At 61.2% G+C, this 57,671-nt stretch carries 43 protein-coding genes; 22 read left to right on the plus strand and 21 right to left on the minus strand.

Annotated features, from left to right (window positions below):
- The 4 genes from SB753_RS23855 to acnA form a co-directional block, all read left to right on the plus strand.
- A partial coding sequence (locus SB753_RS23855) for a citrate/2-methylcitrate synthase (protein WP_410802137.1) occupies positions 1–366 on the plus strand: 366 nt, incomplete at its 5' end.
- Positions 367–470: 104 nt separating this feature from the next.
- Entirely contained in the window at positions 471–980 is a 510-nt protein-coding gene (locus SB753_RS23860; RefSeq protein WP_020071578.1) for a hypothetical protein, read from the plus strand.
- Positions 981–1,004: 24 nt separating this feature from the next.
- Positions 1,005–2,456, plus strand: coding sequence for a bifunctional 2-methylcitrate dehydratase/aconitate hydratase (locus SB753_RS23865; RefSeq protein WP_410802139.1), 1,452 nt, complete (start codon positions 1,005–1,007; stop codon positions 2,454–2,456).
- Positions 2,457–2,501: 45 nt separating this feature from the next.
- Positions 2,502–5,219, plus strand: coding sequence for an aconitate hydratase AcnA (gene acnA / locus SB753_RS23870; protein WP_020071576.1), 2,718 nt, complete (start codon positions 2,502–2,504; stop codon positions 5,217–5,219).
- A 109-nt stretch (positions 5,220–5,328) separates the two neighbouring features.
- On the opposite strand, the gene SB753_RS23875 is transcribed toward acnA, so the two are convergent.
- The 5 genes from SB753_RS23875 to SB753_RS23895 all read right to left on the minus strand — a co-directional run bounded on the left by SB753_RS23875 (position 5,329) and on the right by SB753_RS23895 (position 16,926).
- Positions 5,329–5,772, minus strand: coding sequence for a hypothetical protein (locus SB753_RS23875; RefSeq protein ID WP_310359745.1), 444 nt, complete (start codon positions 5,770–5,772; stop codon positions 5,329–5,331).
- A 548-nt stretch (positions 5,773–6,320) separates the two neighbouring features.
- Entirely contained in the window at positions 6,321–6,716 is a 396-nt protein-coding gene (locus SB753_RS23880; RefSeq protein WP_088176655.1) for a hypothetical protein, read from the minus strand.
- Between the two features lie 12 nt (positions 6,717–6,728).
- Complete coding sequence (locus tag SB753_RS23885; protein WP_088176654.1) at positions 6,729–7,337, minus strand: response regulator transcription factor; 609 nt, start codon at positions 7,335–7,337, stop codon at positions 6,729–6,731.
- Between the two features lie 425 nt (positions 7,338–7,762).
- Positions 7,763–8,863 (minus strand): OmpA family protein, encoded by a 1,101-nt coding sequence (locus tag SB753_RS23890; RefSeq protein ID WP_410802141.1) that lies wholly within the window; start codon positions 8,861–8,863, stop codon positions 7,763–7,765.
- A 98-nt stretch (positions 8,864–8,961) separates the two neighbouring features.
- Entirely contained in the window at positions 8,962–16,926 is a 7,965-nt protein-coding gene (locus SB753_RS23895; RefSeq protein ID WP_410802143.1) for a YadA-like family protein, read from the minus strand.
- A 571-nt stretch (positions 16,927–17,497) separates the two neighbouring features.
- Between SB753_RS23895 and SB753_RS23900 the strand changes: the two genes are divergently transcribed.
- The 13 genes from SB753_RS23900 (at position 17,498) to SB753_RS23960 (ending at position 29,653) form a co-directional block, all read left to right on the plus strand.
- Positions 17,498–17,779 (plus strand): Flp family type IVb pilin, encoded by a 282-nt coding sequence (locus SB753_RS23900; protein ID WP_410802145.1) that lies wholly within the window; start codon positions 17,498–17,500, stop codon positions 17,777–17,779.
- A gap of 25 nt (positions 17,780–17,804) precedes the next feature.
- Positions 17,805–19,334 (plus strand): pilus assembly protein TadG-related protein, encoded by a 1,530-nt coding sequence (locus SB753_RS23905; RefSeq protein WP_410802147.1) that lies wholly within the window; start codon positions 17,805–17,807, stop codon positions 19,332–19,334.
- Positions 19,331–20,218, plus strand: a complete 888-nt coding sequence (locus SB753_RS23910; RefSeq protein WP_410802149.1) for a hypothetical protein — start codon at positions 19,331–19,333, stop codon at positions 20,216–20,218. The genes SB753_RS23905 and SB753_RS23910 overlap by 4 nt, the downstream gene beginning before the upstream one ends.
- A complete protein-coding gene (locus SB753_RS23915; RefSeq protein WP_410802151.1) occupies positions 20,215–20,928 on the plus strand; it encodes a hypothetical protein in 714 nt (237 codons plus the stop codon). The genes SB753_RS23910 and SB753_RS23915 overlap by 4 nt, the downstream gene beginning before the upstream one ends.
- A gap of 1 nt (position 20,929) precedes the next feature.
- Positions 20,930–21,127, plus strand: a complete 198-nt coding sequence (locus SB753_RS23920; RefSeq protein ID WP_410802153.1) for a hypothetical protein — start codon at positions 20,930–20,932, stop codon at positions 21,125–21,127.
- Positions 21,128–21,147: 20 nt separating this feature from the next.
- Entirely contained in the window at positions 21,148–22,239 is a 1,092-nt protein-coding gene (gene cpaB, locus SB753_RS23925; protein ID WP_410802154.1) for a Flp pilus assembly protein CpaB, read from the plus strand.
- A 24-nt stretch (positions 22,240–22,263) separates the two neighbouring features.
- On the plus strand, positions 22,264–24,006 hold the full coding sequence (locus tag SB753_RS23930; RefSeq protein WP_410802156.1) for a pilus assembly protein N-terminal domain-containing protein: 1,743 nt from the start codon (positions 22,264–22,266) through the stop codon (positions 24,004–24,006).
- Positions 24,007–24,028: 22 nt separating this feature from the next.
- A complete protein-coding gene (locus SB753_RS23935) occupies positions 24,029–25,951 on the plus strand; it encodes an ATPase, T2SS/T4P/T4SS family (RefSeq protein WP_410802158.1) in 1,923 nt (640 codons plus the stop codon).
- A gap of 10 nt (positions 25,952–25,961) precedes the next feature.
- Positions 25,962–26,810: a type II secretion system F family protein gene (locus SB753_RS23940; protein WP_392395870.1), complete on the plus strand. Its 849-nt coding sequence runs from the start codon at positions 25,962–25,964 to the stop codon at positions 26,808–26,810.
- Between the two features lie 2 nt (positions 26,811–26,812).
- A complete protein-coding gene (locus tag SB753_RS23945; protein WP_410802160.1) occupies positions 26,813–27,694 on the plus strand; it encodes a type II secretion system F family protein in 882 nt (293 codons plus the stop codon).
- Positions 27,691–28,041 (plus strand): DUF192 domain-containing protein, encoded by a 351-nt coding sequence (locus SB753_RS23950; RefSeq protein ID WP_410802162.1) that lies wholly within the window; start codon positions 27,691–27,693, stop codon positions 28,039–28,041. The genes SB753_RS23945 and SB753_RS23950 overlap by 4 nt, the downstream gene beginning before the upstream one ends.
- Positions 28,042–28,127: 86 nt before the next feature.
- Positions 28,128–28,871, plus strand: a complete 744-nt coding sequence (locus SB753_RS23955; RefSeq protein ID WP_408173158.1) for a TadE family protein — start codon at positions 28,128–28,130, stop codon at positions 28,869–28,871.
- Positions 28,872–28,873: 2 nt separating this feature from the next.
- A complete protein-coding gene (locus SB753_RS23960) occupies positions 28,874–29,653 on the plus strand; it encodes a lytic transglycosylase domain-containing protein (protein WP_410802164.1) in 780 nt (259 codons plus the stop codon).
- Positions 29,654–29,676: 23 nt separating this feature from the next.
- Here SB753_RS23960 and SB753_RS23965 read toward each other — a convergent pair whose 3' ends face one another.
- The 7 genes from SB753_RS23965 to SB753_RS23995 form a co-directional block, all read right to left on the minus strand.
- Positions 29,677–30,057 carry an Hpt domain-containing protein gene (locus tag SB753_RS23965; protein ID WP_410802166.1) on the minus strand — a complete coding sequence of 127 codons (381 nt, stop codon included), beginning with the start codon at positions 30,055–30,057 and terminating at the stop codon, positions 29,677–29,679.
- A gap of 19 nt (positions 30,058–30,076) precedes the next feature.
- A complete protein-coding gene (locus SB753_RS23970) occupies positions 30,077–30,715 on the minus strand; it encodes a response regulator transcription factor (RefSeq protein ID WP_088176639.1) in 639 nt (212 codons plus the stop codon).
- A gap of 135 nt (positions 30,716–30,850) precedes the next feature.
- On the minus strand, positions 30,851–31,912 hold the full coding sequence (locus tag SB753_RS23975) for an OmpA family protein (RefSeq protein ID WP_410802168.1): 1,062 nt from the start codon (positions 31,910–31,912) through the stop codon (positions 30,851–30,853).
- Between the two features lie 152 nt (positions 31,913–32,064).
- Entirely contained in the window at positions 32,065–32,904 is an 840-nt protein-coding gene (locus tag SB753_RS23980; RefSeq protein WP_020071570.1) for an ABC transporter permease, read from the minus strand.
- Between the two features lie 15 nt (positions 32,905–32,919).
- Entirely contained in the window at positions 32,920–34,197 is a 1,278-nt protein-coding gene (locus SB753_RS23985; protein WP_310359758.1) for an ABC transporter permease, read from the minus strand.
- Positions 34,198–34,409: 212 nt separating this feature from the next.
- Positions 34,410–35,465, minus strand: coding sequence for an ABC transporter substrate-binding protein (locus SB753_RS23990; RefSeq protein WP_408491864.1), 1,056 nt, complete (start codon positions 35,463–35,465; stop codon positions 34,410–34,412).
- A gap of 104 nt (positions 35,466–35,569) precedes the next feature.
- Positions 35,570–36,676 carry an ABC transporter ATP-binding protein gene (locus tag SB753_RS23995; protein ID WP_020068558.1) on the minus strand — a complete coding sequence of 369 codons (1,107 nt, stop codon included), beginning with the start codon at positions 36,674–36,676 and terminating at the stop codon, positions 35,570–35,572.
- 131 nt (positions 36,677–36,807) lie between these two features.
- Between SB753_RS23995 and SB753_RS24000 the strand changes: the two genes are divergently transcribed.
- On the plus strand, positions 36,808–38,355 hold the full coding sequence (locus SB753_RS24000) for a PLP-dependent aminotransferase family protein (RefSeq protein WP_020068559.1): 1,548 nt from the start codon (positions 36,808–36,810) through the stop codon (positions 38,353–38,355).
- Between the two features lie 33 nt (positions 38,356–38,388).
- Here the strand turns inward: SB753_RS24000 and SB753_RS24005 are convergent, their stop codons facing one another.
- Entirely contained in the window at positions 38,389–42,201 is a 3,813-nt protein-coding gene (locus SB753_RS24005; RefSeq protein ID WP_410802172.1) for a DUF748 domain-containing protein, read from the minus strand.
- 218 nt (positions 42,202–42,419) lie between these two features.
- Complete coding sequence (locus SB753_RS24010) at positions 42,420–43,841, minus strand: DUF1254 domain-containing protein (protein ID WP_410802174.1); 1,422 nt, start codon at positions 43,839–43,841, stop codon at positions 42,420–42,422.
- 327 nt (positions 43,842–44,168) lie between these two features.
- Between SB753_RS24010 and SB753_RS24015 the strand changes: the two genes are divergently transcribed.
- Positions 44,169–46,484: a heavy metal translocating P-type ATPase gene (locus tag SB753_RS24015; RefSeq protein WP_410802366.1), complete on the plus strand. Its 2,316-nt coding sequence runs from the start codon at positions 44,169–44,171 to the stop codon at positions 46,482–46,484.
- 152 nt (positions 46,485–46,636) lie between these two features.
- A complete protein-coding gene (locus tag SB753_RS24020; RefSeq protein ID WP_410802175.1) occupies positions 46,637–48,610 on the plus strand; it encodes a Cache 3/Cache 2 fusion domain-containing protein in 1,974 nt (657 codons plus the stop codon).
- A gap of 40 nt (positions 48,611–48,650) precedes the next feature.
- On the opposite strand, the gene SB753_RS24025 is transcribed toward SB753_RS24020, so the two are convergent.
- Complete coding sequence (locus SB753_RS24025; RefSeq protein ID WP_131316367.1) at positions 48,651–49,304, minus strand: glutathione S-transferase family protein; 654 nt, start codon at positions 49,302–49,304, stop codon at positions 48,651–48,653.
- A gap of 216 nt (positions 49,305–49,520) precedes the next feature.
- Between SB753_RS24025 and SB753_RS24030 the strand changes: the two genes are divergently transcribed.
- Positions 49,521–50,984 carry a polyhydroxyalkanoate depolymerase gene (locus tag SB753_RS24030; protein ID WP_410802178.1) on the plus strand — a complete coding sequence of 488 codons (1,464 nt, stop codon included), beginning with the start codon at positions 49,521–49,523 and terminating at the stop codon, positions 50,982–50,984.
- Between the two features lie 38 nt (positions 50,985–51,022).
- On the opposite strand, the gene SB753_RS24035 is transcribed toward SB753_RS24030, so the two are convergent.
- The 6 genes from SB753_RS24035 to SB753_RS24060 form a co-directional block, all read right to left on the minus strand.
- Positions 51,023–51,634: a flavin reductase family protein gene (locus tag SB753_RS24035; RefSeq protein WP_410802179.1), complete on the minus strand. Its 612-nt coding sequence runs from the start codon at positions 51,632–51,634 to the stop codon at positions 51,023–51,025.
- Positions 51,635–51,787: 153 nt separating this feature from the next.
- On the minus strand, positions 51,788–52,732 hold the full coding sequence (locus SB753_RS24040; protein WP_410802181.1) for a 3-hydroxyacyl-CoA dehydrogenase family protein: 945 nt from the start codon (positions 52,730–52,732) through the stop codon (positions 51,788–51,790).
- Between the two features lie 129 nt (positions 52,733–52,861).
- Positions 52,862–53,167, minus strand: coding sequence for a hypothetical protein (locus SB753_RS24045; protein WP_020068568.1), 306 nt, complete (start codon positions 53,165–53,167; stop codon positions 52,862–52,864).
- Between the two features lie 440 nt (positions 53,168–53,607).
- Positions 53,608–53,766, minus strand: a complete 159-nt coding sequence (locus tag SB753_RS24050; RefSeq protein WP_020068569.1) for a hypothetical protein — start codon at positions 53,764–53,766, stop codon at positions 53,608–53,610.
- Between the two features lie 370 nt (positions 53,767–54,136).
- Positions 54,137–55,483 (minus strand): hypothetical protein, encoded by a 1,347-nt coding sequence (locus SB753_RS24055; RefSeq protein ID WP_410802184.1) that lies wholly within the window; start codon positions 55,481–55,483, stop codon positions 54,137–54,139.
- A 129-nt stretch (positions 55,484–55,612) separates the two neighbouring features.
- On the minus strand, positions 55,613–56,299 hold the full coding sequence (locus SB753_RS24060; RefSeq protein ID WP_410802186.1) for an MgtC/SapB family protein: 687 nt from the start codon (positions 56,297–56,299) through the stop codon (positions 55,613–55,615).
- Positions 56,300–56,557: 258 nt separating this feature from the next.
- Here SB753_RS24060 and SB753_RS24065 point away from each other — a divergent pair, with 258 nt between their 5' ends.
- Complete coding sequence (locus tag SB753_RS24065; RefSeq protein ID WP_310069878.1) at positions 56,558–57,667, plus strand: AGE family epimerase/isomerase; 1,110 nt, start codon at positions 56,558–56,560, stop codon at positions 57,665–57,667.
- Positions 57,668–57,671 lie beyond the last annotated feature (4 nt).

Raw genomic sequence — 57,671 nt, forward strand, 5'->3', positions numbered from 1 at the left:
GTGATCGGCTTCGGTCACCCGGTCTACACGATCTCGGACCCGCGCAACAAGGTCATCAAGGAAGTGGCGAAGAAGCTTTCGCAGGAAGCGGGCAACAACAAGCTCTTCGACATCGCGGAAAGACTCGAATCGGTGATGTGGGAAGCGAAGAAGATGTTCCCCAACCTGGACTGGTTCAGCGCCGTGTCGTATCACATGATGGGCGTGCCCACGGCGATGTTCACGCCGCTTTTCGTCATTGCTCGCACGGCCGGGTGGAGCGCGCACATCATCGAGCAGCGGATCGACAACAAGATCATTCGCCCGAGCGCGAATTACACCGGACCTGAGAATTTGAAGTACGTGCCGCTAAATAGGAGAAAATAGCGGTCGCTGTGCGCTTCCAAGGCGCGTGCAGTTCAACCCCGCGGCCGCCAGGACCGGTAGCCCGCGCAATGTTTAACTGAAATTAGATAGAAAGGTTTTCTCCCATGAACAAGCTGTTGATCGCCGCCGTCGTCGGCGCCCTGTCCACCACAATGTTGACCGTCGCGACCGACGCCGCCGCAGAAACGGCGACTGCCGCAAAGCCGGCTGCCAAGAAGGCTGTTGCAAAGCGCCCGCAACCGCGCCGCCTCATCAAGCGTAAGGAAAACCCCGCCAAGGAAGCCAAGGTCGATCCGGTACCGGAAGGCGCGGAAAAGTGGTCGTGCAAGGAAGGTCTGGCCTTCGAACTGAAGGGCGACATGAAGCGTGACCAGATCGTCACGGTTCACTGGGCGAACAAAAACTACAACCTGCCGCGCGAAGCGACCACCACGGGCGCAGACCGTTTCCACGACGCCGCAACCGGTATGGATCTGGTCGTGATCCCGACCAAGGCCATGCTGTTCCAGGACAAGGACAGCTCGCGTCTGGCCGACGAATGCCAAACGGCGGCGATGGCGCAGGGCGCACCGGCCCCGACGCAGTCGAACGCAATCAACAAGCTCGGCAACTAATCACGTCGTCAGGAAAGCTCCCCGATGTCCGCTCCGATTTCCAACGTGCGACCCGATCCGGACAAAGTCCTGGTCGATATCGTCGATTACGTTCTGGATTATCAGATCGACAGCGCGCTCGCGCTGGAAACCGCGCGTCATTGTCTGATCGATACGCTCGGCTGCGGACTCGAGGCGCTTACCTACCCCGCCTGCACCAAGCTGTTGGGACCCATCGTGCCGGGCACGATCGTCCCCAACGGTGCAAAGGTGCCGGGCACGTCGTTTCAGCTCGATCCCGTTCAGGCCGCCTTCAACATTGGGGCCATGATCCGCTGGCTCGACTTCAACGACACCTGGCTCGCCGCCGAATGGGGGCATCCGTCGGATAATCTGGGCGGAATTCTCGCGACAGCCGACTGGCTCTCGCGCACTGCCATCGCAGCCGGCAAAGCGCCGCTTGCGATGAAAGACGTGTTGATCGCAATGATCAAGGCGCACGAAATTCAAGGCTGTATCGCGCTCGAAAACTCCTTCAACAAGGTCGGGCTCGATCATGTATTGCTGGTAAAGCTCGCGTCGACGGCGGTAGTCGGTCAAATGATCGGCCTCACGCGCGACGAGCTGATCAATGCGGTCTCGCAGGCGCTCGTCGACGGGCAAGCGCTGCGCACGTATCGCCACGCGCCGAACACCGGCTCGCGCAAATCGTGGGCCGCGGGCGACGCGACCTCGCGCGCAGTCCGTCTCGCGCTTATTTCGAAGACGGGCGAGATGGGCTATCCGTCGGTGCTGACCGCGAAAACGTGGGGCTTTTACGACGTGCTCTTCAAGGGCAACGAGTTCAAGTTCCAGCGCCCGTACGGTTCCTATGTGATGGAAAACGTGCTGTTCAAGATATCGTTTCCGGCCGAGTTCCACGCGCAAACCGCCGTGGAAGCGGCGATGTCGTTGCATGCGCAGCTTCAGATGCAAGGCAGGCGCGTGGAAGACATCCGCAAGATCACGATCCGCACACACGAAGCCGCGCTACGCATCATCGATAAAAAAGGTCCGCTCGACAATCCGGCCGACCGCGATCATTGCATTCAGTACATGATTGCTGTGCCGCTGATCTTCGGCCGACTGACGGCTGCGGATTACGAAGACGCAGTCGCGCAAGACGCGCGTATCGACGTGCTGCGCGCAAAAATGGCATGTGTAGAAGACCCGCAGTTCACAAAGGATTACCACGATCCCGAAAAGCGTTCGATCGCCAATGCACTGACGATCGAATTCAACGACGGATCAAAGTTCGACGAAGTCGTAGTCGAATACCCGATCGGTCACAAGCGTCGTCGCGAAGACGGAATTCCGTTGCTGGTGGAGAAGTTCAAGACCAACCTCGCGCGCCGCTTCCCGGTCAAGCAACAACTGGCGATTCTCGACATGTCGCTGGATCAGGCACGGCTCGAAGCCATGCCGGTCAATGAGTACGTCGATTTGTACGTCATCTAGTCAAGTTAAGTACTGTAGTTCCGCGATCAAACCAAGGAAAACACCATGGCCCACAACCTCCACAAAACGCTCAAGGAATTCGACAGCGGTTCCGGCAAAGGCAAGTTCTATTCCCTGCCGCAACTCGGCAAGGCACTGAACATCAAGATCGACCGCCTGCCGGTTTCGATCCGAATCGTGCTGGAATCGGTGCTGCGTAACTACGACGGCAAGAAAATCGCCGAAGAACACATCACGCAACTGGCGAACTGGAAGCCGACCGCTCCGCGCGTCGACGAAATCCCGTTCGTCGTGTCGCGTGTCGTGCTGCAGGACTTCACCGGCGTGCCGCTGCTCGCCGACATCGCGGCAATGCGCGGCGTGGCGCAACGCGTGGGCAAGAATCCGAAGTCGATCGAACCGCTGGTCCCGGTCGATCTGGTGGTTGACCACTCGGTGCAGATCGATCACTTCCGCGAAAAGAATGCACTCGACCTGAACATGAAACTGGAATTCCAGCGCAACAACGAGCGCTACCAGTTCATGAAGTGGGGCATGCAGGCATTCGACACGTTCAAGGTCGTGCCGCCGGGCGTCGGCATCGTTCACCAGGTGAACCTCGAATACCTCGCACGCGGCGTGCACAAGAAGGCCGAAGGCGCGGACACCGTGTACTACCCGGATTCGCTGGTCGGCACCGACAGCCACACCACGATGATCAACGGTATCGGCGTAGTGGGCTGGGGCGTGGGCGGTATCGAAGCTGAAGCCGGCATGCTCGGCCAGCCGGTGTACTTCCTGACGCCGGACGTGGTCGGCGTGAACCTGAAGGGCAAGCTGCGCGAAGGCGTGACGGCGACCGACCTGGTGCTGACCATCACCGAACTGCTGCGCAAGGAAAAGGTTGTCGGCAAGTTCGTCGAGTTTTTCGGAGAAGGCACGCGCTCGCTGTCGCTGCCGGACCGCGCGACGATCGGCAACATGGCGCCGGAATACGGCGCGACCATGGGCTTCTTCCCGGTCGACGAAAAAACCATCGACTACTTCAAGGGCACGGGCCGCACGGACGCTGAAATCTCGGCGTTCCAGAACTACTTCAAGGCTCAGAACCTGTTCGGTATTCCGAAGGAAGGCGACATCGACTTCACGAAGGTCGTGACGCTGGATCTCGGCACCGTCGCGCCGTCGCTGGCTGGCCCGAAGCGCCCGCAAGACCGCATCGAAATCGGCAATGTGAAGTCGACCTTCAGCGACCTGTTTTCGAAGCCGGTGGCAGAAAACGGCTTTGCCAAGAAGGAAGCCGATCTCGACGCGCAGTACACCACGAGCAACGGCGTCAACGTGAAGAATGGCGACGTGCTGATCGCCGCCATCACGTCGTGCACGAACACGTCGAACCCGAGCGTGCTGCTGGCCGCCGGCCTGCTCGCGAAGAAAGCTGTCGAAGCCGGCCTCACGGTCGCTCCGCACATCAAGACGTCGCTGGCTCCGGGATCGCGTATCGTCACCGAGTACCTGACGAAAACCGGCCTGCTGCCGTATCTGGACAAACTGGGCTTCACGCTGGCTGCGTACGGTTGCACCACCTGTATCGGCAACGCGGGCGACCTGACGCCGGAACTGAACGAAGCCATTACGAAGAACGACATCGTCGCGGCAGCGGTTCTGTCGGGCAACCGTAACTTCGAAGCGCGTATTCACCCGAACATCCGCGCGAACTTCCTGGCCTCGCCGCCGCTGGTCGTGGCTTACGCTATCGCCGGCAATATCACGCGCGACCTGATGACCGAACCGGTCGGCAAGGGCAAAGGCGGCAAGGACGTGTACCTCGGCGACATCTGGCCGACCAGCGACGAAGTCAACGACCTGCTCAAGTTTGCGCTGGACGCGGACGCGTTCCGCAAGAACTACGCGTCGCTGACCAAGAAGGGCGACCTTTGGAGCAAGATCGAAGGCGAAGAAGGTCAGGTCTACGACTGGCCGAAGTCGACGTACATCGCCGAGCCGCCGTTCTTCGGCAACGATTTCTCGATGACGCCGGCCGACAGCATCGCGGCAGTCAAAAACGCGCGCGCATTGGGCATTTTCGGTGACTCGGTCACGACCGACCACATCAGCCCGGCTGGCTCGATCAAGGAAGACTCGCCGGCAGGCAAGTGGCTGAAGGAAAACGGCGTGCAGAAGGCCGACTTCAACAGCTACGGCTCGCGCCGCGGCAACCACGACGTGATGATGCGCGGCACGTTCGCGAACGTCCGGATCAAGAACCTGATGATCCCGGCGAAGGCAGACGGCTCGCGCGTGGAAGGCGGCCTGACGATTCATCAGCCGAGCGGCGAACAACTGTCGATCTACGACGCAGCGATGAAGTACATCGACGCCGGCACGCCGACCATCGTGTTTGCAGGTGAAGAGTACGGCACCGGTTCGTCGCGTGACTGGGCTGCAAAGGGCACGCAATTGCTGGGCGTGAAGGCTGTGGTCGCACGCAGCTTCGAGCGGATCCACCGTTCGAATCTGGTCGGCATGGGCGTTCTGCCGCTGCAGTTCAAGGGCTCGGATAGCGTGCAGTCGCTCGGCATCACCGGCGAAGAAACGTACGACATCGAAGGCCTCGGCGCAGACTTCAAGCCGCAGCAGGAAGTGACGCTCGTGATTCGCGGCAAGGACGGCAGCGAGAAACGCGTTCCGGTGCTGCTGCGTATCGACACGCCGATCGAAGTGGACTACTACAAGCACGGCGGTATTCTGCCGTTCGTACTGCGTTCGCTGCTGGCCGCTTAAGCATCGCGGCAACGCAAACAGCTTGGCTGTTTTGCAGGGGCTGCGTCCTGTGGAGGGCGCAGCCGACTTTCAAAGCCCGACCTTGGTCGGGCTTTTTTTTCGTCGATTATTACTGTGAGTGGCCCGTCTGGAACGCCGCCGGGTTGTCGGTGATCCGGCGCTGCGTCATGTGCGCATTCCAGTCGATGTCGCCCGGCGCAGGCCCACTTGCACGCACACTGACATTTGCGCGCCGCTGCTGCACAGCCCAATCGCGCAACGCGGCGCGCTCCACGGAATCGTTCGCAGACGATTGCGATGTAGCCGTTCCCGGCTGGCTCGACAGAGACAGGCGCACCGGAGATTCGATAGGACGACTCAACCGTGCATGCTGTTCGATCTCTGCGTCGATTGCGTGACCCACCGCAGTCGATCGACGGAGCTTCGCGACACGGTCAGCCGCGACGGTATGGCGGGACTTGTTCGCTGACCGTTGCGACTCCGCGCGCTGGGACAGGCTTGGCGTCTCGACAGGATGCACGGCATCCGGCGACGCAGCCTTTACTGACGACAACGCGTGCGTAATCGTTGAATGCGTTTCTACTGCTTCTGACGCGGTTTGGGCCAACTCAGGCCGAACATTCGCTAACGGATTTACTATGACGGGGCCGGCTTGTATCGCCGCGGTAGACGGTCTCGCCGCCGGTTCAAAGCTGCCGGCGACTTCGTGTGTGGAACATGTCGCGAGTAGCCAAGCGAGCGCTATGCTGCAACTCACGAAGATGGCCGCGCTCAGAATATGGTCCGACCGTGACGACCTCGGCCGTGTGTGATCTGCCTGGAGGTAACGTTTCGCTTCAGCCAATTGTTCATCGAACCGATGCGAATCGTCTCGCCGCTGTGGCAGCTTGTAGAGGAACAGAATTCTTGGGTTCTGCGGAATTCGACCGCGATGGTTCGCAGATGCTGCATATCGCGGCACGCCCGGGATCGCCGCTTGAGGCGCGCGTTGCTGTCTGTGCGACGTCGACCGCCGCCACGATCCGAAAGGCGGAGGCAGACCCGACAGCGGGCGTGCACTGGGAAGCGCCAGAGCGCCCTGTATCAACGCCAGCGGCCTATTCATGATGATGTGTTCCGGTGTGGATAAGACGCTGCTTCCAGTTGCGCGATCAAAGTCCTTCCACGCGCTATGAGTGCGTCAATGGAGCCGGCACTGCGCTCAGACGGCGCGGTACTCGCGTGCCGCAGTGCGTGCATTAAGTGCTGTGCGCCCACGAGACCCACCGCGCCACTCACTCTGTGCAGCAAGGCCGGCAATTGCGCCGATTCGAGTTCGCAACGTAGGTCGCTGAGGCGGCCGAGATCGTCACGCATCGCTCGACACCAGCCGTTCAGAAACGCGTTGAGGTCGACGCCTTCGGTTGCGAGCGCGTCGAGATAGCCGGGATCAAAAGGCTCCGTCGGCTCAGAAAGCTCGACGGGCTCGAAAGCACAGTTGAAATTCGTCTTATCCATACCGCAAAAAATCTAGTCGACCAGCTTGTGCAACGATGCGAACTCAATCAATGCCGCCAGCGACGACAGCCCAAGTTTCTCCTGAATGCGGCCCTTGTAGGTGCTCACTGTTTTGTCGCTCAGGAATAGGCGGCTGGCAATATCGCGATTACTCGCACCGCGAGCAAGGTGCTGCAATACTTCCACTTCGCGCACCGACAATGCGCTCAACGGATTCTCCGGCATAGAGCCAGTAGCATCAGCCGGAAAACAGTCGTAGCCGAACAGAATAGTCTTAAGCGCCGTGATCAACTCGCTCATTTGACGGCCCTTACCTACATAGCCATTGGCACCAGCGGCTCGCATATATGCAGCCATCACATCTTCCGGCTTCGCCGAAAGAACCAGAATGCAGATCTTCAGATTTTCTTCGCGAATGCGCCGGATGATAGATAGTCCGTCGAGTCTAGGCAGGTCGAGATCAATAATCACGAGATCTGGCTTTTCTTTCAGGACCATCTGCAGGCCCTCTTCTCCGTCACCGCACTCTCCCACCACCTCAAGTTCCGGGTCGGCGCGCAGTACGCTGGCTATCGTTCCACGAATTATTGGGTGATCGTCAATGATCGCAATTCTTTTCATTTTCAGCTCCGTTTATTTTCTTATTAATCAAGGGGCGCAAAATAAAACAGAGATAGCGCAGCGAAACTCACATTGATTTTAACAATGCCTTGCGAACATGTTTCCACAGCGTGAAGCGATAGCTCTGCAATATGCTTGGGACATTTCCTAAACGAGTAGTGGAAATTTCGCGCTCCGCGGAGATCAGCAAGCCAGACCGCGGATTACCGCGGCAGCCCGGTCCCGCGTTAGTAATCTGCAACCTCTTGCAGGAAAGATGTAGCCGTCGCCGAGAGTGAACACACGTCGGCACAGCGCAGAACTGCGTGTGCAGGCTGAAACCGGCGGCGAGCGGATCGGGACGGAGCGCGAACTCTGCGCCCCTGATACTTATCGCAGCTGCGTGAAAAGGAATGGCCACATCGCCGGACGGGCCATTCCTGGTTTCACTGTTCCTGCTGGTTTTGCATCTGTGTGCTTTTTGACAGCACGGGATTCTGTGCGTCACCGCGCGCGAATTCCAGTTCGACGCGACGGTTCGGTGCAAGGCAGTCGATCAGAGCCTCGCGGTTGCGCTCGCTACACTCAACTACGGGATTTTCCTTGCCGCGGCCGCGCGAGCCTATCGGTACAGTGACGCCGCCGGTTTGCAAATAACGCTTCACGGTCTCTGCGCGCTTCGCAGACAGTTGACGGTTGTAGCTGTCACTACCCAGGCGGTCGGTATAACCCTCGATCCTGATGCCGGTCACGTCGTCGGCCTGCTTCAAATCGCGGACAAGCTGGTCGAGTTTCGCCTTGCCGGCGGGCTGCATGCCGCCCGAATCACTCCTGTCGAACTTGAACGTCGCGTCAGCTTGCAACGTCATCTTCTTGAGCATGACCGGCATCGGCGCGGCGGCCGTCGGCGGGGTGCAGGCTGCGAGCGCGGCGCCCATACCCGGCAGTCCTTTCTCTACACCATCTACCAGCCGCTGACTCTGATCGAAGTTTCTTGTCCAGGCCTCGTGGCCGGCATGAATCATCTCGACCTCGGAACACGCCGTCAAACGCTGCGCTTCCTGGCATTGTGGGAACAGCGGCGAGGTCTTCACCTCAAGAATCCGCTTCCACAGGTCGGGGCGGATAACTGAAGCGGTCCGCAACTCAGGATTGTCGACAGACAGGCCTTGACCGCTCTCGAGCGCGGTAGTGAGGCGATTGGCCTGAACTAGTGCTTCCTCGATAAAACCCCAGTTATCCCGGCTGTATCGCTCGGCGCTTGCGGCGTTCAGCCAGCACTGCGCCTTGTCGCCGAAGTAATTCTTTTTTTGCTCGCCGAGCGCTTGCAAGCGGCGTTGGACGGCATCCATCAGTGCATTGTTCTTGATGCCGCCATATGTCTCGATCCACTGCGGCGTTGCAGCCCCGGCAGCCTGACTTTGCGTGGTGCTGAAGCCGTCCTGCAGGACTGTGGGATCCTGAATCTGCAACCGGTCGCGAGTCGCAGATGACGAGCAGCCGGCGAGCATCGCGGCAAACGCGATGGCAATTAAAGAGTACTTCATGTCTGTTTTCTCATGGAAAGAGGGGCCGCACGGAAACTTCCCGTGCGACCCCGACAGCTAACGTCTCAAGCTTCTATTGAAGGCCTTACGGCCATTGCTTAGTTGCCGAGGACGATGCCGATACCAGCGCGAACGATGGTGCTATTGCCGCCCGAGGTGGACACGCCAAGGTTGTAGTTGACGGTGCCCTTCTCGTTCCAGCGGGACACGCCCAGACCGACGGCCTGGTAGCCACGGTAGTTCGCGACACCCGCGTTCAGCGTGGTGCGACCCGGCAGGTACGGCGTGACGATGTTCAGCGCCGATGCCGCAGCAATACCCTTGGCAGCACTCCGGTCAACGTTGTTGATCGTATTGCTCATGTTGCCCATGGCATTGTTCAACTGGCCCACGTTGACGGCGTCGGTTGCCTGAGTGCCCGCCGCGACGTTGGTGATCTGACGCTCGGCTCCGGTGGAACCCACCGATACCGTGTTGTCGCGATCCGTTGTCGAGTTGGCACCGAGAGCAACCGCGTTGGCATTGGTAGCAGAAGCACCGGAACCCATGGCGACCGAGCTGTCACCCGTCGTCTTGGTGTTCTTGCCAATTGCAATCGATTCGCTACCCGACGCAACGGCACCGTTACCGATTGCGATCGAATCCGTCCCGGAAGCAACCGCAGCAGTGCCATTGGAGCCGGGGTTGTTGATGTTGACGTAGGTCGAACCGGTATCCGAAATATTCTTCACCGTGTTTTCCAAGGCAGAGAACTGGCCGTAGCTGACAGCGTCGGTTGCGTTCTTGCCGTCAGCCACATTGGTCAGCGTGACCGGCGTAGCCGAACCTGCGCCACCCAACGTCACCTGAGTCCTGGAAGCATCGTCGTACGAGACGGCGTTCGTCGCGTTACCCCCGCCGCCCGTCTTCTGATCGACGTACGTCTGCATCTGGTTGACGTTGACCGCATCAGTACCGTCGGTACCGGCAGCTACGTTCTTCAACTGGGTCGGCGCGCCGCCCGCGTTAAAGGTCACCGTAGCCTTCGTAGCATTGTCGTATGCGACGAACGAGTTCGTCACGTTGCCCGTCGGGTCTACGTTCAAGCCAGCCGCCTTCAGTTGCTTGAGGTTGACTGCCTGGTCATCGCTCATGGCGTCGGCGACGTTTGCCAGCGTCACCGGGATGGTGGAACCGACACCACCCAAGGTCAGCTTGTCATGCGCCGACGAGTCGTACACCACACCGTTCACCGACCCAGTAGCCGCCTTAGCGTTCACCGCCGTCAGCGCTGCGCCGACATCGGTAAACGTTTGGCCGTCCAGCGAATAAGCCGGCTTGGAGATCGCACCGTTCGCCGTCACCGACGAACTGCCGCCCAGCGCGGCTGCCGTGCTGCTCATCGCGCCATACAGCTGCGAGCCGTTGATTGCCTGGGTGCTGCTTGACGACACCTGGCCCGAGCCGACGTTCGAAAGAATCACCGGCGTGGTGGAACCGCCAAGACCGAACGTCACCTTGGTCCTACTCGTATCGTCGTATGCGACGAACGCGTTCGTCACGTTGCCGCTCGTGCCGATGGTCGCGCCCATTGCCTTCAGCTGCGCGACGTTGACTGCGTCGTTGTTAGCCACGCCATCAGAGACGTTCGACACCTTCACCGGCGAACCGGTGACGCCGAGTGTCACCGACGTGTGTGCAGAAGTGTCATACAGCACAGCATTAGGCGAGCCCGTGCCGTTGGCCGATGCGATCGCGATCAATGCCGCACCTACGTCGCTGTATGTCCCGCCGTTGAGCTGATAGCTTGGCTTCGTGACCGTGCCGTTCGCCGATACCGACGAGCCGCCGCCCAGCGCGGCAGCAGTGCTGCTCATCGCACCATAGAGCTGCGAACCGTTGATTGCCTGCGTGCTGGTCGACGTCACGAGGCCGGCGCCGACGTTTGCGAGAACGACTGGGGTCGTCGAGGCAGTACCACCGAACGTCACCTGGTTCTTGCTCGTACTGTCGTACGCAACAAATGCATTCGTGACGTTGCCACTCGTGCCGATGGTTGCGCCCATTGCCTTCAGCTGCTCGACGTTCACAGCGTCGTTGTTGGCCACACCATCTGCCACGTTTGACACGGTTACAGGCGCGCCTGCGGAGTTCAACGTCACCTTGGTGTGCAGTGACGTGTCATAGACCACCGCGTTAGGTGCGCCGCCGCCAGCAACAGCTGCGATAGCAGTATTCATCTGGGCCAGGTTCACCGCGTCGGTATTTTTCGTACCAGGAGCGACGTTGATGATCTGACTCTGTTGTGTGCTGCTACCAACCGAAACAGCGTTTGCACGGTCTGCAACTGCGTTGTAGCCGATTGCGACAGCGTTCGCGGCGCTAGCCGAGGAACCGGTGCCCATTGCCACGCCGTTAGTGGCTGATGGGGCAACGAATGTGTTATAGCCTATCGCTACAGAATTGGAGCCTGACGCGCTGGCAGCCGCGCCCAACGCCAATCCGTCCACTCCCGACACGTAGCTGTTGTAGCCGATCGCCACTGAATTATCGACGTGGGCCGCAATCGTTGCACCCGCGCCGATCGCTGTCGAGAAGTCAGACGCGATCTGTGCTCTTGCTCCGATCGCGGTAGATTCACTGGCGCCAGCGATAGAACCTGCGCCAAGTGCGAGGGCGTCGACGCCCGCAGCGGATGCCACGGGGCCTATCGCCATTGCGTTCATATCGGTGGAGGCGCTCGTGTTGGCGCCAGTGGTGACATTGCTGCTCACGGCAATGTAACTTGTCACCGGAACAGCAGCGCCCAGCAACATCGACCTCAGACCAGTACTTTGCTGCGTAGCTTGCACGAGCTGCGTTTGCAATGCGGCCAACTGACCGACCGTGGCCGCGTCAGTCGTAGCAACACCGTTTGCTACATGCGTGATGCGCATTTCAGCGCCGCGACTGCCCACGGAGACCGTATTGGCAGCGTCCGTAACAGCGTTGACACCGATCGCCGTCGAGTTTGCAAACTTGGCGCTTGCACCCGTACCAATTGCCAGCGCGGAGTTGCCGGTGGCCATTGCACTGCCGCCGATAGCGATAGCTTCTTGACCGCTTGCCTGCGCGGCCGACTGCGTGGAAACAACCTTCACATACTTGAGGTTGCTGGCGTAGTTTTCATTGATGCTTGCAAGCTGACCATCGATCGCGCCAAATGCCGAGCCAGCATCGTTGTATGTCGTGCCGCTGATCAAGTAGCCCGGCGCCGAGATCGTGCCGTCCTTACTGACCGCCGCTCCGCCACCCAGCGCTTGCGCGACACTGCTGGCCGTACTGTACAACTGCGAGCCATTCACAGCTTCGCGGCTAGACGCGTTGATCTGCCCAGCTGCGAGATTCGTAAGCACTACCGCCGTGGAGGAACCCACGCCGCCCAGCGTCACCTTGCTCTTCGTCGTGTCGTCATAGGCAACGAACGCGTTCGTTACCACGCCGCTGCTGTTGAACGTGCCACCCATCGCCTGCAGCTGCGCAACGTTGACTGCGTCGCTCGTCGCCACGCCGTTTGCCACGTTCGTCAGCGTCACCGCCTTCGTCGAACCCGTGCCGCCCAGCGTCACCTTGCTCTTCGTCGTATCGTCAGAGGCAACGAATGCGTTCGTTACAACGCCGCTGCTGTTGAATGTGCCGCCCATTGCCTGCAACTGCGCAACGTTGACCGCGTCGCTCGTCGCCACGCCGTTTGCCACGTTCGTCAGCGTCACCGCCTTCGTCGAGCCCGCGCCGCCCAGCGTCACCTTGCTCTTCGTCGTGTCGTCATAGGCAACGAATGCGTTCGTTACCACGCCGCTGCTGTTGAACGTGCCGCCCATCGCCTGCAGCTGCGCAACGTTAACTGCGTCACTCGTCGCCACGCCGTTTGCCACGTTCGTCAGCGTCACCGCCTTCGTCGAGCCCGCGCCGCCCAGCGTCACCTTGCTCTTCGTCGTGTCGTCATAGGCAACGAATGCGTTCGTTACCACGCCGCTGCTGTTGAACGTGCCGCCCATCGCCTGCAGCTGCTGCACGTTCACCGCATCAGTGCCGTTCGTACCGTTCGCCACGTTGATGATCTGACGTTCCGATCCGGCTGCGCCAACCGACACCGCGTTCGCGCGGCTGGCCACCGAGTTCGAACCCAACGCAACCGAATTGCTTGCCGACGCGCTCGCTGCACCGCCAATCGCCACCGAGTTCGTACCGGTCGCCGATGAGTCCGCGAGCGTCGAGTTCGTGTGGAAATACTTGATGCCGCCACCGTTGACGATGTTGTTGACCGTATTGGTCACGTTCACCACGTCTCCGGCCACGTTTGCAACGTTCGCATTCGTCTGATACAGCTGGCTACCGTTGACTGCTTCCATGCTGATCGCCGTGACAGCGGCGGCCTTCAAGTTCGTGATCGTCGTGCCGCCCGTGCCCTTCAGCGTGACCTTACCGCTGGTCGTGTCGTCATAGGCAACGAAAGCGTTCGTCACCACGCCGCTGCTGTTGAACGTGCCGCCCATCGCCTGCAACTGCGCAACGTTGACCGCGTCGCTCGTTGCCACGCCGTTTGCGACGTTTGTCAGCGTCACCGCCTTCGTCGAACCCGCGCCGCCCAATGTCACCTTGCTCTTGGTCGTGTCGTCATAGGCAACGAATGCGTTCGTGACCACGCCGCTACTGTTGAACGTGCCACCCATCGCCTGCAACTGCGCAACGTTAACTGCATCGCTCGTCGCCACGCCGTTTGCCACGTTGGTCAGCGTCACCGCCTTCGTCGAGCCGGCGCCGCCCAATGTCACCTTGCTCTTCGTCGTGTCGTCATAGGCAACGAATGCGTTAGTTACCACGCCGCTGCTGTTGAACGTGCCACCCATTGCCTGCAACTGCGCAACGTTGACCGCGTCGCTTGCCGCCACGCCGTTTGCGACGTTGGTTAGGGCCACTGCTGTCGATGCACCCACACCGCCCAATGTCACCTTGGTGCGCGACGTCGTATCGTATTGCACTCCGTTCGAAGTGCCGTTCGAGACAGCCGCGATCGCTGAACCAACGTCGGTGTACGTTTGGCCGCCAATCGTGAAGCTAGGCTTTTTGATCGTGCCATCGGAATTGACTGCCGCGCCGCCTCCGATCGCGGAGGTCACGCCGGACAACTGGGTGACGTTCACTGCGTCAGTGCCGCTCGTGCCCGCGGCAACGTTGATGATCTGACTCTTTTGCAAGCTGCTGCCAACCGAAACCGCGTTCGCACGATCCGCGATGGAGTTATAGCCGATCGCGACGCCGTTTACCGCCGACACTGACGCGTTCATGCCTAGCGCCATACCGTTTGTGGCAGACGGGTTGACGAACGTGTTATAGCCGATCGCGACGGAACCAGCGCCTGAAGCGCTGGCATACGAGCCCATCCCCATCGCCCCGATGCCGCGTGCGTAGCTGTTATAGCCGATTGCCACCGAATTGTCCGACAGCGCGCCGACCGTTGCGCCGGTGCCGACCGCCGTGGAGTTGACGGACGCAATCTGTGCGCGCGTTCCGACCGCCGTCGCCCCATCGGCGCCAGCAATGGAGCCCGCGCCAACCGCAAGGGCGTCGATCCCCGCTGCCGATGCCACCGGGCCAATCGCCATTGCGTTCAGATCGGACGACGCGGAGGTATTGGAACCCGTGGTGACATTCGCGCTAACAGCGATGTAGTTTGTCACAGGAACTGTGGCGCCCAGCAGCGTCGACTTCAAGCCTCCGCTTTGCCGCTGGGCCTGCAGCAGCTGCGTTTGCAATGCGGACAACTGAGCAACCGTGGCCGCGTCCGTACCATCTATACCGTTGGCCACGTGCGTGATGCGCGTTTCAGCGCCTCGACTGCCAACGGAAACCGTGTTTGCAGCGTCCGTGACAGCGTTGACACCGATCGCCGTCGAATTCGCGAACTTGGCGCTCGCGCCCGAACCAATTGCCACTGAAGAACTGCCGGTTGCCATTGCACTGCCGCCGATGGCAATGGATTCCGCTCCAGTCGCCTGCGCCGCTCTGGCACCCGAAACAACCTTAATGTACTGGGAGGCGTTGACCAAATCCCCAGTAGTCGTACTGAGCGCATTGAGCGCGTCGCCAACGTTGCTGTACGTTGTCTCGCTAATAGCGTAGGCCGGCGCAGTGATCGTGCCGTCGTTCTTCACAGTCACGCCACCGCCCAGCGCGTTCGCCACGCTGCTCGCCGCGTTGTACAACTGCGAGCCATTCACCGCATCTTTACTGCCCGAAATAACCTGACCGGCCGCCACGTTTGTCAAGCCGACCGCCGTCGTGGCAGCCGTGCCACCAAGCGTAAGCTTCGTGTGCGCCGATGAGTCGTACACCACTGCGTCCGGCGAACCACCGCCCGCGGCGGCGTTGATCGCAGCGGTCATCTGGCCGAGGTTCACTGCGTCATTGTTCTGCGTACCAGCGGCAACGTTGATAATTTGGCGCTGGGTCGTTGACGAACCGATCGACACCGCATTGGCGCGATCGGCCAACGAATTGGAGCCGATGGCCACGGAATTGTCCGCCGATGCGATGGCCTGGCCGCCGATCGCCACCGATTCCGCCCCGATGACCGACGAATCGGCCAGCGTCGAATTCGTGTGGAAATACTTGACGCCGTGGTTATAGATGTTAATCACGGCACTGGTCACGTTGTTCGCCAGAGCATTCAAGTTCTGGTTGGTCGTGTACAACTGACCGCCGTTGACGGCCTCAGTGCTCGTGTCCGAGGAAATGTCGCCGGCAGCCACGTTCCTCAGCTTGACAGCCGCCGTTTGCGTTGTACCGCCAAGCGTGACTATGTCGCGAGCCGACGAGTCGTATGCAACGACGAGCGGATTGCCCGCGATGCCATTGTTTACGATGTTATTGACTACATTGGTTACGTTGGCCAGATTGCCTGCGACGTTGGCAACGTTATTTGCAACGTTCGTAACGTTCTGGTTCGTCTGGTACAGCTGCGAGCCGTTAACCGCGTCCGTGCTCCAGCCCGATGAAATGTCGCCAGCCGTCAGGTTCGTGATCTTCGTACCCTTCGTGCCTTTGAGCGTAATCAGGGCAGCTGCCGAGCTGTCATAGACGACGGCATTATCCGCAAGCCCGCCTCCTCCGCCGTTGACACTTGCGATAGCGGCGTTCAACTGGTTGACGTTGACGGCGTCAGTGCCCGCAGCGCCTGCGGTCACGTTCGTGATCTGTCTCGTGTACTGCGATACACCGTCTGCGGACAAATAACCGACGGACACTGAGTCGCTGCGGCTGGCAACGGAACCCGCACCTAGTGCGACGGAGTTCGACGCCAGTGCGACGGTGTTTGCACCGTATGCACTCGAGTGGCTACCAAGCGCTATTGCATACGGCCCGGAAGCGACCGAACTCGCCCCTGTTGCCAGCGCACTGCTAGCCGGCTCGGACGACGGAGAGTTCGCCTGAAAATACCGGGTGTATTGATAGAGCTGCGCGCCGTTAATCGCATCTGAACTGCCCGATGACACATTGCCCGCTGCCAGGCCGGTAATCTTGTTACCGCTCATGTTCATGGTATTGAGCACGGAGATGCCACCTTGCCCGACGAGTTCCAGGCGACCATCCGCATACCCGGTGACACGAGCGGTGATGGCATTGTCAGCGTAGCCCCACGCGCCGTTGTCGGCCGCCCCGTTATTCAAGGAGAAGGACATCCCTTCATTCCCGGTCCCGATAGGACTACAGGACATCATGCCGACGGTGCTGGATAGCGGCCCCCAAGCCGAGCCCATTCCATCCGTTCCCATCTGCCCAGGGCACAGCTCAAGACCGCCGCTCCCCGTGGTCGCCTGTGCCGCCGCCGTACCCGGCAACATGGACATACCCATTGCGCCGATTGCCATGGCAATCGGCATGAATGCAGCCTGCAACGCGATTGCCGGGCGACTCTCGACACCGGCATCAGCCGGGATGGTAGTGGACGAAGCTGTCGCACGCCCGCGCGCCTTCGCAGTCTCGGGCGCAGCCACCCATGTTCTGGTAACGTCGTTCCAGACGCTGATATACGACTTATTCATAAATTCCCTAGATAGAGGGCAAGCCCCGCTTGCAGTTCGATTTGAGAAACCGTGCGCACACGCTCCCCGCAAAAAAACCGACCGGCACTTTTAAAGCTCGATACAAAGTTTTCGCGCATCGCGAATCTAACTTTGGGCTCTATCTTTAAAAATCAGGAAACACGAAAAACGCGTAGGAATTTTCTGCATTAATACTCGGATAATCCATAGGCCGCGAAGACCGTCCATTCAGCTTGCACGGACGACCGTGCTCACCGAAGATCCGCAGGTCATACAGTGCGACGCGAAGCACTGCAGCTGCGCTGCCAGCCGTGCCGCACCGAGCAGCGGAACGACCATTTCTGACAAAACCGAAAGATGGTCTGCGCTTATTCGCGGCGCAAATAGAGGAATTACGTTGTCGAGATTGGGAAATTTCACCCATTCATATGCAACTCACATTCTTATACTTTGCCCGACACTGTCGCTGATACGTTTCAAGCAGAAGAATCCTGGCTAAATTGGAATATCCAGGACAAAACCGCTTGCACAGCCGTGTCCAGACACCTTTAATATTTTTCAATAGAAAATCATGAAACTTACGCAGATCCGCCGCAAAGATAAGCAGTTAGGCCAAGGCATGACGGAATACATCATCATCGTCGCGCTAATCGCTGTGTCCGCAATTGGCGTGTACTCGATGTTTGGCCAGACGCTGCGCAACCAGACCGCCGGCCTCGCAGTTGAAATGTCCGGGCAGAACGCGCAGAGCAACATCTCGACGGCGCAAACGAACGCCAACACGGCGACTACCAACGCCAACAAGACGAAAAACATGGGTACGTATAACGACTCTAACAACGTCGGCAACTAATCCCATCCGATTAGCGATATCCATCATGAAACGCTCTGCCCGCAAGGGCAGGGCCGGGGTTGCCGGCGCTAGCGGGCAGGCGCTGGTCCCTGCTCTGCTTTTTCTGCTGATCGGCTGCATCGGCCTGTACGTGGCATTCAACTCGTTCCAGATGACGAGCGCCAAAATCAAGTTGCAGAACACTGCCGACGCCGCCGCATACAGCGCAGCCGTCTTGCAGGCGCGCGATTACAACTTCTCTGCCTACACGAACCGCGCAATGATCGCCAATCAGGTCACGGCCGCGCAGGTGGTCGCATTGAAATCGTGGATCGACGAGCTCGACGCCACCTACTCCCTGTCGGAAGTCGACAATACCGTCAACGTCATCGCGGATCATCCTGCTCAATGGAGCACACCGAAGCAGATCGGCAAGGCCGACATCGCGCCGGTGCGCGCCACTCTCGATGCGCTGCTGCCTACTGTCGCCAGGAATATCGGTTCACTTAACCGCGCGCTGAGCGATGCTCAAGCCAATTACCACGCAGCAGTGTTCACCGCGGTGCCCGATGCAACTGACGCAATTGCGCAATTGAATCAGCCAGACACGCACGTTACCGCCGGGTACTTTACGAGCTCCCGCAATGCCGCGCAGCTCGCCGCATGGAGCTCATATACGGCGACGGTCATCCCCGCAGGCACCCTCGGACAAGACGACTTCGCCGACGTCGTGACCAACGCCGCCACCCTCGACGGGTTCGTCAAAAATCGCGACTCGGTGCGCAGCGTCGCGCCCAATTTTCAGCAACTGAACGACAGCGCCAACAAAATCTGCGGGAGCGGCAGTTCGTTCACCATCAACGTAACGCATGACGGCGGCACGCAACTACGTAACGACAAGAGCGGATGGCAATCAATCGACGCGAGTACTGCTCACCTTCGGATCAGCTGCCTTGGACCGATTGAGTCGGAAGCCGGCTACGGCGGTAGCGCCAACGGCAACATCACGAACTACATGACCCATCCACCGTTCGCTGCATGGCAGGACTGGCAAGGCTACGGCGGCTATTTCAACTTCGGCTACATCGGCAGTTCGAGGCCCGGATGGCAAGTGCCTGACGCGATGGCGGAACAGTTCCGCGAAGGCCCCGGGCCCTCGCTTGACCCTTCCAATGGCGGTCTGCTGCCTTATCAGGAAGTCAACGGCGTACAACTGGCAGCGCAAGCGCCACGCATCACCATAGAAGTCACGCGCAACAGCGATACGCTCGTCAAAACCATCGGCCTACAGGGTGGCGGACGAATGCAAGTGGTTACCAACGCGGCCGGCGGTGCGATGCGCGCACTGTCGAGTGCGAACGCCTACTTCGTGCGCCCCGACGAGACGTCGCTCAGCAACTCCATTATCGGCGGCTTGATGCATGCGGACCAATGGGCGCGCGCCGACCATCACACTGAATATCCAAGTCTCTTCAGCCCGTACTGGCAGGCTACGCTCGCACCGGTCAGTGCCGCCGAGCGCGAAGCTGCACAGGCCAACCAGATACCGGCAGAAGTGCAGGTGCAAAAGCGATGAAACGAACGCACTTTAGAAACGCCGCCGCGCAAGCTGGCCAGGCGATGGTGGAATTTCTCGTCGCAATGATCACGGTGATGAGCGTGCTGATGCTCGCCATCATCATGCTCGGCAAGTTCAATGATGTTCGTAACCGCACGCTGATGGGCTCGCGCTACGCAGCATGGGAGCGCACTGTGTGGACGGACAGCGATCCAGCAAAAAATCTCGCCGGCGACCCATCCACCACCGAAGGCTGGTCGAGCAAGTATGGCAGCGCTGCGCTAGCCGCGAGCAAGACAGATTCGGATATCAAAGGCGAAGTGCTGGAACGCATCATGGTCGGCGACGGTGCCGCCATCTCCGGCACCGACCGCAATCAGACTCAACTAGCCGCGACTCAGCCGGCCATGTGGAATGACTATGGCGGCAACCCGTTGCTGGCGTCCGCGTCGGACGTCCAGGTCAGCACCAGCCCGGCCGCCGATCCCGAGAGCAGTCACACCACTTCGGCCTTGAGCAAGTGGCCGGTGCCTGGCGCTACGGGCGGGAGCTACGAAGCCCAGCTGAGCCTGCCCACGCGCACGCTGCAAAGCAGCGCGGTCAGCGTCGCCATTGCTCAAGATAGCGAGGTGCTTAAGCGCCTCTGGCCAAAAGACCATGTGTTGCCTGCGTTCAGCGGCCTGACGTTCTCCGACACCAACGTGCTAATGACGAATACGTGGGTACCTGACGGCGCCGACAGCAACAAGGCCGTGTTTAGTCCGGCGGTCGCCGCCGCCAACGTGACTCTCGTCCCGCCCAATACCTATCAGAGTCTGCAGAAGTACGCGCCCGAAATTTCAACGCTTCAGTTCGGCCGCATCCAGCAAGACGTCGTACCGCCGAGCCGCTTGAAACCATGAAGCACTTCCGTCAACTTGTGGGCAGCGCAATCGCTGCCTCGATCCTTTTTACCGGCGCCGCAGTCGCGGGAACTGCATGTGACAAGACGCCCGTCGCGCCACAACATTCCGAAGCAATTGGGCGAGACATGATCGTCAACGGCGTGCCTATATCAGTCGTCGGTATGCAGTTCGACGGGACCATCGACGATGTGTCGAAGGCATTCCGTGCATTCTGGACCGCCGAGAACGCGCCGGCGAAAGGTCGGAGCACTGCGTCAGGTTTGATGCTTAGCGCCGTCGACGGCAATTGCCTTTATCTGCTGAACCTGCCTTTGCCGCAGGAACGTGCGTACACCCGCGGCCTGATGAGCGTGATCCGTCTGGGCACTGGCGAAGCCAATCTCAAGATTCCTGATTCCGCGATTGCACTGCCTGAGGAGAGCAAGGTTCTGTCCGATGTCGAGAGCCGCGATCGCGGTCAGACAGGGCGGACATGGCTGCTCGATATTCCCGGCGAAGCGCGTTGGAACGCGCAGCGCTACCGCAACCGTCTCGCCTCGCAGGGGTGGGTGAACGTAGGCCGCGAACCGGAATATCAGTCCGTCGGTACGCAATCGTCGCAAGGCAAGGCATTCGCCATGCAACGCGGAAAAGACAGCGTCGACGCCAGCTTCTCGGACCGGGACGGAAGAACCGTCGCGGTCATCAATGCAACCAGGAACCGTTGAGATGCGCCAACGTTTTGATTGCTTCGCGCGGCACAGCCGGCAGCGCGGCCAGGCCTACGCGGAATACCTCGTGGTTACGGCCGCCCTGATCGTCATCATTTCTCTGCTGACGGGCGACACCGTCGCACCGTTCACAGCGCTCGTCTCGAGTTTCAAGTCGCTCTTCAGCGCGTACAGCTTCACCCTCTCGCTTCCCTGACCGGTAACGGTCGATTGGTCATGCTTAAGAAAATCAAAATCCGCTCGCTTCTCGCGAACTCATGGGTACTGCTGTTCCTCGCTGTATGCGTTGCAGGCGGTCTGACATTCCTCCTCTATAAATATCTGAACGACCGCGAAGACAAACTGAAAGCCGAAATGGCCGGGAAGAAAGTGCGTGCTGGTGTAGAAGTCGTCGTACCGGCACGCGATCTGCCCATTGGAACACCCCTGTCGAGCAGCGATTTCGTGTCACGCGAGATTCAGGCCGATCTGGTCTACGACGACATGGTACGTCCCGACAATTTCGGGCAATACCGCACGTCGCGCCTCGTCAAACCGGTGCGCCGCGGCCTGCCTTTGCGCGCTGCCGACATCGACGCACTCCGCGGCCGCGACTTTTCCGACGTGCTACCTGCAGGGCAACGTGCCGTCACGGTCGAAATCGATACGGTTAATTCGACTGCATTGATGCTCCGGCCGGGAAATCGCGTCGACGTGTACTGGATCGGCAAAGTGTTCCATCAGGATCACACCTCGGACGATAAGAAGGTGGCGCAATTGATGATGCCGAACGCACTGGTCCTCGCCACCGGCCAGGACCTTCGCGCGCGAGACGCGGGCGAGGCCGCCGAGCACGATCAGGCGAATGCGAACAGCAGCGCAATGAGCCGGCAGGAAGGCATGGGTTACACGACCGTGACGCTGCAAGTGCCAGCAGAGGACGTCGGGCGCATCGCGCTCGCGCAGAAAATCGGCGGCTTGCGTCTTATCTTGCGCAACCCTGACGACAAGGCTAACGACGGACCATCGCTGGTCGAGGAAAAAGACGTGTTCACGGACCCGGCGTACCTGGGGACCTCGAATCCCAAGGCCGCGACGTCACAGGTTGTCGAAGTGATCTCCGGCGGCGGGGCGACAAATGCCAGCATCGTTCCGAGTGTGCAGTCGGATTCCACGCACGAGTCGCCGGCGGCAGCCAACGCGCCGCCTGTCGCCGGTCAACCAGCGCCCGTCGTGCCGCAGCGCCAAACAAGCGTCTACGAGCAGGCCAACGCCATCGCCCAACAGCTGCAAAAAGCCGCTGCGGCCAGCGCGTCTGAGCAGAACTAAAGTACTGAGCACAGGTTTCAAACCATGAAAGTCAAAAACAACGCGGCGCAATTGCGCCGCCGGGTACTGCCGTCCATTGTGATCGGCATGTTGTTGTGCGAAGCCGCGCCGCTCGCGTTAGCTCAGACCGCCTATCCCTCGACGTCGGACGACTTATCCGCAAACACGCAGGTACTGGAAATGTTTCGCGGCGAGGTGCGCATTCTCCATGTGCGCGGCACCATCAAGCGCATCGCGATAGGTAACGGCAAGCTGATCACTGCGAACGTGGTCGACGGCAGTCTGATGCTACTCGGCGAGCAGGACGGTATGACATCGCTCGTTGTGTGGAACGAGAAAGGCATCGCCCTGCAAACCACGGTACGTGTCGCAAAGGCCGAAGTGAACGCGTCGCTGCAACAGTTGCGTGCGGTGCTGAAGTCCGTGTCCGGCCTTCGCATCGACGCAATCGGCTCAAATATTGTTCTGTCGGGCGTCGTGCATCGCGACATGATCGGGATCGTCAAATCGGCAACCCAAGACATGAAGAACGTGATTGACACGACAACCTTGGACGAAGGCGATGCGCTCAGGAAGACGGTCCACTTCAAGGTGCAGATCATGGAAGTGACGCGCAATGCGCAGAGAAACCTCGGCATTGCGTGGGATAGCGCCTTCAGGGGACCGCAGATCGGCGGGGCCGCGAGCGTCGCAACAGGTGCCGCAAAAGCGATTACCGCGGGCACAAGTTACTTTCTTGCGGGCATCGCGTCGAACATCACTTCGCAGATCAACTTTGCCGTCGATAACGGCGATGCATTCGTTCTCGCTGCGCCCGAACTGAACACTAAGAGCGGCGGCACCGCGAGTTTCCTGGCGGGCGGGGAAGTGCCCATTCCGCAGTCGGGGGCGCTCGGCACCACGAACGTGATGTACAAGGACTATGGCGTCAAGCTGAGCATCAATCCTGTCGTCGACGCAAACGGCATTATCTCCGCGCATCTGACCACTCAGATCAGCCAGATCGATCCAACGGTCAGTTATGGCGGTCTGCCTGGCTTCTTGACCCGCAGCACCAGTTCGGACATTTCGATGCGAGCCGGCGAGACGCTCGCTATCTCCGGCCTGATAAGTGCCGACGCAGCTAACGACAGCAACGGTATGCCGTTTCTCGGCCAGATACCGGTCATCGGTCAGCTGTTCCGTTCGGACAGCTTCCGGGCGAAGAAAAGCGATCTCGTCATCTTCGTGACGCCGCTCATTTCCGATCCGGCACTGGCACCAAACTCGGATCTGCTGGCGCGCGCCGATGGGATAGACAGCGGCTACCGGAACAAGTACGGCAACCCCGAGCCGCTTATCGCCGATGTGGAAAAGGCAACTCATGTCGCTATGCCGCGATCTCCTGTCGCGCCTACGCCCGCGCTGCTGCCCTCGCCTATCCGCAGCACGCCACCGAGTGCGCCGGTAGCGGAGCCGGCGACGTCACCGATATCTCAGCAACCTCAAGGTCCTACTGAGGCATCCGGACAGGGATCGCAATTGCCTGCGTCTCCCGCTTCTTCGCAAGCTCAGGCAGTCGCTATCGCGCCAGCTCAACCAGCGCCGCAGCCGCCAGCGTTACCGACAAGCATGCCCCCGGTAGGCGTCGCCGAGGCGCTTCGCATGCTTAACGCCGGCCTGGAGACGCCAGTGGCACCCGCTGCTCCGAGCAATGCCGGTCAGTCCACGGCGAACGGCAAGGTGCCGCCGCAGCAAGTGGGCGTCCTCGGCAACGCGCCGAACTGAACGCGCCTCGCGGAGAACCATAATGCTCAATCTTCAGATACACGCGCGCAATGCAACGATGCGCGCTCTCCAGGTCGATCACGGCTGCACGATCGGAAAGGATGCAAGTTGCGACATCAACGTCAAGGGACTGCTGATAGGTAAGCTGCAAGCGCGCATCGTGCGCGAGCACAATGCTTACTACATCGAGGACCAAGGCGGAATAGCTGCAACGCTCGTCAACGGATCACCGATTACACGGTATGGTCCACTGACCGAGGCCGACCAGATCGAAATCGGCATGACGACAATCAAGATCGTTCGCGCCGCCGCACAGCCGGCACCATCCGCTGCAACTGTTCCCTCCGCTCGCGGCACGCAGTCATCGCAAGATATGCACTCCGCGCAGTTCAAAGAAGCCGCGCCTGCCGAGTTGCATCGAGCGGCGTCGCCCGCGGACGCTCAACCGGGCGCGGATACACAACGCTTCCCCACGGGATATGCAGCGATGCCAACCAGGCCGGCTGCGTCGCATGCTCATGCGCATGCGATGACAGAAGCCCCACTATCGTTCGCTGCGTCGAAAGAAGCGGCGAGTCATCCCAAACCCGCGGCCGATGTCGCGCTCGGCAGCCAGCCCGCGCCCTCCAGGAAAACGGTAACCGGCGTATTGCCGGTTGCACCGATCAACAGCCCGCTCGGCATTGAGTTGCGCAAGCAGGCTCATATGAAAGTGATCGCCGCGCTCGATCTGCGACGTCTGAACGTCTCGCGCATGGAAGAAGACGAATTGCGCAATACGGTCAGCGTCGCTCTCGACGAGATCCTGAATCACGATGCAAGTTTCCGCACGCCCGACATTCCGCTCGATGCGCTGAAGAAAAGCGTGTTCGACGAAATCATCGGACTGGGACCTTTGGAGGAACTGATTGCGGACCCCACCGTGTCTGAAATCATGGTGAATTGTCACAACGAAATCTTCATCGAGCAAAACGGACAATTGACCCGCTCGCCCGTTATTTTCACCGACGACCGCGCGGTAATCGGCGCGATCGAACGAATCGTCGCGCCAATCGGCCGCCGCATCGACGAAAGTTCGCCGATGGTCGATGCACGTCTCGCCGACGGCTCGCGCGTGAACGCCGTGATTCCGCCGCTCGCGCTGAAAGGGCCAAGCATTACGATCCGCAAATTTTCCAGGCGCAAGCTTGTCGGCGAAGACCTGATCAAATTCGGCACCTTATCGCCACAAATGCTCGAGTTCCTGCAAACCGCCGTGAAGCAGGGAGCCAACATCATCATTTCGGGCGGCACGGGCTCGGGCAAAACAACGTTGCTCAATGTACTGTCGAGCTACATTCCCGACGACGAACGCATCGTCACCGTCGAAGACGCCGCGGAACTGCAACTATCGCAGCCGAACCTCGTCTCGCTCGAAGCGCGTCCGGCCAACATGGAAGGCAAAGGCGCAGTCAACATTCGCGATCTGGTGAAGAACTGCTTGCGGATGCGCCCGGATCGTATTGTGATCGGCGAGTGCCGTGGCGGCGAAGCGTTGGACATGCTGCAGGCAATGAACACCGGCCACGACGGCTCGTTGACTACCGCCCACGCCAACACGCCGCGCGACTGTATCGCGCGTCTCGAAGTGATGACCTTGATGGCCGGGCTGGATCTGCCGGTGCAGGCCATTCGCGAGCAGATCTGCTCGGCGGTGGACATCATCGTGCAGCAGTCCCGCTTTTCATGCGGCTCGCGCCGTGTGACACATGTCAGCGAAGTGAGCGGCATGGAGTCCGGCGTCATCACGCTTCAGGACGTTTTTGTATTCAAGGAAGAAGGCTTCAGCAAACAAGGCAAAATTCAGGGCAAGTTCGTGCCCACTGCCTATATTCCCGATTTCTATCAGGAGTTGATTCGCAGGCACATTCCCGTGAATACCGACATATTCACGCGCCCGGAATGAGAGGTCGACCATGATCCTTCCAATCATTCTCGTGCTGGCGTTCTTCGGCAGCCTGTTCCTGATTTTTCTCGCCACACGCATGGGTACGTCCACGCTGCAGGCCAGTTCGCGTCAGATGGCTGGCGAGATAGAGTCGTCGCTCGCCGACGCATTCGTGTTCGTGAACCGGCAGAAGGCCGCGGCCTGGAGCATGGTCGTCATTGTCGGCTTGCCGGTCGTCGTCTTCGTGTTGAGCCACAGCCTTCTCATTGCGACGGCTTCGATTCCAATCGCCATGCTGTTGCCGCGCAAATATTTCGCGCGCATGCATAAGAAGCGCACGGAAGCGATCGAGAAGCAATTGCCCGACGCGCTGCTCATGATGTCCGGCGCGCTTCGTGCCGGTGCCAGTTTTCCAACGGCTCTGGAAGCCGTGGTGCACGAGACACCTGCTCCCATCTCGCAGGAATTCGATCTTTTGATGCGGGAAATCCGCTTGGGCATCGACCTGGATATTGCCATGCGCAACGTCGAAAGGCGCATTCCCATTCCCGACTTTCTGATGATGACAGCAGCCGTCACGATCGCGCGCGAGGTGGGCGGCAATCTTGCGGAAGCGCTGGAGTCGGTGGCGCGCACGCTGCGCGAAAAGCTGACGATGGAAGGAAAGATCAAAGCGCTCACATCGCAAGGACGGATGCAGGGCATCGTTATGACCTGTTTGCCGCTGTTCCTGATGCTGGTGCTGCGCTTCATGGAGCCGAAGGCCATGGCGCCGCTTTTCACTGAGCCGGTCGGATGGGCCACGCTCGCAGTGATCGGCGTGATGGAGCTTCTCGGCTATTTCTCCATCTCCAAGATTACCAATATCGACGTCTGATCATGCTGCTATTCATCTCTCTCGCCGTCAGTATCGGGCTAGTTGTCATTATCGGCATTTGCTACATGTCGGTCAGCGGCCTCGTCGGCGCTGTGCCGCAAGAAGACCGCACGTTTCTCGATCCGCTGCCGAAGTCGCTGCGTCCACTGTGGCCACTCGTCAATTTCGTGGTTCACCATTTCGGCTCGCGATTCAGCAATAAGCTCGTTGAACGAACCGCTGTGCAATTGCGCCTGACGTCGCTCACGTTTCTGATGAACGCGCATCAGTTCATCGCGCTGTCGATCATCGGCGCGGTGGTGGCTTCGCTGCTCGCGCTTCTGGCTATGCTCGCGCTCGGCAGCTTCTCGGTGCTCGTGCTGCTTGGCGCCACCATGCTGGGTTACTTCTATCCGCGCATCTGGACTCGCGACGTACGGCGACGCCGCGTCGCGCAAATTCTCAAGCACCTGTCGATCTACCTGGACTTTCTGACGCTCGCCGTGGAAGCCGGCCTGAACATCAACGGCGCAATCCAGAAGGCCGTCGAAAAAGGCCCAGAAGGCCCTTTGCGCTGGGAACTCGAGCACGTACTACGCGACCTGAAATCCGGGCTGAACCGGACCGAAGCGTTGCGCCGCCTTGACGACCGTTTGCGCATCCAGGAAGTCACGAACTTTGTCAGTGCGGTGGTGCAGGCCGAGCGAATGGGTGCCGGTCTCGCCAAATCGCTGCGCTTTCAATCCGAGCAGCGCCGCTCGGAGCGCTTTCAGCGAGCGGAAAAAAAAGCAATGGAAGCTCCGGTGAAACTCGTGTTTCCGCTGCTCGTGTTCATTTTTCCAATTACCTTCATCGTGTTGGGATTTCCGATTGCCATGAAGTTCGTGCAGGAGGGCTTCTTGTGAAATTGGCATCCCTGAGGGTCCACGGGAACGACGCAGGCATCAAGGTGTCGGTCACGCAGACCATGCGCGAACGCATGCGCGGCCTGCTCGGCCGTGAGTCGCTGCCGCCGTGCGAAGCGCTTCTGTTGAAACGCTGCGGCTCGGTGCACACGTTCGGCATGCGCTTTCACATCGACGTGCTGTTTCTCGACCGGCGCGAACGCGTCGTCGCGATTCATCACGGCGTGGGCAAGCGTCGCGTACTCCTTAACCTGCGCGCGGCCCACACTCTTGAAATGCCGGCTGGCGCCGCTGGCAGGCACGGCTTCGCGGTCGGCGATCATTTCGTTTTCGAGGCGACCTCGTGAAATCTCGCTCATTCTTTTTATCGAAACTGCGGTCCCGCGCCAGTTCAAACGGCGGCGCACGCAAGCTCCAGCAGTCGGGTCAGTCGATGGTGGAGTTCATCATCATCGCGCCTTTACTGTTGTTCGTTTGCTTTGGCACGCTGCAGTTCGTGCTGCTCTATCAGGCGAAGTCGACATTGGATGTTGCGGTGCTCGAGGCCGCGCGCGAAGGCGCGGTCAATCACGGCTCGATGCAGGCGATGCGCTCGGGCCTCGCACGCGGCCTCGCGCCAATCTACGCTCGCCAGGCGAGCGCCGAAGGCGTTGCCAACGCGCTCGCAAAAGCTCAGGCCGACGCGAACAATTTCAGCGTCATCAAAGTGCTCAATCCCACGCCCGCTGCGATCAGCGACTATGCGCGGCCACGCTACTATCCAGACGAGGCAGCGACCTATACCGAGATTCCAAACGACTCGCTGATGTATCGCGACTCCTCGATATCGTCTGGCGCATCGTCGCGGATGAACATTCAGGATGCCAACATCCTGAAGATACACGTGCACTACTGCTACGACATGTACGTGCCGCTAGTAAACAAGGTGATCTACTACGCGGCAAACGTAATCGGCCCTATCGGCACGGGCGGAATCTTGACCCGCGAGCCCGCCCGGCCCGACCTCGATCCTTATGGTTTTCCGAAGAACGGCGACACGCTGTGCAAAGTCCAGCTCGTGGACGGCATTAAGACGGGCCGCTGGCCAATCTCGCTGGACTCTGAAGCGATTGTTCGCATGCAGTCGCCGCTTAGGGAATCGGCGCTGAACGACTCGCCGAATCCGACAGGCAATTGACGGTGCGTCGGTGGCTTCTGATCGCCGTAGCAGCGGGCAGCGGTTATTTCCCGCTGCTTGCTCACGCAGTCGACATTGTCACGACGCGTGCACGCGCTGCCTCCGGCGTAGTGATGATGGTCGGTGGAATGGGAGGCGCCGCGGAGTCCGCCGCGCTATCTGCTGACACGGCGTCACGAGCCAGCACTTCCGTGCCTGACGAAACGAACGACCGACAGTCCGTCGTGATTCAACCCCGCGGTCCATTGTCTGCTGACCTCGAACAGCAAGCGTCCCCATTGGCAGCCGCGCGCGTGATCGCACTTTCACCCATCATCGACGAGGCCGCACGCGCCGTCGGTTTGGACAGCGCGCTGTTGATGGCGGTGATCGAGGTTGAGTCGGGCGGCAATCCGCAGGCGGTCTCACCGAAAGGCGCAACAGGGCTCATGCAGTTGATGCCCGGCACAGGCGCGAGGCTCGGTGCGTCAGATCTTTTCGACGTACGTCAGAATGTCGCTGCGGGAGCCCGCTATCTGAAAGACTTGATGCGCCAATTCGGCGATCTGTCGATCGCGCTGGCGGCTTATAACGCCGGCGAAGGCGCCGTGCAGAAGTATGGCGGGCAAATTCCACCGTATGCGGAAACGATGACCTACGTGCCGAAGGTCATGGCCCGATACCATTGGTATCGCAACGGGTATCGTAACGCAGCCTCTTCAACGGCTACGAGGTTCGGAGAAGAAGCGCCTGAACGTGCTAATGGCCGCTTCTTCATGGTCGCTTCGCCAGTCAGACACTAACACGACAACTTGCAACCGGCCGCTCACTCTGTCGAGTCCGGTTCTGACCTCAGCGCTTTTGCGATTGAGTTATCGAGCGTTGCGACTGCTTCCGCTACCACCGGCACGAGCGCCGTTGCCAGTTCACTGTTATGCGCGCGCGCGGCCGCTTCAAGAGCGGTCAGCAGCGCAATCAACGCACCGCAGTCGAGCATGCGAGCCGAACCGGCAATGCGATGCGCCGCGGTGCCGACGCCTTCCCAGCGCGACACCTCGAAGTGCTCATGCAAGGACGCCAGCGTCGTTTTGTTCGTGTCGGCAATCAGCACAAGTAGATGGGCGGCGGCATGCTCGTCGTCGCCAACCAGATCCAGCGCTTTTTCCCAAAGCAGACGCGGATCGGGACAGGAAATTTCGGTATTCACGGTGCGCTTGTCCCGCTCGTCACGCCGACGCAATCCGGCAGCGCCGCGACAGATCGATCAGTTCAACTAGTGACTTAACGCCGAGCTTGTGCATGATTCGCGTTTTGTGACTACTCACAGTTTTGTTGCTGATGAACAGCGCGTCGCCGATCGCCTTGTTCGACATGCCCTTCGAAAGCATCTGCAAAATGACCAGTTCCTTGTCGGAGAGCAACATGATTCTGCCCTCATCACCTGTTGGCGACACGCCCGGCGTAATGGTCGCGCCGTCGGGCGCGACCGGAAATACGGTGTAGCCTGCGAGCACCGCTTCCACGCCGCGCATGATCTCCTTCATCTCCTGCGACTTGCCCACAAAACCATGAACGCCCGAGCGCATTGCGCGCGGCGCGAAAGTGGCCGGGTCGTGCCCCGACAGCACCATCACGCGGATCGACGGATGTGCAAGTTTGAGCCGCGGAATGACGTCGAGTCCGCTGATACGCGGAATGTCGAGGTCCAGTATGACGAGGTCGGGCTTGTGCTGGCGAGCCATTTCGACGGCGCTCTGACCGTTGTCCGCCTCGATCACTTGTTCGACGCTCAGCAATTGCATTAGCTGCAACCTGACGATCATCCGAAACGCGGGGTGGTCGTCGATAATCAGAATAGTTGACATGTGTTGCGTTCCTCCTGAAAAACATCCAATGCCGGTTGCGGCCCATCACGGCCCTTGCAGACCATTGCGGCCGTCTGCTGCCGTCGCGCCACATGCGTGATGAACTAAGCTGTCCGGCGGCGATACAAAGGCACGTTAGGGAGCGGCAACGACGAGCTCGATCTCCACGCGGCGATTCGGCGCGAGACACCGCACCAGATCATCACGCCTGGTCTGTCGGCACTCGACCAGTTGATTTGCGCTGGCGAGGCCGCGAGTCGCAATCGGCAAGGTAACGCCGCGAGTGCGCAAATACCGCGCTACCGTTTCTGCACGTTGCAGCGACAAGCTCTGATTACGCGCGGTGTCGCCGAGACGGTCGCTGTAGCCGGTGATTGTCAAACCGCCAGGCGCCGCATCGGTCTTTAAACCGCGAGCGACCATGTCCAGCGCGCGCCTTCCGGCGGGCAACATTGCGACGTCGTTGCCGCCGTTGAAACGGAACAAAGCATCGGCGCGTAACGTGACTGTCCTGGGCGATTTTGCACTCGGCGCCGCTGCACTCGTGGCGACGTCCCGCTTGCATTGCAACACCCTTTCAGCTGACTTACGCAAGTTGTCCTGAATATCTGGCAGACGCTTTTCGGCATTGGAGAAGCTTCGCATCCATGCGTCGTGTCCAGCTTGCATGAGCTCTACTTCGGCGCACGCCAGCGGCGGTTGCGCCTCGTGACACGACGCGACGGCCGGATCCGACTTGATGGTATTGACGATCTGCCAAAGATCGGGACGCACAGTGGACACGGTGCGCAGCGTAGGATTAGCGGCGGATACCGGCTTGCCGCTTTCCAGACCCATGGTAATGACCGCCGCCTCGCCGATGGCTTCTTCGGCGAAACCCCAATGGTCGCCAGCCTGCCGCGTTTGTTGAGCAGCGTTGATCCAGCATTGCGCCTTCGCGCGAAAGTAATCGTTCGGTTGCGGCGGCATGCGGTCGAGTCGCGCTTGCAACGAGGCCAGCGCCGAAGCGCCGTTATGGACAATTGCGTAGGTTTGGACCCATTGCGGGTTAGCGGCGCCTGCGGCCTCGTCTTGCGAAGCGCCAACGCCGGATCTGAGCAGAGTGGAATCCTGGATACCGAGCCGGGCGCGCGCGGCGTGGTCCGCGCAAGCTGTCAGCGTCAGCGCGCACACAAGCACGGTTAGCGGGGTTTTCATTAAATGTCTGCGTCTCGCGCATCTTCTTATCGAGGGATAAAAGTATGACGAGACGGACAAGCCCGCGGAATGGGATGAATCTTAGAACAATGTCAAGAGTTGTCGAATGGCGTGCTGCCTCAATGAACCTGGCGATATACGCCGGCCCGCGGTTACGCCCTGATCGCCCGCGCCGCGTTGCGGCCACGAAGCCACTCGAGCGCCAGCAACAGGCACGTCGAAAAGACAATCAGGATGGTGGCGAGCGCCGCAATAGTCGGGCTGATATTTTCGCGGATGCCGGTGAACATCTGTCGCGGCAGCGTCGTCTGATCGGCGCCCGCGAGAAATAGCGTGACGACGACTTCATCGAACGATGTCGCGAACGCGAACAGCGCCCCTGAGATCACACCCGGCGCGATCACAGGCAGCGTGATGCGGAAGAACGTCTTCACCGGATTCGCACCGAGCGACAGGCTCGCGCGCACGAGGTTGTAGTTGAAACCCTGCAGCGTCGCGGCCACCGTCGTCACGACGAACGGCACACCGAGCGACGCGTGCGCGAGAATCAGGCCGATATACGTATTGGCGAGACCGAGCGGCGCAAAGAACAGATACATGCCGACGCCCACTACGACCACCGGCACGATCATCGGCGAAATGAGGATTGCCATGAGCAACCCCTTGCCGCGGAAATTTGCTTTGGTGAGCCCGATTGCCGCGAGTGTGCCCAGCACAGTCGCGACTACCGTCGCGGACGGCGCGACGATAAAACTATTCTTAGCCGCCATGCGCCACTCATCAGACGCAATCAGATTCTGATACCAGCGCAGCGACCAGCCCGGAATCGGATATACCAGAAAAGTACTCGATGAAAACGACAGCGGCACGATCGCGAGCACAGGCAGAATCAGGTACAGCAGCGTGAGCACGGCGAGCGCGCGCAACGCGAAATACCATACGCGCTCAACCAGCGACGTGTGTGGCGCAAAGAGGGGCTTGGCGAGTTTCATGGCGGTGGGCTCCGTTCAGCCAAGGCTCAGCGATGAGCGCGTGAAGCGTCCGTAGATCGCATACAGCACGAGCGTGGCGGCAAGCAGCAGCCCGCCGAGCGCGCATGCCATGCCCCAGTTGATCGTCACGTTGGTGAAGTACGCGACGTAGTAGCTGACCATCTGGTCGTTCGGTCCACCAAGCAGCGCCGGTGTGATGTAGTAGCCAATTGCCAGAATGAAAACCAGCAACGCGCCCGCGCCGATGCCCGGATAAGTCTGCGGCACATACACACGCCAGAATGCGGCGAACGGATGACTGCCGAGCGAGACCGCCGCGCGTTGATACGTGGGCGGAATGGACTTCATCACGCTATAAAGCGGCAGGATCATGAACGGCAGCAGGATGTGCGTCATCGATATGTACACACCCGTGCGGTTAAACAGCAGCGCAAGCGGATCGTGCAACAAGCCGCTGCCGATCAGCGCTTTGTTCACGAGCCCTTCGCTCTGCAAGATCACGATCCATGCGGCGACGCGGACCAGGATCGATGTCCAGAACGGAATTAGCACGAGAATCATCACGAGATTCGCGCGACGCTCGGGCAGCGTCGAAATCCAGTAAGCAAGCGGGTAACCGAGCAGCAGCGCAAAAAGCGTGACTGCCGCGCCGATCACGAAAGTACGGCTGAAAACGGCGAGATAGATCTGCTGGTCGGGATCGGTCGGGATGATGTGGCCGAACGCGTCCTGCTTGTGGTCAAGCGAAGCAAGCAGATAGAACGGCGAATACGGGCTGCCGTTCTTCGCGATGGCCTGCCAGTACGCAATGTTGCTCCAGCGTTCGTCCAGTTCGGCGAACTTCGCGTGGAACTGGGCGGGAGATAGTTGCAACGGCTTGTTGTTGTCGTCGACGAACGGCATGGCGCGCGCCGACTTGGCAACGAGCGACCGATAGCCGGGAATCTCCACGTTGAGCCGTCGTGCGAGCGCGCCCATGCCGTCGCTGTCGGCGATCGCGGTGAGATCGGTCGCCAACGCGGCGTATGCGGTATCGGGCGGCGGCGTCTTGCGATCCCAGGTGCTCAGAGCGCTGAGCGTATGTGGCAGCGCGTTCACGACTTCCGGATTCTGCGCGGCACGCGTCAGCAATGCGCCGATCGGCACGACGAAGATCAGCAGCAGAAAAATCGCAAGCGGCGCGATGAGCAGCAACGCTGTGGCGCGCTTTTTCGCTTCCGCGGCCTTCAGTTCACGCTTGAGCCGGCCGGTCGATTCCGGCGTCGAATCGGCGGCGATCGTCATCGTAGTCACACCCGTTCTCCTGTCGACGGCAGTTAGTGCTTTAGCACTTACTGCCGTCCCATGCAGAGCTGTCGACGGCAGTTAGTGCTTTAGCACTTACTGCCGTCCCATGCAAAGCTGTCGACGGCAGTTAGCGCTTCAGCACTTACTCCCGTCCCATGCCTCGAAACCCACGCGCGCCGAACCCACCCCTGCGCGCGCTTCTTCACATGACCCTTTTCCTACTTCGAAGCCCACGACGAAAAACGCTGCTCCAGTTCGTCGCCATGATCCGTCCAGAACGACAAATTCTGCAGAACCGCGTTCTTCCCGTTGGCCGGCGAATTCGGCAGGTTCGCAAGCGTCTTCGCGTCGAGCGCCTTGATCGCCGCCACGTTCACCGGACCATAGGCGATGTGGTGCGCGTAGTCCTGCTGCGGCTTCGACGAAATCGTAAAAGCGATGTACTTCTCGGCGAGCGCCTTGTTCGGCGAGCCCTTCGGAATCCCCCAATAGTCGAGGTCATAAATGCTGCCATTCCACACGACCTTCAGGTTCTTGCCTTCCTTCTGCGCGGCATCGATCCGGCCGTTGTACGCCGTCGACATCACCACGTCGCCGGCCACGAGGAATTGCGGCGGCTGTGCGCCCGCTTCCCACCACTGGATGTTCGGCTTCAACTCGTCGAGCTTCTTGAATGCGCGGTCCTGACCTTCCTTGGTCGCCAGCACCTTGTACACGTCTTTCGGTGCAACACCGTCGGCCATCAACGCAAATTCGAGGTTGTAACGCGCGCCCTTGCGCATCGCGCGCTTGCCGGGGATCTTCTTCACGTCCCAGAAGTCGGCCCAGCCTGACGGCGCAGTCTTCAGCTTGTCGGCGTTATAGGCGAGCGCCGTCGACCACACGAAAAAGCCGACGCCACAAGTTTGCGGCGCCTCTGGAATCAGATCCGATTTCTTGCCGATCTTCGACCAGTCGAGCTTCTCGTACAGACCTTCGTCACAACCTCGGCCGATGTCGCCCGATTCGACCTCCACCACGTCCCAGTTCACGTGCTTGGCCTCGACCATCGCCTTGACCTTGGCCTGCTCACCGTTGTATTCGACAGCGGTCACCTTGCTGCCGCTCTGCGATTCGAACGGCTGGTTGAAGGCCGCCTTTTGTGCGTCCCCGTTCGCGCCGCCGAAATTCACGACCGTCAGTTCGGCCGCATTGACCTGCGCCGCGCCGAGCGCGAGCGCGAGCGCCACAGCACCGACAGCGACGGCGCAGCGCGATTTCCCGATCTTGTTCATGGTGTGTTGCTCTCCTTTGGTGGTGGTTTCAAGCATCATTCATGCGACATTTTTATGTGCTGCTGACCGCTCTTCTCATGCAATCATGCGCGCGTTTCACGCAATCACGCCCCCGCGAATACCCGCAGATGCTCGGGCGCAAACTCGAGCGCGACGGGCGAGCCAGGTGCGAACGTATTGAGTGCATCGGTGCCGAGCGGCACCTTGACGAAGCACTCGTCCTGTTGCGGCAAGCCGCAACGCATGCGCACGTGGTCGCCAAAATAGATGAGTCCACGCGCTTCGCCGCTGAGCGCATTGGCGCCCGCCCGTGCCGCGCCGTTGCCGTGACTCGCGAGCTTCATGCGTTCAGGACGGATGCACGCGACTGCCGGCGTGCCCGCTCGCGCGCCGCCGATGTTGCGGCCAGTCAGCCGCGTACCGTCGACGAGATGAAACTCGCAATACTCGCCGTCCACGTTTGCGATCGTGCCGCGCAGCTTGTTGCTGTCGCCGATGAAGTTCGCGACGAACTCGTTGCACGGCGATTCATACAGACGGTCCACGGTGTCGAGTTGCTGCACGATGCCTTTGTCGAACACGGCGACGCGATCGGACATGGTCAGCGCCTCGCCCTGATCGTGGGTGACATACACGAACGTCACGCCGAGCTTCTCGTGCAGCGACTTCAGTTCGTATTGCATGTGCTCGCGCAGCTGCTTGTCGAGCGCGCCGAGCGGTTCATCCATCAGCACGAGCTTGGGCTCGAACACGAGCGCCCGCGCGAGTGCGATGCGCTGCTGTTGCCCGCCGGAAAGCTGCGCCGGATATCGCTTCGCGAAGCTCTCCATGCGCACCATCTTCAGCGCGTTATTGGTGCGATGAGCACGCTCGTCAGCCGATAGCTTGCGCACCGTCAGCGGATACGCAACGTTCTGCTCGACTGTCAGATGCGGAAACAACGCATAGTTCTGAAACACCATGCCGATGTTGCGCTTGTGGGGCGGCACGGTATTGAGCAACGTGCCGTCGAGCCAGATCTCGCCGCCGGTGGGAAATTCGAAACCCGCGAGCATCATCAGGCAGGTTGTTTTGCCGGAACCCGACGGCCCGAGCAGCGTCAGGAATTCGCCCTGATAGATGTCCAGATCCAGTTGTTTGACGACCAGCGTTTCGCCGTCGTACGTCTTGCGCACGCCTCGAAAGCTGACGATCACTTCATCCGTTTTCATCGCCGTAGTCTCCTCTGCCTGTCCGGCCGGCTGCCTTCGATAAGCAGCGGGCTTGCATCGATTGCGTGGCCCACTATAGACCGTTACGGTTCTACAATATGGAACCATTTCATTATTCCGGATAGAACCACTTGGATACGATCATCTTGTCGGATTGGCTCGCCGCCAGGCTTGATCGCGCGGCCGCCGAGCCGATCTACCGGCAGACTTTGCGGTTGATGCAGCAGGCGATCCTCGCCGGCCAGTTGCCGCCGGGCACCAAGCTGCCAAGCTCGCGGACGCTCGCCGAAGACCTCGGTATCGCGCGCAATACGGTGCTGCACGTGTACGACCAGCTGACCGCCGAAGGCTATGTGATCTCGACCACGGGCAGCGGGACGTATGTCGCCGACACGCAGCCGGACACAGCCGCCGTCAACGCGCGGCGCAAGCCGGCGGTCACGGCGGTGGACTCGGAAGGCAAGCCGGTCGCGGTTCCGGGCAAGACGGCAAAGCGCGATCTGAACGATCTGTCCAATCGCGGCCGGCGCCTGATCGGTCAGGCCGGCGTGTCTGCAAAACAGTGGGGCGCGTTCATGCCCGGCGTGCCCGACGTCGCCGAATTTCCGGCGCGAACCTGGAGCCGCCTGCAAGCGCGCTTGTGGAAAGAAGCCAATCCCGATCTGCTGACCTATGCGCCGGGCGGCGGCTACCGGCCGCTGCGCCGCGCATTGTCCGACTATTTGCGGGTCGCGCGTTCGGTGAATTGCACGCCGGACCAGATCATCATCACTACGGGTATTCACCAATCCATCGATCTCGCGGTTCGATTGCTGACCGACGTCGGCGACCGCGCGTGGGTCGAGGAGCCGTGCTATTGGGGCGCGCGCAGCGTGCTGCAGTCGTCGGGAATCACACTCGTTCCGGTGCCGGTCGACGAAGAAGGCCTCAATCCGCGCGAGCAGGATTTGCAGCAACCGCCGCGTCTCGCGCTGGTCACGCCGTCGCATCAATATCCGCTTGGAATGGTGATGAGCCTCGCGCGCCGCCGCACGCTGCTCGAATACGCGCGCCAGCACAACGTGTGGATCATCGAAGACGACTACGACAGCGAGTTTCGCTACGGCAGCCGGCCGCTAGCGTCGCTGCAAGGTCTCGACGACGCAGGTCAGGTGATCTACGTCGGCAGTCTCGGCAAGATGCTGTTTCCCGGCTTGCGCATGGGCTACATGATCGCGCCGGAGCATCTCGTCGATACATTCCGTATGGGCATCGCCGAGCTTTATCGCGAAGGTCAGTTGATGCAGCAGGCGGTAATGACAGACTTCATCATGGACGGTCATCTCACCTCGCATGTCCGGCGAATGCGAGCGTTATACGGTGAGCGCCGGCAGATTCTGATCGATGCGATTACGGCGCGGTTCGGCACCGAACTGCCCGTCATGGGCGACGAGGCCGGTTTGCATCTCGTGCTCGGACTGCCCGATCATGCCGACGATCGCGCGGTCACGGCGGCAGCGTTCGACGCCGGCGTGATCGTGCGGCCGCTCGCGAGCTACTACAGCAGCGATCCGCCCGCCATGCGCGGACTGCTGCTCGGCTACGCGTGCGTGCCGAACGAAAAGATCGGACCTGCGTTCGACACGCTCGCGCGCGTGATCGAGCAGACGGCGCTGAAAAAGCCGACGCGCGCGGCCTGAGGGCGATGCAGGGGGAGCGCGCGAAGGCGTCGCTTACTTCAGCCCAAAATCGACTCGCGTCGTCGCACCTTTATCGTTGATGCCGTCTGCGTCCAGCTTCGGCGCGACGATAAACACACGGCTGCTGTCGATCTTGCCGTCCAGATACTGCTGCACGCTCTGCGCCCGCTGTTGCGCGAGCTGCCGCAAACTGGCCTCGTCGATCGGCGCGTTGGCCGCGAGCGCGCTCTTCATGTCGTCGTCGGGCATGCTCTTCGTCAGGCCGACGAAATTGCGCGGCTTCTTGAAGTCCGCGGATTTATAAGCCTTGGTCAGGTACTTGTCGTATTCCTTCGGATCGACAGTGACGCTCGACAAGTCCACGCTCTGGCCATTGCCCACTACGTCCTTGATTTTCTGCTGTTTGACGAGGCGGTCCACATAGCGCGCGCGCAATGCGGGCTCGTCGAGTTTCGGATCCACGCGGCCGATCAGGTCCATTTTGATTGACGGTTTGGAGCCGAGCGCCTTCACAATCGTGTCGAGCTTCTTGTTGTCGTCTTCCGAGAGCTGCGCCGAGCCCGGTTCGAATTCCACATAGCCCAACTCTTCGCCACTTCCGCCGAACGCGTGGGCAATCAGCGAGAACGGCGCGGTGACCGCCTTTTGCAGCAGATTGAGCACCGCATGCCAGATCAGCCCGCCAATGCTGAACTCGGGATTCGACAACGAGCCTGACACGGGCAGATTCACATCGATTTCGCCGCGCGAATTCTTCAGCAGCGAAATGGCGAGCCGCACCGGCAGTTTGGTCGCCGTGTCGTTTTCGACGTGATCGCCGAACGTCAGCTGATCAATGAACAAATGGTTGTCCGCGTTCAGCTGATCGTTCTCGAGCTTGTAATGCAAATCGACGTTCAACTTGCCCTTGGTGATCGGATACCCGGCATATTTCGCGGAATACGGCGTGAGATTAGTCAGTTCGATGTCGTGCGCGCTCGCGGTCAGATCGAGCGCCGGCTTCGCAATCAGCGGATTGACGGTGCCGCGAATGGACAGCGGACCGTTGGCCGCCAGCTTCGCCGCGATCTCAACCGGCGCAGACGTGGTCGACTGTGTACCGAACGCGCCTACCGTGCCCTGAATGCCGACCAGGTTCGCCGTGTAGTTCGGCTTGATGAAGTTATCGGTGTACGTTACACGGCCTTGCTGCAAGACGAGTTGGCCGAAATGCAGCTTGACCGGATTTTGCGGAGGTGTCGCGGCCGTCACTGTCGCCGGCGCAGCGGACGAAGCCGGCGCAGACGCGGAGGCCACCACGGGCGCCGACGAGTTGACGACAGCCGACGCCGTGGGCGGCGTCAACGGCACCGGTTCGGCACCGCCCTTGTTGTTCTTGTCGCGCGTGAGCGACTGCGCTGCGCCGCTTTCGTGCGCGACCACGTCGGTGAGATTCAGCTTGCCTTGTGCGTCGAGCAGCACGCGTCCATAGAACCTTGTGAAGGTGACGCGCTCCGCGTCCACCGACGTGCCGTGCTCGTCGTAATCCGCTTTCAGCTTCGACAGCGCGAGCGACCGCCATCCCGCGAACGGGTCCGACGTTGCCTTGTCGAGCATCCGAACGTCGACAAGCGCAACGTCGCCGCGATAACTCGCCTTCAACGACTTCGCCTGGCTCAACGCAAGATCGCCGCTGGCATTGAGCAGCGCGCTCGCGATCGCAGCGTTCAACCTGCTGCCGAAATACGGTTCGAAAGCCGCCGCGTCGAGCCGGTTCGCGTTCACCTTGACGGCGACCTTCAGCGGCGTTGCGGTAACGTCGCCCTTGAGGTCGAGCGTGCCTTTCCCATTCAGCGTGGCTTGCAGTTCGACCGGCAGCGGGCGGCCAAGGTCGTTGCTGATCTGCTGCACTTTCAACTGCAGCGGCGTAATGCCCAGTTTCACCGGCTGCGGCGTGGTGTTGTCGGTGAAATTGGCTGTGGCGTCCTTGACATTCAGTTCGCCGATCTTGTAGCGCCACGCCGGTCCTTCGGCTTGTGCTTTCTTCGCCGCATGAATCGCCGTGCGCGTCGGCTCGGCTTCATGAGCCGCCCCGAGCGACGCAAGGTTGATGCTGCCGTCTTTAAGGCGTTGCACGTCGACTGCGAGGCCTGTTGTGTCGACACTCGTGACGTCGGCCGTGCGGGCATTCAGGTCCACCTGCTTGACCTTCACGCTGCCTTGGGCGAGCGCGATGAGCGGCTCTCTACCGCCGCGCGCCGCCACTTTCAACGAACGCAAATCGAGTTGCGTATCCGCGATCATCACGGCAGCCGGGGACTTTGACCAGTTCGCGCCGATATTCGCCGTCGTGGAAAGCGCGCCGTCCGTCACCTGCGCTGTGGTCGCGGCGTCGAGATACGGTTGCAGCAGCGGCAAATTCAGTGACTTGACGTCGAGCTTCGCGCTCGCGGTCTTAGCGGCGAGGCTCAATGCCCCGGCCAGGCCCAGCGAACCGCCGCTGCGCTTCAGGTCGGTATTCAGCGTGTAATGCGCGGGCGCGGTGGCCAGCGTGGAAAAATCGGTCAGCGTGACAGCGAGCTTTTCCAGACCGACGTCGACGGGGCGCGACGCGGCTTCGTCTCGCACGTTCACCGTACCGTCATTGAGCACAAAACGTTTGATCGAGAGATCGAGCGGCGGTGCAGGCTTCGCGGCGTCTTTCGTGGCGTCGGTCTTTGCGGCACTGTTCGCATCGCTTGCGCTCGATGCCGCCGCCGGCGCGCTCGCCGACTCAGCTACCGCTTTTGCAGCGGCCGGCGCGGGTGCGAACATCCGCTCCACGCTCAGCACGCCGCTTCTGTCACGCGCGAGATTCGCGCTTGGCGCGTCGATACGAATATCGTCGAAATGGTAGACGCTTTTCAGCGGTTCGAGCGTGCGCGCGGCGACATGCACGGCGCGCGCAGCAAAAAACGGCGCCTTGCTCGGGTCCTGCACGTTCACGTCGTTGAGATCGACGGTGCCGGCGACGCGCAGCGTCGGCGCGTCGTTCGACATGACGAAGTTCAGTTTCAGATCAGTAGACAGCTTGCCCGACTGCACGATCACGGGCAGCTTTGTCGGCACGTACGAGATCAGGCGCGGCACGTCTAGCCCGTCGAAGCGCAACGACACCTCCGACTCACGCGACGCGGCGAACGGCTTCGTCTTGCCGTCGATGGCAAGCGGACTGCCGTCGATCCGCGCGCGCAGCAACGGCTCGACGAAGATATCGGTTTTGGAAGGCAACGTGGCGATAAACGGAATGCCGAGCTTCCATTGATCGATTACGTGAGTGGCGCCGAGCAGTTTGTCGTCGAATGTGATCTGGCCGTTCTCGAGACGAATGTTCGATACGGAAAAGAGCGTCGGCTTGCTATCTGGCGTGCTCGGCTGCTTCGAAAATTTCTCGATCAGATCGGTGAAATTGAAGCGCTGCGCGTCGTAGCGAACCACATGGAAGCGCGGCGAGTCGAGCTGAACTTCGTCAATAATCGGCGCTGCGCGAAACAGCGAACTCCACGACGGCTGCACGATGAGCCGCTCGATATCCACGAAATTGCCGGCACCGCCGCGTTCGCCGATATGTACGCGGTCGGCTTCCAGTTTGAGCGTGTAGGGATTGAGCGCAATGCGGCCGATAGTTGCGGGCCGGTCGAGCTGCTTGCTGAGTTGCTGTTCGGCGATGTGGCGAATCAGCGGCGGCGCCGCGAAAAAGCCCAGCAGACCGAACAATACGATGAAGATCAGCAGACCTGTGATGACGCGCCTTGTGCGCCGCGATTGCGCGACGTCGCGCATGGTCCGCATGGAAGAGGCGAATGATGCTTTATTGATGCTTGCCATGCTCGGTTTTGGGTAATGCGGCGGCAAGCCCGCCGCTAAACGAAAATCCCGCAAGCGGCAGTATAAGTCGTGAATCTTTCGTGGGATATAAATGTAAGCTGAGCTTACACAATTGCTCGCGCGATAGAGCCGCGCGTCCGTCACTCATATGCTGCCGTAACGGACGCGCTGATCGGCCTTCGAATCTCCCGGACCAGCGTGCAGCAGACTCGTGCGAATTACTGACGCACGACGGCCGGCGGTTGCCAGTTGCCGTCGGTGGCTTGAGGCTTCGGCGCGTACAAACGCAGCACCAGTTGCAGATCCGCGCGCGGCGCCGGCAGCCAGTTGCCGCCCTTGCCGCGCGTGGACGACACGGTCACGTCGAGCGATCCGTCGCGATTGCGGCGCGCGCCGTTGCGATCGCCCACCGCGATACGCGCCGGCGCACTTTCGCCGAGGGCGCCGTCTTTCGTGTAAGCGGTGATCGACCAGAAGCCGCGCACCGGCGGCAACTGATTCGGCTCAAAGTGAATCACGTAGCGATTCGCACCGTTGAGTGCGTGACCGTCGCTGTCCTGAGTGACGACCGCTCGCACTTCGTCGTCTTTGGTGCCGATGCCGGGCTGCGCGTAGGCGGCGTATGCGCGCAGTGCGTAGTCGGGGCCGTAGTTGCCCACGCCATCGCCGAACCAGCTCCAGCCATTTCCGGTCAGCAAGTTCGACGGCGGCGTGACCACGCGTTCGTGACCGTCGGCGAGCCCGGCTGCAATTGCCTCCGATGCGCCAGGCAGCTTGACGGGCTGGTCCGGCGTCACACCAAGGTCGGAGAGGATTTTCAGCGCATGCGGATCGGCAGGCTCCGGCGGGTTGTCGGCCAGGGCCTGCGCGAGCCGGTTGAAGAAGCCATTCGCGTCGAGCGCTGCAACTTGCGCGGCAGGCGTGCCCGATGCGTTCGCGGAAGCGGCGGCATCGGCACTGCTACGCGGCGGCGTAATCGACGCCGAACGCGCGTCGCCCACATAGACGGAAAGCGGCGCGACGCGGATCGCCCGTTGCAGCTTGCGAACCGCGGTCAGATCACGCGTGCCGTTCGACTGGATGCGCACGCTCACCCATGCGTTGCGGGTCGGCACATCGACGCGCTTCACGTTTTTCGGCAGATCGCCCTGCCAACCCGGTCCGACGAAGGCGATGGCTTGAGCCTTGATGCCAGCCGCGCGGGTGGCGAACTGATCGCTCGTCGACCAGACCACGTTGGTCCACATGTCGAGCACACGAGCGTCGACGTAGCGGCCATGCGAATCAGGCAGCGCAATGATCACGGGTTCCGCGCCGACATCAAGCCAGCCGGTCGAATCCAGCGTATCGAGGCTCGGCTGCATCGGATTGGCCGCGCCGATGGGCGGCAGCGCCTGCGCATGGCGCAGCGTATTGAGCGGCGCCCGGCCGGGGTCGGTGCCGACTGCCGCGTCGCGTGCGACGCCCATCAATACCAACGGATAGCCGAACACGTAAGAATCGGCGACTTCGTCCTTAATCCAGCCAGTGGATTTTTGCGTCGTGGAAGGCGTCGACGCACAACCGGTGAGGAATGCGAGGCCCGCGACGGATACGCAGGTCCAGTAATTCGAAAACAGTGCTCGGCGATTTTTTATCATTCGTTCAGTGGGCGGAACATGCTGTCCAAAAGGGAGACGCCGGCGCGAGCGCAACGGTGCTCGCGCGGTCTCCCAAAACCCAGCGCAGCCAGTCCGCGTCGCATCGCCGACAACATCGCGTTGTATCGTATCCGCGCTTCTCAGGCAAGCGCAAAGGCGTGAATAGCATTTTGTTTCCGAAGCGCGGCGCGATTTCCGGTAACGACGGCTCGCCCCCTGTTCCGGAACGTCTCGAAGTCGCGTTTCAGGCATGAGCTTGACCTTCCCATCATGGGAAGGTCGATACTAGACTTCATCATGCCGCTCAATGCCGCCAGCCTGCCCACCATGACCGAACTTGCCACTGCTCCACACGACGCCGACGCCACCCCGACTCGTACCGCCGAACTCGAAATCGGCGGGATGACCTGCGCCTCTTGCGCGATGCGCGTCGAGAAGGCGCTGGCGAAGGTGCCGGGCGTCGCCTCCGCATCCGTGAATCTGGCCACCGAGACCGCGAGCGTCAACCTGACTGCAGCCGCAGCCGCCGCCGCGTCGGACGCGCTGATCGCCGCCGTCAAGAAGGCCGGCTATGAAGCCGCGCTGCTCGCGCCGCCGGATGCAGCGCCGGAACCAGCCGATGCCGGCGTTGCGAGCGCTCCCGAAACGACCGCCGGCGCCGCCGTCCCCACCGCCGCCGAGCGCAAACGCACCCAGACGCGTCGCGAACTGGTAGCCGTGCTCGTCTGCGCGTTGCTGACGTTGCCGCTCATCGTGCCGATGTTGGGCGAATGGTTCGGCGTGCACGCGATGCTTCCGCCGTGGCTGCAATTCGGCCTCGCGTCGATCGTGCAGTTCGTGTTCGGCGCGCGCTTCTATCGCGCGGCTTACCGCGCCGTGCGCGCCGGCGCCGGCAATATGGACTTGCTGGTGGCGCTCGGCACGTCGGCGGCCTATGGCATCAGCGTGTATCAATTGGCCACTCATCCAGACGACGCGATGCACCTTTACTTCGAAGCCTCGGCCGTCGTCATTACGCTGGTGCGCTTCGGCAAATGGCTCGAAGCGCGCGCCAAGCGCCAAACCACCGACGCAATCCGCGCACTGCAGGCGCTGCGTCCCGACCGGGCCCGCATTCGCGTCGGCGCGGACGAGCGCGAAGTGCCGCTCACGCAAGTCAAGGTGGGTACGGTCGTGATCGTGCGGCCGGGCGAACGGGTTCCGGTAGATGGCGCGGTGCTGGAAGGCCGCACTCACATCGACGAGTCGCTGATTACCGGCGAGAGCATGCCGGTGGCCAAACAGACGGGCGACGCGGTGACCGCTGGCTCCATCAACGGCGAAGGCGCCATAGCGGTCACGACAACCGCGATCGGCGCCGAAACGACACTCGCGCGGATCATTCGCCTCGTCGAGAGTGCGCAGGCGGAGAAGGCGCCGATCCAGCGGCTCGTCGACCGCGTCAGCGAAATCTTCGTGCCGGCGATCCTGGCCATTGCCGCGCTCACGCTGATCGGCTGGCTGCTGGCCGGCGCCGGCGGCGAAACAGCGATCCTGAACGCGGTCGCCGTGCTGGTGATCGCCTGCCCCTGTGCGCTCGGACTCGCGACGCCCGCGGCGATCATGGCCGGAACCGGCGTCGCGGCGCGCCACGGCGTGCTCATTAAAGACGCCGAGGCGCTGGAAACCGCGCATCGAGTGAATGTTGTTGCGTTCGACAAAACCGGCACGCTGACGATCGGCCAACCATCGGTGACCGCGTTCGAACCGGTCGGCAGCATGGGCCGCGACGAAGCACTGGCGCTCGCCGCCGCGGTGCAGCGCCAAAGCGATCATCCGTTGGCGCGAGCCGTCGTCAAGGCGCATGAAGCGGCGGCGCCCGGTGCGCGAGTGCTTACTGCGAGCGCCGCACGGGCCGTCGCCGGTCGTGGCGTCGAAGCGGACGTCGAAGGCCGCGCGCTAGCGCTCGGCAGCGCGCGCTGGCTTCGCGAACTTGGCATCGGCCTGCCGCCGGAAGCCGAGGCGCGCGCCCGCGAACTGGAAGCCGCAGGCAATACGGTGTCCTGGCTCATGCAGCGCGATTCACAATCAGGTGTCGCGCTCGCGCTGATCGCGTTCGGCGACACGGTAAAGCCGACGGCGCGCGCCGCAATCGACAGGCTTCGGGCAATGGGCGTCAAAAGCGTGCTCGTCACCGGCGACAACCGGGGCAGTGCGGCGAGCGTTGCAAAAGCGCTCGGCATCGACGAATTTCATGCGGAAGTGCTGCCGGATGACAAGGCCCGCGTGATCCGCGATCTGAAAATGCGCAGCGCGGGCATCGTCGCGATGGCCGGCGACGGCATCAACGACGCGCCCGCACTGGCCGCCGCCGACATCGGCATCGCCATGGCAACCGGCACCGACGTCGCGATGCATGCAGCCGGCATCACATTGATGCGCGGCGACCCGGCGCTCGTCGCCGATGCGATCGATATTTCTCGCAAGACCTGGCGCAAGATCCAGCAGAACCTGTTCTGGGCGTTCGTGTACAACCTGATCGGCATTCCACTCGCCGCTTTCGGCTTGTTGAACCCGATGCTGGCCGGCGCGGCAATGGCATTCTCCAGTGTCAGCGTCGTCACGAATGCGCTGTTGTTGCGCACGTGGAGGGCGAAGGTTTGACGCCAAGGCGCTCGCCACGAGCGCCTCACTATTACAGAAGGCTTCCACTTTCCTAAAGAAAGCGCCGATTGCGGCCGTAAACCAGACACGTTGCCGGAGAGTGCCTCCGCACTAGCCGTGCCTCGTTTGTCCCCTTTACTCCGCATACGCCCATGGAATTTCTCTCTTTGCGCCGCGCCAGCGTCGGCGCCCGGCTCGCCGTTCTGTCATGCGTGCTGGTGGCGTTGATTTTCGCCTCCTTCACGTGGGCGCTCACGCGCAGCGCCGGCAAGCAGGTCAGCGACCAGGTGCTCGAGCGCATCGCCGAAAAGGACCGCTCGATCGCCGCGATGATCACGTTGTTCGACAAGGCGTTGTCTACCGAAGTCGACCGCTCGACGTCGATGTTCGCGAGCTTCCTGCCCACTACCTACACGCTCGACGAAACGCAGAAGATCGACGTAAACGGTGTGGCCACGCCCACGTTCAAGGCCGGCGACAAAGTCCTGAACATGGATTTCAGCATTCCGGACCAGTTTCTCGAACGCAGCGGCGCAGTCGCGACCATCTTCGCCCGCACCGGCGACGACTTCGTGCGCGTGACAACATCGCTGAAGAAACAGGACGGCTCGCGCGCGATCGGCACGCTGCTCGACCGCAAAGGGCCGGCTTACGCGCTTCTCGTCGCGAACAAACCTTATACGGGGCTCGCAGCGCTATTCGGCAAGCGCTGGATCACGCAATACCGGCCGGTTACCGATGCAAGCGGCCGTGTGATCGGCGCGCTGTTTGTCGGCGTGAACGTCGATCAGGAAATCCAGCAGGTCGAAGACGGCATTCGCAACCTGAAGATCGGCGACAGCGGGTATTACTTCGTGCTCAACGCGTCGAAGGGCCCGGATCGGGGCAAGCTGATCGTGCATCCGGCCGCCGCCGGCCAGGCCGCGGACAATGCGAACGCGCCGTATCAGCAGATGCTCGACATGAAGGAAGGCCGGCTCGAATACAGTTCCGCCGACGCCACGCTCGGCGAGAAAGGCGGGCGCAGCAAGTTCGTTTCGTTCATCACGGTGCCGGAGTGGCAATGGCTGGTAGGCGGCATTGCGCCGCGCGACGAGGTAATGGCCGATATCACCGCCACGCGCAATCGCTTCCTGGTACTCGGCTTTGTGCTGGTCGGCGTGTTCGCGGTCGTGTTCCTGTTTGCGGTGCGGCGCCTCGTCAGCCGGCCGCTCGATGAAGCCGCGAGGGCGTCTGAACGCTTCGCCTCGGGCGATCTGAGCGTACGCGTGGCGAAAAGCGCGAGCAGCCGCGCCGACGAGATTGGCCGCCTGATGCGCTCGATCGACGGCATCGGCGAAGGACTTGCACGCATTGTTTCGCAAGTGCGCAGCGCGTCCACCGATATGTCGCACGGCACCGAGAAGATCGCCACGGGCAGCGGCAACATTGCGTCGCGCATCGCCACGCAAGCGAGCAGCCTTGAAGAAACGGCGGCGAGCATGGAGCAGATCACATCGACGGTGCAGCAGAACGCCGACCACGCGGCACAAGCGAACAACCTCGTCACGCGCGCTGCGGACGCGGCGCTCGAAGGTGGCCGTGCAGTGGAACGCGTTGTGTCGACGATGGGCGAGATCAGCCGCTCGTCGCAAAAGATTGCGGAGATCACGAGCGTGATCGAAGGCATTGCGTTTCAGACCAATATCCTTGCGCTGAACGCAGCCGTCGAAGCCGCCCGCGCGGGCGAGCACGGAAAAGGCTTTGCGGTGGTCGCCTCGGAAGTACGCGCGCTCGCTCAGCGCAGCGCGGCTTCGGTCAAGGAGATCGAAGGTCTGATCGCCGAATCGACGGCGACCGTGCAAAGCGGCTTCCAGATTGCCGAGCAGGCCAGCACGACGATGCAAGGCATCGTTCAGCAGGTCGGCCAGGTCCGCGCGATCATGGGCGAGATCAGCGTTGCGTCGCGCGAACAATCGGGCGGAATCGAGCAGGTGAACCTCGCGGTCACGCAGATCGGCGAAGCCACACAGCAGAACGCGACGATTGTCGGCGAAGCGGAAGACGCGGCTGCCGAACTACGGGATCACGCCGCGCGTCTTGCGCAAGTGGTCAGCGTCTTCAAACTGGAAAGCGGGCGGGACTGAGTCGCCGCGGATCGCGGTCGGGTTGTAGAAGCGTCGGTCGTCAGAATTCGACATCCAGTTCGTCGATCTCGTCGGCTTCCTGCTGCGCGTCCGCGATCCATTGCTGCATGTCGGGCAGAGCCATGATGCGCTGCCCGTATTCAGCGATATGCGGTTCGAGCTTCACGTCGTATGTCACGAAACGCGTCACGACCGGCGCATACATGGCATCCGCAGCAGTGCGCTCGCCGAACAGGAACGGACCGCCGTACTGTTCCAGACACTCGTTCCAGATAGTCACGATCCGGTCGATATCCGACTGCGCGCGCGCCCAGACCTTGAAGTCGGGGAAGTGCGCCTTGAGGTTCATCGGCAGCGCGGAGCGCAGCGAAGCAAAACCCGAATGCATCTCGCCGCAAATCGAGCGGCAATGCGCTCGCGCGCGAATGTCTTCCGGCAGTAATGCTGCTTTAGGCCTGACTTCGTTCAGATATTCGGCGATGGCGAGCGTGTCCCAGATCTTGATGCCGTCGTGAAACAGACAAGGCACGAGAATCGAAGGCGACAGAAGTAGCAGTTCGGCGCGCGCCGCCGGATCGTCGATGGGCATCACGATCTCTTCGAACGGCAAGCCGCTGAACCGCGTCAGCAGCCAGCCGCGCAGCGACCACGACGAATAATTCTTGCTGCTGATGGTGAGCGTGGTATTCGCCATACGTATCCCCTCCTGATGAGGCGTTCAACCGACGCCCGACGGCGCACATGCACGTTGCCGTGCGCCGGTGCACCAAAGCGCGGCAAATCCGGACCGCTTTCACGACGCGCGCAAATGCTATGCCAATGTGCCGACGCGACTGCTGCGGGCAAACGCAATGGCATGTGACTTGCCTTCTATTCGGGCTCCTTCATTTCAACGCTCGCGCGCGGATGCATGAACCTGTTCGCCTATCCAACCTATCAAGCGTTCGCGGACATGATGCTGCCCATGCGTCACGGCGCGGCGCTGATGAACCGTTCGCTCGACACGTGGCCCGAGTTCGGCGCGACTTCGCATGGACGGTCGCTTCGCGCGGCTTGCGATCTGCTGACGCTCGCGGGCCTCACACCCGTGCGGCCACCGTTCGAAATCGACAGCGTGATGATGGACGGCAAGCCTGTTCCGGTCGTCGAAGAAGTCGCGGCGCACACTCCGTTCTGCTCACTGCTGCACTTTCGCAAGCAGACGACGGTGCCGGCGCCGCAGCCGCGCGTGCTCGTCATCGCGCCGATGTCCGGCCATTTCGCGACGCTGCTGCGCGGCACCGTGCGCACCATGCTCGCCGAGCACGACGTCTACATCACCGACTGGCATAACCCGCGCGACGTACCGCTGAGTCAGGGCCGCTTCGGGTTCGACGAATTCGTGCAGCACGTGATCGACTTCACCGAAACGATCGGACCTGGCGCGCATCTGCTCGCCGTTTGTCAACCGACCGTTGCGGCGTTAGCCGCCGTCGCGCTAATGGCCGCTGACGACAATCCCGCGCAACCCGCCAGCATGACGTTGATGGCGGGTCCGATCGACACGCGCATCAATCCGACGCGGGTCAACGAACTGGCGAAAAGCAAACCGATCGAGTGGTTCGAGAGAAACCTGATTAGCGCGGTACCGTTCGGCTTTGCAGGCGCGCATCGGCGCGTCTATCCGGGATTCGTGCAGCTGAGCGCGTTCATGTCGATGAATCTGACCCGGCATCTCGACTCGTTCGAAACCATGCATTACGAACGGGCCAAAGGATATCCGGCGAAAGCCGACACGATCTTCTCGTTCTACGAAGAATACTTCGCGACGATGGACCTGACCGCCGATTTCTACCTGGAAACCGTCGATACGGTTTTTCAACGGCACGCGCTGCCGTTAGGCGAACTCACGGTGATGGGCCGGCCGGTCGATCCGTCAGCAATACGCCGTACTGCGTTGCTTACCGTTGAAGGCGAAAAGGACGACATCTGCGCGGTTGGGCAGACGCTCGCCGCCCAGGACATGTGCGACAAGTTGCGGCCATACCTGAAGACACATCATGTGCAGACCGGTGTCGGGCATTACGGCGTGTTCAATGGACAGCGCTGGGAGCGGCAGATTTATCCGCGAGTGCGGGCCGTGATTTACGACAACGAACCTCGCGCCGTGCTGGTGAGTTCGCATGCGCGTACGATCCGGCCGGTGCCCGCCGCCGCGGCCGTTGCCGCCGAACTCATGGCCGCGGCGCCAGTTGCGTCCGCGGTGGATTCCGTCGAACAGTTGGATGCGAAAGCGGTGGTTGTACCGAATGCGCAGGATTCGGGGGAAAGCAGCGCTGCCGCTTCGGCCGCGAAGCCGCGGGCATCGCGTCGACGGCCGCCCGCAGCGCGGTGAAAGCCCGCTCGCACGCGCGGTCTGGACGCGGCGCCGTCTTATGCCGTCGGACGGAACATCTGAAACATGTTGCCTATTTCGGCGTAGTCCCCGCGATAACCGGCGCGCATGATGGGCTGAGCGGCGTGCGTGTCGAACAGACCGTCTTTCAGATACGCCTCGTTGATGTGCACGCCGACCACCTGGCCGAGCGACAGATAGTTGTCCATCGGCTTGCCGTCGAGACTATGCAGCCGCACCACCTGCAGCAGTTTGCATTCGAGCGCGGCCGGCGATTCTGCGACATGCGGCACCTGCACGTTGCGCCCAGGCGCTGGCGTGAGCCCGGCGAGTTCGAATTCATCGACGTGCGGCGGAACGGGCGCTGATGAACGGTTCATCTGCTCGGCGAGCGGTTTCGTTGCCAGATTCCAGACGAACTCGCCGGTCGCTTCGATGTTGGCAACGCTGTCTTTGCGGCCCTCGCTGCAAAAACCGATGATCGGCGGGGAGCTCGCGAACGCGCCGAAGAAGCTGTAAGGCGCGAGATTCAGCGTGCCTTCGGTGTCGCGTGAGGAGATCCAGCCAATCAGCCGTGGCGCGACGATGGCTTTGAACGGGTCATGCGCAAGGTTGTGGCCGGCGGCGGGGTCGTAAAAGTGATGGGACATGGAGCGGAGCGTGAAAAAGGCGACGGGTATTTATACCGCAGACTGACGGGCGGCACATTGGGCCAGACCGAAAACCTGCGATGACTGCCGTACGACACCACGGCAGCCACCTGCCCTCCCGTGGCATTTGTGCAAGTGCCGAGCCCTGGTTCGCTACCCTTGAGCAATGACGCGCTTGCGGCCTGCCTTGACTTGCGCGAGGTGTGCGTCGTCCCAGTCGTAGAAGCCCGCGCCGCTGCGCACGCCGACACGCCCCGCCTGCACCTGTTGGCGCAACAGGTCGAGCACGTTTTCGTCCTTCGCCAGTTCGGGCATCAGATGCGTGGAGATGTCGAGGAAAGTATCCAGCCCGCCCATGTCCGCGGCTTCCAGCGGCCCAACTATTCCCCACCGGCGGCCCAGCGACGCTTTCATGACGCGATCCACCACGTCCGGCGTCGCGGCGCCCGAGCGCACGATATTGAGCGCCTCGCGCAACACCGCGAACTGCAGGCGGTTGCCGACAAATCCGGGAATCGCTTTTGTGAGAATCACCGGCTCCATGCCGATTGCGCTCATCAATTCTGCGGTCTTGGCCGTGACGTCGGGCGCGGTCGCGCTTCCGGGCACCACTTCGACGAGCGGAATCATGTGCGGCGGATTCCAGAAATGCGCGATCACGAAACGCTCTTTTGCGACAAGCGGAGCGACGAGCTGATCCGGCGGGAAGCCGCTCGTATTGCTGGCCAGAATAGCGTTTGGGGCGAGAAGCACAGTCAGCTTCTCATACAGACGGTGCTTCAACTCGAGCACCTCGGGGATCGCTTCGATGACGAAATCCGCCGACCGCATGACGTCCAGTTCCGCGTGAGTCTCGATGAGGGCGAGCGCGGCCTCTTTGGCCTTCGAGTCGATGCGGCCGGCGTCGATCAATTCGTCGAGCACCGCTTCCGCTTTCGGCGCGACGCTCGCAAGACGCGCCGCGTCCACGTCGTGCACGACAGTCCGATATCCGTGCAATGCACTTTGCGTGGCGATGCCGACGCCCATCAGTCCCGTCCCAACCACTCCTATTGCTGCCTTCGCTGCCTTGCTCACGACCGCTCCCTTTGCTGACATCGACGAAAGCGTTAAAGGATAGCGCAGTACGCAATCCGACAATGCCGAATGCGACAAAGCCGGCCTTCCGCGAGGAAGAGCCGGCTTTGCCGGGTTCACGCCGCGCGAAGCGGCGCGGTCATGTGCGAATTAGTAGCGCGGGGGCGGACGATGTTCGTCACGACCGTGGTGACGCGGATCATAGTCGCGCGGATGGTGGCGCATCCAGTCGTCGTGATCCCAATAGCGGTGACCGTCGTAATAGCGGTCGCCATGCCAGCCGATGTTGATCGACACGCCCACCGGCATCATGTGCGGCTCTCCATACACGACCGGTCCCGGACCGCGTTCCACGATCACGCGTTCTTGTGCCGAAGCGCTGCCGGCTGCCAGCAAGGCGCCGCCCGCGAGCAAAGCTGCAATGATCGAACGCGATGTTTTGTTGAAGGCTTTCATAGTTCTCTCCCGTCAAGGTTGAATCGAGCCAGCGCCTTGCAGATCGGGCTTCGAAGTTCCGGCCCGTCAAGGACGCCCTGCGCTTGAAACCAACTTTAGCGACGCAACTCGCATGAAGACGTGAGCACTTGTAAGCGCACATTTCAAAGAAAGGGACGGATTGGGGAACCGCTATTTCGGTTCCGACGTCCGTCCGCATACGACTTTCGCGGCAATTCGTCCGGCTCGCGGGTTGCCAATAGGTGAGGCGCCGTTACATTCATTTCGGCCGGGAAATATTCGGCGACGAAAACAGCGTCGCCAAAGATAGATCGACGCCCTAACGAATGCCCAGATGAAACAAAGCCACGGCGCGCTTTCGCGGACCATGGCTTGAATGACGCACGCGCATTGACATGCGCACCCGGCGCGACGACCGCGCCCGGTTTCCAGACCTGTTATTAGTCGGACAGCTTGATGCCGAACAGCGTGGCTTGCGCCTTGCGCTGACGCTCTGCTTCCCGCGAACGCGCTGCGTACGAATAGTCCGAGTCAAGCGGCAAGTGGGGCGACGCAAAGAGGTCGCTGACCTTTTGGAACAATGCAAAGATGAAGCTCATGGCGACTCCCGGTTAGTACTGCATTTGCTAGGGTTTTCCCTTAAGATGAATTATAGGGTTTTCCCTAGGCAAAAGCTAGTGCAATGCAACATTAATTCGATGCGACGCGCTGTCGCGGCCTTTAGGCAGCAATATTGCGTTGCAGCATTACAACGTCCCTGTTTTATCGACGGCTTCGGTTGCGCGGCGATGGACATGGACGCGGGCGGGGCTTGGCTTCGAGATGGCTACGTGGCGCCCGGTTGGCGCGCTCTTGAGGATTCCCGAGGCGTTCGCACGCCTTTTACCGTGGACCGCGTCGGGCGAGGGGATGGAAGCTGCCGCCGCGGCCGGCGTTTCGCCGGCGCGGCAGGCAGCTGTTCGCAGGTTGTCAGTGCGAATTTGCGGTTTTCGGCTTTCTGATGTGCCGCGCGTGCATGGCGCGCTGGCCGTTCGCGGATTCCGGAGCCATGAGCGCCTGCTGCGGTGCGGGCGGCGGTGTGAGCGTGGGCGGGGCGGCATGGGCGGCTGCATTGGCCATCGCCATTTGTGTGTCGAGCACGCTGGCCATCGCGGTCTGCTGGCTTTGCAACATCTGTTCGATCCGATGCTGTTGCGCGGTGGTTTCGCGGGTGAGGCGCATAAGCAGCATGGTCTGCGTAATGCCGATCGCGACCGTCATGAGCAGCGCGCCGACCACAATCGACAGCATCCATTTCATCCGACGCGAATGGTCCGTCGCTGCACGGCGCTGGTCGGAGATCACGCCGTACAGCGCGTCGACGGTGTCGGCAAAGGCCGTTGCCCGCGCACGATCGAGTTCCGGGGCTGCGCGCTGCACGGCAGCGGCTTCCGCTCGTTGCGCTTCTTGCCAAGGTGCGGCGAACGCCGAGCCCACGTCGGCGGATGAAGCAGTGGCCGGCGTCTCACGCGTTGAGCGGTCCACCTCGGCCGATTCGTTCGCGTTGCGCGCCGATGCCGATGCTGACGTCGCGTCCCTCGCACTGACTTCACCCTGTGCGCTCGCGGCGGACCCTTCAGCTAAGTCCGCCTGATCTGCAACCGCCGCTCCCATCTTCCTGCCCGGAGCCGAACGCTGCGAAGATTTGCCGCCTGCCCCCGACCGGTTGCCCACCGCGGATCCCACCGTCTCGACCTCCCGCTCGGCTGCCTGACGCAGCGCGGTGACACTGCGCGCCACCGTCGCGGCGGCCATCGCGGGGGACAGCGGAGAAATAGCCTCGCGCGGCGATACTACTGTCTCATTCTGGTCATTCAAACCGACAGCCGACGCGGGATGCGCGGCGTCTGGCCCGGTCACTGTCGAGGGCTCGGTTTCGAGACCGCTCAATTGCGCGTCTATCAGGGCCGGCTCATCGGTCCTGGCTGCTCGAGGCGCACGGCGCGCCGCTTTTGCGTCGGCTGACGTGCTGTCGCTCGGCGTATCGAGCGCGCCCACGGCGGCCAGCACGACATCGGGCAGTTCGAAGCCGTGCAGCGTGCCCTGGCGAACGTCGATGTTCATCGTTTCCAGCGTGGCACGCGTCGGATCGTCGGGGAACAGGTCGAGCGTGCTGTCGTCGCGCGAGACGTCGCTCAGTTGTGCAAGGCGTTGTGCCGAGCGCGCGGCGCGCGCCAGCTTTTTTTCGGTTTCGGTCGAGACCGTGGCCTCGCGCCGCTTCTTTGTGGAAGCGTCGCGCCGAGGCCGGGATTGCGTGGATACTGCGGAATCTGCCATAGAGAAAAGAGCGGTCGTCGCGGGGAGCGGGCGCCGGCACCGCTCGTCAATGCCATTGGAATTTTTCGAGACCGCATTGTCGCATGGCGCCCTTCGCCACCGAAGCCATTCGCCGACGTTTTTCCGGTTTCAAGACGACGCGTCGTCCTGCCTGAACTCCCTGACACCGCGCAGTTGGCGCAAGCGCGTGCAGATCGCCTCGTACTCCACATTCGACACGCGATTCAGCGTAATCATGACCTCGTCGCATTCGGGCGTTTCGTCGCTTTGCTGCATGACGAACTGTTTGACGCGCGGGCTCGCTGCGCCAAGTTCGTCATGCAGCGAGTGAAACGTCATGGCGCCGCGCTCGACGAGCATGGTCACCTGGCGCCGCTGCTTGACCGTGATGAACCGCCGCTCAAGGGGCTTGATGCCCGCGAGGATGATCAGAATGATGATGGTCGCCGCGATCGACGCCGTGTAGAGCCCGCCGCCGACCGCCAGCCCGGTTGCGGCGACCGACCACAGGCTTGCCGCCGTCGTCAGTCCGCGGACGATTTCGCCGCGCAGCAGGATCGAACCGGCGCCAAGAAAGCCGATGCCCGAAACAACCTGAGCCGCCATCCGCGAGGGATCCAGCACGACATGCTCGCCTGTGAGCACTTCTGCGAAACCATACGCCGATACGATCATGATCAGCGCCGAACCCACGCATACCAGCATATGCGTGCGCAATCCGGCCGCCCACGAAAGACGTTCGCGCTCGAAGCCGATGACGCTGCCGAGCGCCGCGGCCAACACCAGGCGGGAGACGAGTTCGAGGTTACCCAGCATCGCGTTCTCTCCTTCTTGAAATTATTTGAGCGTTTTCCTCGTCGATTTTGGGCGCCGGATGCGTTCGGTTTCCATTATGCTAAGCCGCAGGCCGCCGCTGCCCGACGCTTGTCCCATGCGTGTCCCATGCGTGCCCCGCGTCTGCAACCTCAGCACGTGTGCCGGTGCGGCCGGCAATTGCACTACCGCTTGACGCACGCTCGCTGACACGAGCGCTTTGAAACACCGCGTTTGAAACATCGCGTTTGAAACAAGACTATGCCCAGCAAGAACCCTGACGCCGCCCCGGCCATCGCGCTCGCCGCGGGACTGCGCGAGCACTTCAACAACGTCATCCTACCGATGTGGCGCGGGCCCGGTTTCAACGGAGCGCTCAAACTGCCGTACGAAGCGCTCAGCGCGGAGCATCACCTTCCAGAGCCCGCGCAACGCTATCGGGCAATGGCCTGCGCGCGCCAACTCTTTGTGTTCTCCGAAGCCGGCGACGCAGCTCACGCGCAAGTCCTGTTCGACTCCCTTACGCACACTTTTCAGGACACAGAACACGGCGGTTGGTTCTACAGCGTCGATGAGCAAGGCGCTCCGCTCGACACCGCGAAAGACCTGTACACACATGCGTTCGTCGTCTTCGCCTGTGCGGAATATGGCCGACGCTCCGGCAATCGCGACGCGCTGGAGATCGTGCATCGCACGTCCGCGCTGATTCAGTCGCATTTTTCCGCTGAAGACAATCTCTTCAATGCTGCACTCACGGCCGACTTCACCGGAGTAACCGGCACACCGGTTCAGAACCCGTTGATGCATTTAACGGAGGCTTGGCTCGCGGCCCGCGAAGCTACGCGCGACAACGCTTTCGACGCCGCACTAAGGCGCCTGGCCGGCGCGGTCGCTCGTCACTTCGTGCATGCGCCGTCGGGCTGCATCGCCGAATTGCCGATTGGCACCGACGACAATCGCCTCGAGCCGGGGCATCAGTTCGAATGGTTCTGGCTGGCCAAGCGGGCAGGCGCGCTATTCGAGGGATCAGATCTGATGGAAACACTGACGCGCGCGTTCGATTTTGCGCAACGCAATGGTGTGGATCAGGAAACGGGCGGCGTCTGTGCGTCGCTCGATGAAAACGGTCGGATCAAAGATCCGACTCAGCGCATCTGGGCGCAAACGGAGTATTTGCGAGCACTAGCGAGCCACGACGAAGCCGTCGTGCGGGCCGATCTGCCGCGGCAAATCGAACTGTTCCAGCAACGTTTCTTGCGGCCGCAAGGCTGGTTCGAATGCAAAACTTCAACGGGTGAAGTAGCGCGCGCCGACATGCCGTCGACCACGCCTTATCACCTCGCAACGGCTTTCAACGCGTTGCCGGCCTGACACG

It is taken from the genome of Paraburkholderia sp. SIMBA_053, assembly GCF_046534895.1.
Taxonomy (GTDB): Bacteria; Pseudomonadota; Gammaproteobacteria; order Burkholderiales; family Burkholderiaceae; genus Paraburkholderia; species Paraburkholderia caledonica.

Bases quoted from the DNA above. Each gene is read 5' to 3' on its own strand.
- cpaB (WP_410802154.1), top strand. From the start codon at position 21,148: ATGCTTAAGAAAATCAAAATCCGCTCGCTTCTCGCGAACTCATGGGTA.
- SB753_RS24040 (WP_410802181.1), bottom strand. From the start codon at position 52,732: ATGTCAGCAAAGGGAGCGGTCGTGAGCAAGGCAGCGAAGGCAGCAATA.
- SB753_RS23930 (WP_410802156.1), top strand. From the start codon at position 22,264: ATGAAAGTCAAAAACAACGCGGCGCAATTGCGCCGCCGGGTACTGCCG.
- SB753_RS23955 (WP_408173158.1), top strand. From the start codon at position 28,128: ATGGTGGAGTTCATCATCATCGCGCCTTTACTGTTGTTCGTTTGCTTT.
- SB753_RS23980 (WP_020071570.1), bottom strand. From the start codon at position 32,904: ATGAAACTCGCCAAGCCCCTCTTTGCGCCACACACGTCGCTGGTTGAG.
- SB753_RS24005 (WP_410802172.1), bottom strand. From the start codon at position 42,201: ATGGCAAGCATCAATAAAGCATCATTCGCCTCTTCCATGCGGACCATG.
- SB753_RS23990 (WP_408491864.1), bottom strand. From the start codon at position 35,465: ATGAACAAGATCGGGAAATCGCGCTGCGCCGTCGCTGTCGGTGCTGTG.
- SB753_RS23865 (WP_410802139.1), top strand. From the start codon at position 1,005: ATGTCCGCTCCGATTTCCAACGTGCGACCCGATCCGGACAAAGTCCTG.
- SB753_RS23900 (WP_410802145.1), top strand. From the start codon at position 17,498: ATGAAACTTACGCAGATCCGCCGCAAAGATAAGCAGTTAGGCCAAGGC.
- SB753_RS23920 (WP_410802153.1), top strand. From the start codon at position 20,930: ATGCGCCAACGTTTTGATTGCTTCGCGCGGCACAGCCGGCAGCGCGGC.
- SB753_RS24050 (WP_020068569.1), bottom strand. From the start codon at position 53,766: ATGAGCTTCATCTTTGCATTGTTCCAAAAGGTCAGCGACCTCTTTGCG.
- SB753_RS23945 (WP_410802160.1), top strand. From the start codon at position 26,813: ATGCTGCTATTCATCTCTCTCGCCGTCAGTATCGGGCTAGTTGTCATT.
- SB753_RS24015 (WP_410802366.1), top strand. From the start codon at position 44,169: ATGACCGAACTTGCCACTGCTCCACACGACGCCGACGCCACCCCGACT.
- SB753_RS24010 (WP_410802174.1), bottom strand. From the start codon at position 43,841: ATGATAAAAAATCGCCGAGCACTGTTTTCGAATTACTGGACCTGCGTA.
- SB753_RS24035 (WP_410802179.1), bottom strand. From the start codon at position 51,634: ATGTCCCATCACTTTTACGACCCCGCCGCCGGCCACAACCTTGCGCAT.
- SB753_RS23915 (WP_410802151.1), top strand. From the start codon at position 20,215: ATGAAGCACTTCCGTCAACTTGTGGGCAGCGCAATCGCTGCCTCGATC.
- SB753_RS23885 (WP_088176654.1), bottom strand. From the start codon at position 7,337: ATGAAAAGAATTGCGATCATTGACGATCACCCAATAATTCGTGGAACG.
- SB753_RS24020 (WP_410802175.1), top strand. From the start codon at position 46,637: ATGGAATTTCTCTCTTTGCGCCGCGCCAGCGTCGGCGCCCGGCTCGCC.
- SB753_RS23910 (WP_410802149.1), top strand. From the start codon at position 19,331: ATGAAACGAACGCACTTTAGAAACGCCGCCGCGCAAGCTGGCCAGGCG.
- SB753_RS23940 (WP_392395870.1), top strand. From the start codon at position 25,962: ATGATCCTTCCAATCATTCTCGTGCTGGCGTTCTTCGGCAGCCTGTTC.
- SB753_RS24060 (WP_410802186.1), bottom strand. From the start codon at position 56,299: ATGCTGGGTAACCTCGAACTCGTCTCCCGCCTGGTGTTGGCCGCGGCG.
- SB753_RS23970 (WP_088176639.1), bottom strand. From the start codon at position 30,715: ATGTCAACTATTCTGATTATCGACGACCACCCCGCGTTTCGGATGATC.
- SB753_RS23995 (WP_020068558.1), bottom strand. From the start codon at position 36,676: ATGAAAACGGATGAAGTGATCGTCAGCTTTCGAGGCGTGCGCAAGACG.
- SB753_RS23905 (WP_410802147.1), top strand. From the start codon at position 17,805: ATGAAACGCTCTGCCCGCAAGGGCAGGGCCGGGGTTGCCGGCGCTAGC.
- SB753_RS23880 (WP_088176655.1), bottom strand. From the start codon at position 6,716: ATGGATAAGACGAATTTCAACTGTGCTTTCGAGCCCGTCGAGCTTTCT.
- SB753_RS23890 (WP_410802141.1), bottom strand. From the start codon at position 8,863: ATGAAGTACTCTTTAATTGCCATCGCGTTTGCCGCGATGCTCGCCGGC.
- SB753_RS23975 (WP_410802168.1), bottom strand. From the start codon at position 31,912: ATGAAAACCCCGCTAACCGTGCTTGTGTGCGCGCTGACGCTGACAGCT.
- SB753_RS23860 (WP_020071578.1), top strand. From the start codon at position 471: ATGAACAAGCTGTTGATCGCCGCCGTCGTCGGCGCCCTGTCCACCACA.
- SB753_RS24065 (WP_310069878.1), top strand. From the start codon at position 56,558: ATGCCCAGCAAGAACCCTGACGCCGCCCCGGCCATCGCGCTCGCCGCG.
- SB753_RS24025 (WP_131316367.1), bottom strand. From the start codon at position 49,304: ATGGCGAATACCACGCTCACCATCAGCAGCAAGAATTATTCGTCGTGG.
- SB753_RS23895 (WP_410802143.1), bottom strand. From the start codon at position 16,926: ATGAATAAGTCGTATATCAGCGTCTGGAACGACGTTACCAGAACATGG.
- SB753_RS24045 (WP_020068568.1), bottom strand. From the start codon at position 53,167: ATGAAAGCCTTCAACAAAACATCGCGTTCGATCATTGCAGCTTTGCTC.
- acnA (WP_020071576.1), top strand. From the start codon at position 2,502: ATGGCCCACAACCTCCACAAAACGCTCAAGGAATTCGACAGCGGTTCC.
- SB753_RS23935 (WP_410802158.1), top strand. From the start codon at position 24,029: ATGCTCAATCTTCAGATACACGCGCGCAATGCAACGATGCGCGCTCTC.
- SB753_RS24055 (WP_410802184.1), bottom strand. From the start codon at position 55,483: ATGGCAGATTCCGCAGTATCCACGCAATCCCGGCCTCGGCGCGACGCT.
- SB753_RS24030 (WP_410802178.1), top strand. From the start codon at position 49,521: ATGAACCTGTTCGCCTATCCAACCTATCAAGCGTTCGCGGACATGATG.